This is a genomic window from Bacillus sp. 16GRE42 (genome assembly GCF_019837435.1).
GTDB classification, from domain to species: Bacteria; Bacillota; Bacilli; order Bacillales; family Bacillaceae_G; genus Bacillus_A; species Bacillus_A wiedmannii.
The window spans coordinates 402,349-460,019 of record NZ_JADAXF010000003.1; the positions used below are offsets into that span (position 1 = coordinate 402,349).

Below are 57,671 nucleotides of genomic sequence, written 5' to 3' on the forward strand. Positions count from 1 at the left end.
TTTGACCCAGCAAATTTAATAAGTAATGTAAATGAAAATCCGGTAGAAGGTTTATTACTATTAAAAGATTATATAGTACAAACTCATATTAAAGATTGTAAAGAAGTAAAAAGTGATAGTTCGAGTAAGTATATAGAAGTAGCAGCAGGAAATGGTGAAGTGGATTTCGATATATTCTTCAAGGTATTAGATGAAATTAGATTCGACGGATATAACATGATTGAAAGAAATGATTACTTTGACGAATTGGATGGGATGAGTCAGTCGATAAATTTTGCAAAGAAGTACATATAAATTCAAAAGGAATAACGGTAGCACCTGTAGAAACCTACATAGAATATAAAAACCATTAGGGGGAAATGAAATGATCCATAAAGTTGGACAAATTATGTTGTATGTAAATAATCAAGATGAGGCAGTAAATTTTTGGACGGAAAAGGTAGGGTTTCATGTAGTTGCAGAGGAAGATAACAAGCAAGGAATGAGATGGATTGAAATCGCTCCGACTAACGGTGCAGAAACGAGTATCATACTACATAACAAAGAAGTTATTTCTAAGATGAGCCCAGAATTAAATCTTGGTACACCATCTTTAATGTTCTTCTCAGAAAATCTTGATCAATTATCTACAGATTTAAAAAATAAAAATGTTACTGTTGGTGAAATGGTAACTATGCCTTCTGGTAAAGTATTTAACTTTGCTGATAGTGAAGGCAATTATTTTGCGGTTATGGAAAAGAACAAATAATAATATTGCTATGTGAAAATCCCCCTCAAATATATTGAGGGGGATTACATGTTTGAAGTGGATTTTTCATTAGAGAGTTGATTAATATAAAATACGCCTTTTTCAATAGCTGTCTCAATATAACCAATGATTTGATTAAACGTAAATACTTGTAAGTCTTCATGCAAATGTTGCTCCGGATACAACATATCTTCAAAAAGATACTTCCGAAAAGCTAATATGTTTTCTTTAGAAACTTCTTCAATATCCACAATGTGAGCCTCTTGGTTGAGAAGAGAGAAGAGCTGCTGTTCTGTATCATAATGATGAAGCAACTTTGCATTTAACAATTTAAAATCGTTATAGTACATAGGTGCGATCGTTTCGTCATTTTCTATTCTATTTTTTAGCCATGGTAGAAAAAAGCCACTTAGCCAATTGTCATCGGCAATGAGATGGGTGTAATAGCCAAGAAGAAAAGGGGAATCCATATGAGCTTTATATTTTTGAAAAAAAGAATTGAAATCTATCCTTCTCGTATAGTTTTTCGTTGTGCCAGCGTAAAAGTGTGAAGTTCCTTTTTCTTCTGCTGAATGAACCGCATCAGGGGCCACACCTCCAAGTATGAAAGAAGTTTTATCTTGAATAGATAATTTCTCGGCAATCCTGTTAGCGATAATAGCATGCATAATTCGTGATCCCATGAATGACACCTCGGTTTCAAGTATTCATTTCAGGAAGAGGACTGAACAGTTAGTATTACTTTCCCTGTACTTTTTCTACTTTCGACCCATTCATGTGCTTTCCCTGCATCTTGAAGTGGAAAAGATTTCGTGGCTTTAATTTGTAAACTTCCGTCACGCAAATAGCGGAAAACTTCATTTGCAGTTTCTTGGAGGAGTTCAGGACGTTTTTTTCGTGTAGTGCCGAAGCTAAAACCGAGTATAGAGCGGCAACTTGCGTGTAAATCTTTCGTTTGAAAGTTACCAATTTCACCGCTTGCATTACCGAAATGAACGAGGCGACCGTAATAAGCAAGACATTTTAAACTTCTTTCCGAAACCGTTCCAGAAATAGAATCTAAAATTACATCGACCCCTTCGCCATTTGTCAGCGCATTGATTTTCTCTACAAAACCCTCATCTTGATGACAAATAACATAATCAGCTCCAGCATCTAAAGCGATTTTACCTTTCGCTTCATTTCCAACAGTACCGATAATTGTTCCAGCCCCTAATCGTTTTGCAAGTTGAATTGCTGTCGTACCAATTCCACCAGCCGCTGCATGAATGAGTACAGACTCACCTTGTTGAAGCCTTGCAACATTTGCGAGTAAATTATAGCTTGTAAAAGATACAATCGGACAAGCAGCTGCAGTTTGAAAATCGACGTTATCAGGTAAAACGAAAGTAAGGTTTTCGTTTGCGAAAACGTATTCTGCGTAAGATCCATTTTGAGGAAAAGCAATGACACGTTGTCCAGGATAAATATTTTTCACTTGAGAACCGACACGTTCTACAATACCAGCGGCATCTATCCCTGGTATAAAAGGTAGTGCTGTATTTCCTTTTTTACCATAACGGGATTTAATATCGGCGAAATTTATACTAGTAGCAACAACGCGAATCAAAACTTGATCTTCTGAAATAGTCGGCATATCCACATCTGTATATTTCATCACTTCAGGACCACCGAACGACGTTACAATGATAGCTTTCATATACATCCTCCTAAATTTGAATATATATATTATTTTAAATCTTTATTAGAAATTGGAAAATTATATAATTGTTATGCAGGGTTATAAGTGAAGCTTATGAAGTCATTGCATCATTATATTAATTTATTTGAAAAAACTTTGAAAGAAATCGAACGAAATATCGTTTTCTTGCCAATATATAGTGTAGGACAAAGGAGGGATGGTACATGAAGGGGGAAACAGTGTATTCAGATTTAATCCAATTAACTTTATCAGGCAATAAAGAAGCGTATAGCGAATTGTATGATAAAACGATTCAAGAAGTATATAAAACAGCACATTTTTTAATAGGTGATAAAACGGATGTAGATGATGTCGTTCAAGAAATATACATACAACTATATGAATCGCTTCGTAAGTATGATGGTGAGAAGCCATTTCGTCCTTGGCTAATTGGACTTGCGATTAAACAAATTCACTCTTATAGAAGAAAGAGGTGGATGCGACTACGCATTATAAAAAAAGCAGAAGAACAAAGAAAACCAGTGCAAATTGATTTTTCTAATGATGTTGTAAGTAAAATATCAAATCAAAAACTAATCAAACTCATTCATAAATTACCGTATAAATTGAAACAAGTTATTATCTTAAGATACTTACACGATTACACTCAAGAAGAAGTAGCACACATATTACATATTCCAATCGGTACAGTGAAGTCTAGAATTCATGCGGCATTAAAGAAACTACGTCAAAAAGAGCAAGTAGAAGAAATCTTTTTAGGAGAGGTAGGGAATGTGAAATGAGCTTAGATTGTAGAGTTAGAGAATCTATACAAGAAGAAGCGAAGGGGATTATTGCTCCGCCGGAGTTAAAGGAAAAAGTAATTGTCCAAATAAAAATGAAGAGCGGGGGAAGTAAAAGGAAGAAGCGCCTTATCGCAGGGGTGCTTGCGGCAGCATTTTTACTCCCAACGACTGGTTTTGCGTATCAATCTATTATGGCGGATGGTATATACGGATCGTTTGAGAATTTAAAAAAACATGCTGGAGCAATGACGTTAGAAACATATATGCGTTTTAATGCAAAATTATCAGAAGCGAAAGATGAAATGGGTGCGAAGGAATATGAAGAATTTACAAAAGAACTAAAAAAATTAACAAATGCAAAGCTTGCGTACGGGGATTCGAACGGTAATATTGATTATGATCAATTATCACCAGAAAAAAGAGAAGAAATGAAAAAGGTAAGTATGGGCCTTCAACCATACTTTGATAAATTAAATGGTCATAAATCTAGTAAAGAAATATTAACGAAAGAAGAGTTTGATCGCTATATGGAAGCTTTAATGACACATGAAATAGTACGAGTGAAGACTAAATCGACTGGTGGAATAAAAGTAGAAGATATACCTGAGGCGTACAAAGAAAGGTTTATGAAAGCAGAGCAGTTTATGGAGTATGTAGATGAAAAGGTGCGATAAATAAAAAAGCTCATAGCCTAAGCTGTGAGCTTTTCTTATTGAAACGTAAATATATTAACCACCTATTCCTTTTGCTAGCAATAAGAAATATACAAATACTAATATTACTGCATTTAATGCTGTACCAACTATTCCGAATAACCAATTTTTTGATGCGATCGCAAAAATAATTCCGAGTAATGAAAGTATGCCTAAAATCGTAATAATTAAAGTTAAATTTGCATGAGGTCCTCTTAAAATAAAGAAAGAACATATACTTGCGAGAAACGTTAGAAACGAGAAAGTCCCTAATTTCATAATAAGTCTCCCTTGTTTGAAATATATTTTGACTTAGTGCACGACTTTCTTAATTTTAACATAAATTTCCTATTGTCAATTAAATATATGAACAATAAAAAACGAGTATAAAATCTATGCGATTTCATACTCGTTTTGTTATTACATAAATTTCCTTACCACATATATAGCAACTCTTACAAGGAGTATTGCACTTATAAATAAACTACCATAACCAACGACACTTAAAAATTGAACATTAAGTTCTTTTGCATACAAGTCAGGGCATAATTATCTTGATTTGCTTAATAAAGTAAAAGTGGGAAATCACTTAGTTATATTCCTTACTATTCTCCTTGTCTTTTTGTATAAAACAATCTAAAAGGGAATAACCAGCTATTAAACTAATTATCGTAACAAAAGTTGTATTTATAAGAATAATATTAGCTAAATAAGGTAGGTATGCACCAACGGGTGAAAAGAGTAGAGCTGGAGAAAAGGAAATGAATAGCGTAGGCAACGTAAGCGCGATAAATTTATCCGGTTGAAAGCTCCAGTTTTGTTTACTCGTTTCGCGATTAATGGATTGAAGGAATCGTAATAAAATGCCAACTATAAGAGGGAAGAGTGTAAAGTAGAATAACCTTGGATACACGTTAAAGTTCACCTGCGCGTCTGTATCTAAATAAAATTGAATTTTCACTCCGACAAATAATAATAAGATGATAAATAAGGTGAAGCAGAGATATAGCATCACTTTTTGCATTACATTCCACCATCCTTTACTCAAAATATATTCAAAAAAAGAAGAGATATACAATAACTACCGTTGTATATCTCTTCTTTTACGGTTATTTAATAGTGGAATTTACTTTTTCTTGCTTCGTGAAATAATCTATAATGCCCATCGCGCTAATTTCTATATCTAGATGTAAAATGTTATAAACGGAATGATCTGATGGAACCTTTAATTTTGTAAGGTGAGAAGAGATCTTATCCATTAATACAGTTTGTAATGCTTTAGTAGCCTCATCGAAATCATTATACTGTTCAAAGACCTCTTTACCAGTATGAACGAAAATAGGTAACCAATGTTCCAGTTGGTTATATACTTCTGTAACATTGGATGATGCACCGTAATGGCCGAAATAAATAGTATCTACATTCATACTTTGAATATGATTTTTAGAAGCAATCATCGCATCTGGTTGGAATTGTGAAGGGGACGTTGATGGTAAATATAGTTCTACACCAAGGTCTGCGAGTTCTCTATAGTAAATTCCTATTGTATCGCCAGTAAAAATGCCATTTGTTAATGAATCGTGAATGCTAATATGGTGCTTAGCATGTCCCGGTGTATCGTAAAATGTAAGTGTACGGTCTTCGGCAATTTTTAACGTATCACCATTTTGTACAATACGAACACGTTTTTCTTCTATAGGAAGAATTGGATCAAATAGTTTATCGAAATCTTCTTTGTATACAGCTTTTGCGCCTAAAATGAGTTTTGTTGGGTCAATCATATGACGAGCACCGCGAGAATGCACATATAAAGTAGCATGTGGACACTTTTCCATCATTAAACCAGCAGCCCCGGCGTGATCTAAATGAACATGTGTAACAACAATGTTTTTTACATCGCTTAAATCAATATGTAATTGTTGTAAGCCGTCTAAAATATACGGAAGAGAAGGGGCTGCACAAGTTTCAATTAAAGTAATATCGTCACCTAATAAAACGTACGTACCAGTTCGTTCGTTATGTTGTAAATCGAAATCATCAATAAGATATAGGTGAGAAGATAATTGCTCTACTTTTTTCATCATTACCACTCCTTAGTTACTGCATGTTTCTATTATACGCTAAAATAGAAAAAGGCAGAAAACGAAAGCTCGTCTTCTGCCTTTTTAAAGTGTTGTTATTTCGTTTGTTCTTTATTGATAGACATAACGAACAGTCCAACTATGCCACCAACGATTGGAAGCATAATTTCTCCTGCTAAATTAAAGTAGGAGCTTAAAAATAAACCATTTACATCGATTACCCAGCCAATCACATACAATAACATCATATATAGTACGAAATAAAACTCGCGATTTGAAATCATTTCATGTTGTGCAGTTTTCATAATGAACACCATCCTTTTCTTTTATAATGGAATATAAACTGTCACATTTTGTTCACAATTTAATTGTAAAACTTTCCAACATAAAAGTCTAGTAGTTTGTGTCGAATTTTCGAACAGAAATAAAGCGCTATCATTTTATCGTGTAAGTACGTAATAAAAGCTGTATATTCACGAATGTAGTATAGTATAAACATAGAATGATAGTGAAGAGAGGGGCAAGGAAAATGACAGTTTATGATTTTTCAGCTAAAGCGATAACAGGAGAAGCTAAATCGTTAAAAGATTACGAAGGAAAAGCGCTTCTTATTGTAAATGTAGCTAGCAAGTGTGGTTTTACACCGCAATATAAAGGGTTACAAGAAATATATGATAAATATAAAGACCAAGGACTAGAAATACTCGGTTTCCCATGTAACCAATTCGGAGGACAGGAACCAGGTACAGAAGCAGATATTACTAGTTTTTGTGAATTAAACTACGGTGTAAATTTCCCGATGTTTGCAAAGATTGATGTGAAAGGTGATAAGGCTCATCCTCTGTATACATACATGACAGAACAAGCACCAGGTTTGCTAGGTATGAAAGCAGTGAAATGGAACTTTACTAAGTTTTTAATTGGAAAAGACGGGAAAGTAGTAGGGCGTTTTGCGCCACAAACGAAGCCGGTGGATTTAGAGGTTGAGATTGAGAAGGTGCTTGGAGAATAACTAGAAGTTTCACTTTATTAAAAAAAGCCTCAAAGAACAATGTAGTTCTTTGAGGCTTTTTCAAGATTAAATCGCAGAATAAAAATCATTTGATTTAGGCGGAGAAGCTGCTTTTTTCATAAGGATTTCCCATAACTGTACGGATTTTTCCCATTCTGCTGCGGCCTGTCCCTTTTGATACATAGCGTTTTCATAACTGAAAGTAAGCTGTTGCATATCATTTGAGTTGTAAAGTGTATCGATATGGAGAGCATATTCTCGGAATGTTTGACTTTCCTCTCGTGGTATAACAGTTCTCGCAAATTGTTTCAAAAGTGCACTGTAAGCTTTGCTATAAACAGTATCATCTTTTCGATATTTATAGAAAAGAATGATAAAAAATGTAATCCATTTCATTCTAGTAGCGAAGAGAGTATATCCGATGATACTAATTGGTATAGTAGAAAGCAATACGTACCACCAAGAAAATTTATTTTTAGAATTTGTAATCTTTTTAGTAGGGGTTTCTTCTGTATCTTCTATTAAACTTTTAAGCTTTGCTTCATTGTTTCTTTGGTGCATTTGCGCGTTTTGAGTATTAGTTTCTTCGCTATTTTGTATAGTAGGAGAAGGCGTATTATTTGTGAAATTATAGGGATTCGTAAATCCTTTTGTTGGTTCGAATGGAATCCATCCGTATCCGGGGAAATATACTTCGACCCAAGAGTGTGCGTTATCGTTCGCGATTTTATAAACATCCTGACCTTCAGCACCCACAAGCGTATTATCAAGAGTTCCTTCTGTATAACCTTTTACCCAGCGAGCGGGAATCCCAGCAGAACGAAGTAAAACGATCATAGACGTTGAGAAATTATTACAGTAGCCGCTTTTTGTATCGAAAAGAAATTGATCAACATAATCTTGGTTTTTGGCAGGGAACAACACATTCATTGTTTCATATACGAAAGAATGGTCGGTGAAGTAGTTTTCAATAGCCAATACTTTATCATATCGGTTGTCTTTATCGTTTGTTAGATTAACAGCTAAGTCTCTTACTCGCTGCGGTAATGATTCGGGAAGTTGCGTGTACTTTGTCATGAAATAAGGATTTGTTTCTTGACCTTCATTCATTTTTATAGCTTTTAAGTTTTCTATGGAAAACTCCGGGACCTCATATGTTACTTTATATGAATGTAAAGTAGTAGAAGAATCTCCGTCCATCGTATAGATTTTTTCTGAAAATGGGTCAACACTGTATGATACATTAGAAGAAGCTTCAACTGATACTAACCCTGCTGGATAGGTAAGGTGAGGATAACTTTTTTGCATGGTAATTGTCGCCTCAGTTGCCTCTGTTTTTGTATTTTGTTCGTACCAGCTCACGACGTCATTTTTATTTTTAAAAGAAACCTTTTTTTGATTTTCAGAAACCTCCCAGCCTTTTCCTGTATAAAAATCTTTCGTTTCGACTCTCCAATATTGTTTGTTTTGTGTTTGTGCTGTGAATACAATTGTAGGATCTGCCTTAAAAGGACCACCTAATCTCGAGTCATCTAAACCATACCCAATTTTAGAAACTTCTTGCTTTTTACTTGCTTCGGATGTGTTGAATTTTAAAAAATCCATTGGGTTTGGCCATTGAGGGCCAAATTTTGGAGCGAAGTATGCGATGGTTGCTGACAATACAATAAATACTATAAGAGGTCTAAGTAATTTTGAGATTTCTCTAGCATAATTTTGTAAGTGTTCCATCTCTTTTATTCGTTCTATGCGAAGAAGACTAAGCATAAAAAATCCGATAACAACAGTACGAATAATAGCGTAGTTAGCATTATATAAATGCAGGTTATGAAAAACAGTTATATAAATAATAGTCAATATAAGAAATAACAACCCACGTTTTTTATGAATCATCCAAAAAGAGATGCAAGCACTCAAAAACCAAAATGATAAAAAAAATAAAAGTGTTGGAAAAACTGGAGAAATATCTAGCAAATTCCCTTGAAATAACAAGGAGGAATTACGAGAAATATCAGTAAAAAATTTCGTTAACCAAGAAGGGTTTATAAAAGCATTTTTATAATACAGGAAATGAATGACGAATAAAATTGTGACAATCTTTATAGGAATCTGCCATCTTGTTTGAAAAAAAGAGAGAGTGAAGCAAATCCCTATAAATATTACAAAAATATCTAATCTACCTACGTTTGTAATACCTATAAGTGGCCTTAGCCATTCTAGTAAAAGTAGAAATGCGCATGCATGCATGAAAAATCTAGTCATATCCAATTGTTTTTTTGCCTGTAATGTTATCATTTGCTCACCTCAAAAAACACGTTTGTATACTGGTTTCCATAAACCACATTTACAAATATTTTTCTTTTTTGCAGAGTTTCTAGAATACTGAGTTCTCGATGTGATAGTTGATTTGCTTTTTCTTTTACGACAAACACCATTAATTTTCTATTTTTAACAGCAGCATAGTCAGCCGCCTTTTGAATATCGGGAGAAAGATCGCTTGTCACGAGTATAATCGTTACAGGCTCATAAATTTTTCTTAATTCCATTTCAACACTCCGGGAGAGCGGGAATACACTGTCCGCTTGTACTTTCGCTAAATGACAAAAGATTTGATGCAACTGACTATCTCCATTGTCTAAAGGGAAAAAAGTTCGCTCTTTTCCGAAGGACACGAATGACGCTGGTGAATTTTGCTTCAAGACAGCCCTGACGATAGAGGCAGTAAATGTGACGACTGATTCGAATAGAGAGGATGAGGTTCTGTCCATGAATATCATAATATTATGGCTGCGCTGTTGTTCAAATTCTTTCGTCATAATGTTGTTTGTTCGTGCAGTTGCTTTCCAATCAATCCATGAAAAGCGGTCACCAGGTTTATAGTCTCTCACACCGACAGAAATGGTAGAATCTTTTACTAAGTTGATATTTGCTGAAAGTGCTCCTTGTTCGAAATGATTTTCCATTTGTCGATACGTTATATCTACATACTGAGGATAGACTAAAAATGTATCTGGAACTGAAAAAGTTATTTCTTTCTCCATCATACCGAATAGATCGCCAGTTTTGACACGTACGCTTGAAAAAGAGTGCTCTCCTCTAGGGATTGTGTCAATTGCATATTGAAATGAAATATTTCGTTTCAATCCTGGAAAGAGTATTACTTTATTCATCTTCGTTTGTTTACAATTTGTGAATTGTGATGGTAGCACATCTTCTATAATTAAATAAAGCAAGGGAAAAGGAAATTTTCTTTTTATTGTAATGGTGCTTAAAAATGATTCTCCTGCTATATATTCGTCTTGATTTGTTATTCGTTTTACCTCGGCGTTTCGTAAAGCATAGAAGGGGAGTAATAGTGAATAAAGGCTGATAGGAATCATACTGTAAAACAAAAACCAACTTACAAATCCTCCTTGAAGCATAGCGTATACAAATGTTAAGACTAGACATAACGGAATGAGTGATAACTTAGTAAAATGATAGAGTGATCGTAGTATTCGTTTCATCAAAGGTTCATCTTCCTTTGAGTCGGTACGGTAGTTCGTGCAACGATTTTTGCGATAACTTGTTCTCCTGTAATTCCTTCAAATTTTGCTTCCATTTTTAGAATGAGTCTGTGAGCCAATATGTAAGGAGCTAAAAATTTAACATCGTCTGGAATAACATAATTTCTACCATGGATAAAAGCATAAGCTTGTGAAGCTTTCATTAAAGCAATCGAGCCACGCGGGCTTGCACCAAGTTGTATAGAACTATAAGAACGAGTCTGACTAACAAGCTTTACAATGTAATGCTTGATTGCCTTGTCCATACTTACTTCCCGTACGCTTTGTTGTAAATAAAGTAATTCTTCTATTGTAGTAATAGCTTGTAAATGGGAGAGGGGATTCGTTTTTTCCATCCGGTTTAAAATTTCAAATTCTTCTTCTGGTGTAGGATATCCCATTTTTAGTTTCAATAAGAAACGATCGAGCTGTGCTTCTGGTAAAGGATATGTTCCCTCATATTCGACCGGATTTTGTGTAGCCATTACAAAGAACGGTTTTGGTAACGGTCTTGTCATGCCATCTATTGTAATATTGCCTTCTTCCATACTTTCAAGTAAGGCAGATTGTGTTTTTGGAGATGTACGATTAATTTCATCAGCCAGTATAAAATTCCCCATGATTGGTCCAGGCTTGAACTCAAATTGGAGCTCTTTTGGATTATAAATAGAGACACCTGTTACATCTGATGGAAGTAAATCAGGTGTGAATTGAATACGCTTGTAATCAGCATCAATAGATTTAGAAAGAGCACGTACTAACATTGTTTTCCCAACGCCAGGAACATCTTCTAATAGTACATGACCTTCAGCTAAGAGAGCTGTCAAAGCTAAGATCGTTTCTTTTCTTTTTCCAACCATTAATTTTTCAATATTGTTGATTATTTTTTCTATAATGGGATGTAATGAATCAAGCTGGTGCATCGTAATCCTCCTAATGTGTTATTATCGTTTTCTAATCTATTTGGTGAAAAATAGAACGTACCTCTCTATGTGCGAGTATAAAACTATTACCTTTAATTCTAAGAATATTCAGATTATTTATTCTGGTTACATCTAGTATAATTGTTTCAGTAACTAAGGGCAATATGGTAAATAATGATTTCTCTTTTTATGTGAAATATGTCTTGATATAGAATAGTATCGTCGGTAAAAGTAGAAGAGGAGAAGGAAAGATTGACCTCAATGAGCAAAATAAATAGCGTAGGAAACCCTACGCGTAAAGTTTGGAACATATATTAATACGCCTTGTGAATAAAATGTATATGAATAAAAAATAAAGTCGACTTCTCATGAAGAGGCCAGCTATTTAAATTATTACACTCCTTTATTTTTTATCTTTCTTATATTCTTTTCGTTTATTTAACCAAATATGAATTAATTCTACCAATTCCATTGTTTCAATCTCACAATATTCTCCTTTACCATCTTCGGCTAAATTGTCTAACACAGTAGTTGTGTCGTTCCGAATTTCTAAACTGCAAATGTTGCCATTTACTACTATATAATTTTTTTCTCCGTTTAAAACATTATGTATTTCTTCTAAAATCCAATCTCCAAAAGATGTAACTTCAATTCCTAAAAAAGTTTCAACAAGTTTAATTTCTTGAGGAAGTCTCATAACTAAATCACTACTGTTAAGCACTTCAAAACTATATGGATATTTCATGACTATTTTACTCCTTTATTTCTGGCTTTAGTGACTCTATTTACTTCTCTATTAATCTCATAAGCTCTATTAAGGTAATAAATTCTTATACTATCATCACTATTTCCTACTTAAATTATAGTAAAAGTAGATTATTATTAAACTTATCTATCCAATATTTCTCTGATGTAGGTATGAATTCAGTGAAATCTTCATATGTACCACTCCAATCTTTTGGTACATAGTTTTCGTATGATGCCGGTTCTGGAAACATTGAATATAGTATTTTATTATCAAAGTTAATTAATAAGATTGGACTAAAATCTAATAGATCTTCTCCTGCATTTTTCCTTTTAATATTTTCAAGTAGTAAATAATTTAATTCTTCTTTAGTTGTTTTATATTGATTAATCCTTACTAAAAATACTTCTACATTTTCATGATCTAATACTTTTATTCCATTTCTTTCTTCCGTTTCGTCATTATCTTCAATGCTTATACCTAAATTTTTATATGCATTATCTAATTTATTATAATCTAAAAACCATAGTTCTTTATCTGTTACATACCATCTAAACTCATTTTTATATATGACGGCTACTATAATGTTTTCTGCATAAAGCGGTTCTAATTTCATAATATACTCCTTGTATTATTATCTTAAAATCCTGCCATTCTTGGTTTATTCTTCTATTGATTCAATCCAAGTTGCTGACAATTCATATGGATTTCCTTGCGTTTTTTGTTCAACTATTTTCAGGATAGTTGCCCTTGATATGGTGGATTTAAAGTATTGTATTTTTATTTATTAACTCATCTAACGATTTAGGTATACCAAATTTAACTACTCCCAAATTACTTCCTCTATTATATAAGAAATTTTTTGCAAGCTCATTATTATCTGTACTTCATCTTAAACTTTGCTAGAAGCAAGGAAGTAATTTAACAGTCAGTGAAGGATGTGAGCCCTCCACAATGATTAGATTTTCACTTTTTTATATTTTTTCCGGAATTTTTGACAATCTCTTGAACTGTGCGAAATGTCACATCTGAATTTTACAACCTCTCTTATAGTAAGGGTATGTAAGAGAGACGTATTAAAGGAGTGAACAGTATGAAGAAGAAACCTTCAGCACTAATGAGACGTTTAAAATATTTTTCACCAATAGATCGTTATAACGATAATCATACACAAGAAACATATGAAGATCGCGAATGGGAGAATGTGTACAGAAAGCGTTGGCAGCACGATAAAGTAATTCGTTCTACACACGGCGTGAACTGTACTGGTTCATGTAGCTGGAATATATATGTGAAAGATGGAATTGTAACTTGGGAAGGACAAGAGCTTAACTATCCGACTACAGGTCCTGATATGCCTGATTTTGAACCGCGAGGATGTCCACGTGGAGCAAGTTTTTCTTGGTACATTTATAGCCCGCTTCGTGTGAAATATCCATATGTACGTGGTGTTCTTTGGAATATGTGGCAAGAAGAACTGCAAAATAACGAGTCACCATTAGACGCTTGGAAAAGCATTGTGGAAAACCCTGAAAAGGCACGTACGTATAAGCAGGCGCGTGGTAAAGGGGGATTCATTCGTGCGAATTGGGATGAAGTATTACAACTCGTTTCAGCTTCTTTACTATACACAGTAATGAAATACGGTCCAGACCGAAATGTTGGTTTCTCACCAATTCCAGCTATGTCGATGTTAAGTCATGCAGCTGGTAGTCGCTTTATGCAACTTATGGGGGGACCGATGCTTAGCTTCTATGATTGGTACGCAGATTTACCACCAGCTTCTCCGCAAATTTGGGGCGATCAAACAGATGTACCAGAAAGTAGTGATTGGTATAACTCTGGTTACATTATGACATGGGGTTCAAATGTACCGATGACGAGAACACCAGATGCTCACTTTTTAGCAGAGGTTCGATATAAAGGAACGAAAGTTGTTTCTGTAAGTCCTGATTTCGCTGAGTCTACAAAGTTTGCGGATGATTGGATTAGTGTGAAACAAGGTACAGACGGTGCACTGGCGATGGCAATGGGGCACGTAATCTTACAAGAATTTTACGTAGATAATCAAGTGGAATACTTCACAAAGTATGCGAAGCAATATACTGATTTTCCTTTCTTCGTCACATTGAAACAAAAAGGGAATCAATTCGTTGCAGATCGTTTCTTAAACGCTTCTGATATTGGACGCGAAACGAAGTTAGGAGAATGGAAACCTGTACTTTGGAACGAGAACACGAATGATTTTGCAACACCTCACGGCACAATGGGGTCACGTTGGGATAACGAAAAGAAATGGAACTTACGTTTAGAAGATGAAGAAACAGGTGAAAAGATTGAACCACGTCTATCTTTACTTGGAATGGAAGATAGTGTTGAAACGGTGCAAATTCCATACTTCTCTGATGACGGAAATACAATATTAGAACGTACAATTCCAGTGAAAAAGGTTATGACAGAAGAAGGCGAAGTGTTCGTTACAACTGTATACGACTTAACGTTAGCAAATTACGGTGTGAACCGAGGGCTTGGCGGACAAGAGCCGAAAGACTTCAATGATGATGTACCGTTTACTCCTGCTTGGCAAGAGAAAATGACAGGAGTGAAACGAGAGCTTATTACTCAAATCGCTCGTGAGTTCGCACAAAATGCTGTTGATACAAATGGTCGCTCAATGATTATTGTCGGAGCTGGTATTAACCATTGGTTTAACTCTGATACGATTTATCGCGCCGTTTTAAATCTTGTTCTTCTCGTTGGGGCACAAGGTGTAAACGGCGGTGGTTGGGCGCATTACGTTGGTCAAGAGAAATTACGTCCAGCAGAAGGATGGCAAACAATCGCGATGGCAAAAGATTGGCAAGGGCCACCAAAATTACAAAACGGTACATCTTTCTTCTATTTCGTAACAGATCAATGGCGCTATGAAGATACACCAGTTGGACATTTAGCATCACCAGTGGAAGGCAACTCTCGTTATCAACATCACGGTGATTACAACGTATTAGCAGCGCGACTTGGCTGGTTACCTTCGTATCCGACATTCGAGAAAAATGGGATTGAATTATATAAAGAAGCTGTTGCTTCTGGTGCAACAACGCAAGAAGAAATCGGAAAATACGTTGCACAAAAATTAAAAGATAAAGAACTGAAATTTGCGATTGAAGATCCTGATAATAAAAATAACTTCCCGCGCAACTTATTCGTATGGCGTGCAAATTTAATTTCAAGTTCTGGTAAAGGGCATGAATATTTCTTGAAACATTTGTTAGGTACAACGAACGGATTAATGAATGACGATAGTGATTCGTTACGACCAGAAGAAATAAAGTGGCATGAAGAAGCACCAGAAGGGAAGTTAGATTTACTCATTAATTTAGATTTCCGTATGGCTGGAACAGCGCTTTATTCTGATATCGTCTTACCTGCTTCAACTTGGTATGAAAAGCATGATTTAAGTAGTACAGATATGCATCCATTTGTACATCCATTTAATCCAGCAATCGGTTCACCGTGGGAAGCACGCTCTGACTGGGACATTTTCACTTCTCTTTCTAAAGCTGTGTCTGATTTAGCGAAGAAAATAGATCTTGAACCAATGAAAGAAGTTGTTGCAACACCACTTCTTCACGATACACCACAAGAATTAGCGCAACCACTTGGCAAGATTAAAGATTGGAGCAAAGGTGAGTGTGAACCGATCCCAGGTAAAACGATGCCACAAATTCATGTTGTCGAAAGGGATTATAAAACGATTTATGACAAAATGACTGCGCTAGGACCAAATACCGGAAAACAGCCAATTGGTACGAAAGGGATTTCTTGGTCTGCGGAAAAAGAATATGAGCAATTAAAGAGCCGATTAGGAGTCGTTCGAACGGATTCTATTGCGAAAGGTTGCCCAGACATAAAAGAAGCAATTAATGCTGCTGAAGCGGTATTAACACTTTCTTCTACAACAAACGGTCATATGGCTGTAAAAGCATGGGAAGCACTTGAAAAACAAACGGATTTAAAACTACGTGATTTAGCAGAAGAACGTGAAGAAGAATGCTTCACATTCGAACAAATTACAGCGCAGCCGAAAACAGTAATTACTTCTCCAGCATTTACAGGTTCAGAAAAAGGTGGACGCCGTTATTCACCATTTACTACAAATGTAGAACGTCTCATTCCTTGGAGAACGATAACTGGTCGACAATCTTTCTATTTAGATCATGACATGATGAAAGAATTTGGTGAAACGATGGCAACATTTAAACCAATTCTGCAACATAAGCCGTTCCGTAAATCACGGCCTGAAGTAGAAGGGAAAGAAATTACTTTAAACTATTTAACACCACATAATAAGTGGTCAATTCATAGTATGTATTTCGATTCATTACCGATGTTAACGCTATTTAGAGGTGGTCCAACTGTTTGGATGAATAAAGAGGACGCTGCAGAAGCTGGCGTTGCAGATAATGATTGGATTGAGTGCTTTAACCGTAACGGAGTTGTTGTAGCACGTGCTGTTGTAACGCACCGTATACCAAGGGGAATGGCATTTATGCACCATGCACAAGATCGTCACATTAACGTGCCTGGTACGAAATTAACAAGCACCCGCGGAGGAACGCATAATAGTCCAACCCGTATTCATGTGAAACCGACACATATGATTGGTGGATATGGCCAATTAAGCTACGGATTTAACTATTATGGTCCAACAGGGAACCAGCGTGACTTAAACGTTGTAATTCGCAAACTGAAGGAGGTAGATTGGCTTGAAGATTAAAGCACAAGTCGGAATGGTAATGAACCTAGATAAATGCATCGGCTGCCATACTTGTAGTGTAACGTGCAAAAACACCTGGACAAATCGTCCAGGTGCTGAATATATGTACTTCAATAACGTAGAAACGAAACCGGGAATTGGTTATCCGAAGCAATGGGAAGATCAGGAGAAATATAAAGGCGGCTGGGAATTGAAAAATGGTGAAATTCAACTGAAATCCGGTTCAAAAATGAAGCGCCTTATGAATATTTTCCACAATCCAGATCAACCAACAATTGATGATTACTTTGAACCTTGGAACTATGATTATGAAACGTTAACAAATAGTCCGCAGCGTAAGCATCAGCCAGTTGCTCGTCCGAAATCAGCAATTACAGGTGAATTTATCGACAAAATTGAATGGGGTCCAAACTGGGAAGATGATTTAGCTGGCGGACATATAACAGGATTGCAAGACCCGAACGTAAAGAAAATGGAAGAAGAAATTAAAACGGATTTTGAAAATGTCTTTATGATGTATTTACCGCGCATATGCGAACACTGTATGAATCCATCTTGTGTATCTTCGTGTCCATCGGGTGCGATGTATAAACGTGAAGAAGATGGGATTGTCCTTGTAGATCAAAATGCATGTCGTGCTTGGAGATTTTGCGTATCTTCTTGTCCGTATAAAAAAGTGTATTTTAACTGGCAAACAAATAAAGCTGAAAAATGCACAATGTGCTTCCCGCGTATTGAAGCGGGTATGCCAACAATTTGTTCGGAAACATGTGTAGGACGTATTCGATATATTGGGGTAATGCTATATGACGCTGACAAAGTAAAAGAAGCGGCGTCTGTTGAAGATGAAAAAGATTTATATGAATCTCAGCTTACTGTTTTCCTAGATCCAAATGATCCAGAAGTAGCAGCTGAAGCGAAAAAACAAGGGATTCCTGAAGAATGGGTTAAAGCGGCACAACAGTCACCAATCTATAAAATGATTATTGATTGGAAAATCGCTCTACCTCTTCATCCAGAGTATCGTACAATGCCGATGGTTTGGTATATCCCGCCGCTTAGCCCAATTATGAACATGGTGGAGGGGAAAGGTAGTAACTGGCAAGCAGAAGAGATTTTCCCTGCTATTGATAATATGCGTATTCCAATTCAATATTTAGCGAATTTACTCACTGCAGGAGATGAATCACATATTCGTCTTACATTGAAAAAAATGGCTGTTATGCGAACACATATGAGAGCATTGCAAATTAATAAAGAACCAAATGAATCGGTATTAAAAGAACTTGGCTTAACGAAACAAGATGTAGAAGATATGTATCGTCTTCTTGCTATCGCGAAATATAAAGATCGCTTCGTCATCCCGACATCTCACCGCGAGCAAGTTGCAGATTTATATAACGAACAAGGAAGCTGTGGTTTATCTTTCACAGGTGGCCCAGGCTCTTGCACGACAATTTCTTAAATAATGGGGGCGGAAAAATATGAAACAAAGTTTACAAACTGCTTTTTCATGTTCTTCATTCCTTCTTTCCTATCCGGAACTCGGGTGGAGAGAAGCTTTAACTGAATTGCAAGAAGAGATTGAAGCGATTGAACAGGAAGACGTTAAAGCATCACTTACAGCATTTATAAAGCAAGCGCTGGATAAAATGGATGATCAATTAATTGACTGTTACGTATATACATTTGATTTTGGTAAAAAGGCAAATATGTATTTAACTTATATGAACACCGGCGAACAAAGAGAAAGAGGTATTGAATTACTAGAGTTAAAGCAGCATTATAAAAAATCTGGTTTTGAAGTAACAGATAAAGAACTACCTGATTATTTACCGTTATTACTCGAGTTTTTTGCAAATGCAAATGAGCAAGACAGTGAACCAATTATGAGTAAATACAAAGAGAACATACAAGCATTACACGTTCAGTTAAAAGAAGCGGGTAGTATGTATGAACCAATTCTTGCGGCTGTTCTACTCGCTATTGATACATGGGGTGTACAGACAAATTAGAAAGGAGAGTTGTCAAAATGATGGATCAATTTCTATGGGTGTTGTTTCCCTATATCATTTTTGCAATCTTTATCGGTGGACATATTTTCAGATACAACTATGATCAATTTGGATGGACATCAAAATCTAGTGAACTATTAGAAAAGAAAATGCTCCGAATCGGAAGTCTATTATTCCACTTTGGGATTATGTTCGTAATTGGCGGTCATGTTATGGGGATTTTAATTCCAGAAGCTATATATCGTTCAATAGGTATTTCAGAGCATATGTATCACACAGTGGCAATTAGTTTCGGACTTCCGGCAGGTATTGCTTCTATCATCGGTTTAATTATATTAACGTACCGTCGCGTAACAGTAAAACGTATCATTGCAACGAGTACAAAGGGAGATTATATTGCGCTTATTTTATTACTTATCGTAATGCTAGCAGGAATTTCTTCAACTTTTTTAAACATCGACTCAAAAGGGTTTGATTATCGCACAACGATCGGTCCTTGGTTCCGAAGTCTCTTTATTTTCCAACCGAAAGTTGAGTATATGACGGAAGTGCCAGTATGGTTTAAAATCCATATAATTGCAGGTATGGGACTATTCGCAGTGTGGCCATTTACTAGACTAGTACATGTATTTAGCGCTCCGATTAAATACGTAAGCCGTAGTTATGTAATTTACAGAAGACGAATTCCAAATGAATTGAAAAAATAATTTTGTTTTATATGTTTAGTAACTTATAAGGAAAGCCGAGATCTAATTGGAGACCTCGGCTTTCCTTATAAGTATAAGTTAATCAATGCTACAAATAGAAGCAGAGCAATCTTCACATGCAATTTCACATTTTAAAAATTGTAAATCGTGGATTGTAATCTTTCCTTTATGAATAGAAATTGTACCTTGCTTTTTTAATTCATTTAACATTCGATTTACACTTTCACGTGAAGTTGCACAGAAATTAGCAAGTTCTTGATTCGTTAATGGTAAATCGATGAGAATACCATTTTCCTTTAACACACCATAACTATTTGTCATTCGTATGAGAGTAGAATACAGGGCACCTTTTTTGCCGTGTAATACTAAATCTCGGAACTTCGTTTGCATTCTTCTTAAATGTTCACTAATCCATTTCATAAATTCAAATACAAGTGCGGGTTTTTGGAGTAATGCTTTTTCTAAGGTTTCACGCTTTATTACTCCTACTTCAACATCTTCAAGGCATTTTGAATTTAATAAATACTTCGCATTGTCCGTGAATAATGTTAATTCTCCAATAATGTCGTATGCCGAACAAATACGGAGTGTTAATTCTTGCCCGTCAGCACTTAGTTTACTAATTTGTACTTTTCCTGAGTGGATGATATAGAGTTCTGTTGCTTCCATACCTTCTTGAAAAATAAAACTCCCCTTTTTAATCTGCATTTTATATTCAACAGATGCAAGTAATTCCTTTAAATCTTGAGATAATGTCATACTGTTTGCCACAGCAATCACCTTTCTTCTTATAAGCAATACATTTCCTATTTTGAGTGTAAATATGCTGGAAATGCAAGAGCTATTTTAAAAATAAAGTGAAATTTCAATGACCGTAAGGAGGAGAGACTGAAGATGTGAACAAAATTCGAACGGATTTGTGAAAATTTTTTGAATGGGGAAAGTGATGTGAGAAATGTCACATTGAATATGTAGCTTCTTTTTTATAATAAAGGCAAATAAAAAATTGAAAACTTACTAAGGATTGCAGTAGAAAAGAAGGGATATAGATGCACGAGAAAATGAAAGATTCTTTAAAGCGGCCACTTCAAGATTTACGTATTTCAGTTATTGATCGTTGTAATTTTAGGTGCACATATTGTATGCCCGCTGAAGTGTTCGGACCTGATTACGCTTTTTTACAGGAAGAGTTTTTATTAACGTTCGATGAAATAGAAAGATTAGCACGATTATTTATAAGTATGGGAGTCAATAAAATTAGGCTTACTGGCGGTGAACCGTTATTGCGTAAAGACTTACCGCAGTTAATCGCAAGACTTGCAAAGATAGAAGGTTTAAAAGATATTGGGCTCACAACAAACGGTATTCATTTAGCAAAACAAGCTAAGGAGTTAAAAGACGCGGGATTAAAACGTGTAAATATTAGTTTAGATGCGATAGAGGATCACGTCTTCCAAAAAATCAATGGAAGAAATGTAAGTACAAAACCTGTATTAAAAGGAATTGAAGCAGCAAAGGCTGCAGGATTAGAAGTGAAAGTAAATATGGTCGTAAAAAAGGGAATGAATGATAGTCAAATCCTTTATATGGCTCGTTATTTTAAAGAACAAGAAATTCAGCTCCGCTTTATTGAGTTTATGGATGTAGGCAGTACGAACGGATGGAATTTTGAACAAGTTATTACGAAGGAACAATTAATAGAGAAGATTAATCGCGTATATCCGATTGAGCCTGTTCAACCTCGTTACTTTGGCGAAGTTGCGAAATTGTATCGATATGTAGGGAGCGATGCCGAAGTTGGATTTATTACTTCAGTATCTGAGTCATTTTGTTCTTCTTGTACGAGAGCTCGTATTTCGGCAGACGGCAAGTTTTATACGTGCTTATTTGGAGAAAAAGGAACGGATTTGCGAACGCTTCTTCGAGAAAATATTTCGGATGCCTCACTATTAAAAATTTTACAACATACATGGCGATATAGAACAGATCGATATTCAGATGAAAGAACGGTGGAAAGTACAAATAAACGTCCAAAAGTTGAAATGTCTTACATTGGCGGATAGTGAAAGGAGGATTCTCTATGCAAGAGCGATATTCAAGGCAAGTATTGTTTTCTGGAATTGGTGAAATGGGACAAAGAAAAATAAGAGAAAAGCAAGTGCTCCTAATCGGTGCGGGTGCACTAGGAGCTGCAAATGCGGAAGCGCTCGTTAGGATGGGAATTGGGAAATTGACAATTGCCGATCGTGACTACGTCGAATGGAGTAATTTACAGCGGCAACAGTTATATACAGAAGAAGATGCAAAGCAGTCTAAACCGAAAGCAATTGCAGCGGCAGAACATGTAAGAAAGATTAATTCTGAAGTGGAAATTGTACCAGTTGTAACGGATGTCACAATGCAAGAAATAGAAGAGTTAACAAAAGAAGTAGATCTCATATTAGATGCGACTGACAATTTTGATACGCGCCTACTTATAAATGACATCTCACAAAAAGAAAATATACCTTGGATATACGGAGGATGCATTGGAAGTTACGGTGTAACGTATACAATTCTTCCTGGGAAAACACCATGTTTTCGCTGTCTAATGGATCATCCTATGGGCGGTGCAACATGCGATACAGCCGGAATTATTCAGCCAGCTGTACAGATGGTTGTTGCGCACCAAGTGACAGAGGCGATGAAAATATTGGTGGATGATTATGAGTCGCTAAGAGGAACGATGTTATCATTTGATATTTGGAACAATCAATATCTCTCATTAAAAGTAAATAGACAGAAAAAAAGTACATGTCCATCTTGTGGGAAATCACGAACGTATCCAAGTTTAACATTTGAAGCACAAATGAAAACGGAAGTGTTATGCGGACGGAATACAGTTCAAATCCGTTCAGGAATAAAGAGAAATCTTAATTTAAACGAAATTCAAAAACGATTACAAAAAAGTGTACATGTCCAAAAAACGCCTTACTTACTATCATTTCTAATTGATGAATATCGTTTCGTTTTATTTACAGACGGTAGGGCATTTATTCATGGAACAAATGATGTGAAAATAGCAAAACGATTATACGCAAAATATATAGGATGAACAGAAAGAACGTTGCCCCTTATTAAAACGAGGTGAAAAAGAATGTTAGCAAAACGTATACCAATTCCGGTGGCAGAAGCAGTGGCACGTGTAATGAAATACGCTCATCAAGGTGAAATAGAAGAGGTTTCTCTTATAGAAAGTTACGGAAGAATTCTTGGAGAAGATGTTATTGCAGATCATGATGTCCCTCATTTTGATCGCTCTCCATACGACGGGTTTGCGATTCGAGCAGAAGATACAAAAGAAGCAAGTAGCAGTAATCCCATTCTGTTTGAAGTGATTGGTGAAATTGGAGCCGGTTTTGTTTTTACAGAAGAAGTGAAAGCATTTCAAGCTGTCCGTATTATGACAGGAGCCGCAATTCCAAAAGGGTGTAATGCGGTTGTTATGTTAGAGCTAACGGAAGGATTTGAAGAAAAAGAAAAGACGTATATGAAATTAAAACGCTCCTTCGCCGCCGGTGATAACATTTCTTTTAAAGGTGAAGATGTAAAACAAAATACCATCCTTGTGAAAAAAGGGACTGTTATTAACCCTGGAGTAGTGGCGCTTCTTTCTACGTTTGGTTATAGTACCGTTTACGTTGTAAAACAGCCGGTTATCGGAATTGTAACGACAGGAAGTGAACTGCTTGAAGTACATGAACAATTAAAGCCAGGGAAGATTCGAAATAGTAACTCCTATATGATAGCTGCTCAAGTTGAACGAGCGGGCGGAGTTGTACAGTATTATGGACAATTCGCTGACGATTTTGAGACGTGTTATAACACTGTGAAAAAAGCGATAAAAGAAGTCGATATTTTAATTACAACTGGTGGCGTTTCGGTAGGAGACTATGACTATTTACCTGCTATTTATGAGAGATTACGAGCTAATGTACTTTTCAACAAAATAGCGATGCGACCAGGAAGTGTGACAACTGTAGCTGAGCTAGAAGGAAAACTATTATTTGGTCTATCTGGTAATCCTTCAGCTTGTTATGTCGGTTGTGAATTATATGTTCGGCCAGTCATTGGAACATATTTGCATAGAAAAGATTCGCACGTATATCGTGCAGAGGCAATATTACAGAAAGACTTTCTGAAAGCAAACCCATTTACTCGTTTTGTACGAGGGAAAGTGGAAATTGTAGATGGAACATTGCAAGCTACACCAGTTGGTTTAGACAAATCTAGTGCAATTTCTTCACTTGCAGAGGCGAATGCATGTATCGTCCTGCCGGGAGGAACGAGAGGATTTAAAGCAGGAATAACTGTCTCGGTACTGTTATTAGAATCAAGCGCCGGAAGTGAGTGGACGTGGGAAGGACAGTTTCGATCATACAAATAATAGAAAAATAGATTGCTAACTTATACAAAGATAAGAGGTGCAAGATGACACATACGTATTATGAAGTAATTGATACACCTATTTCAATTGAAGAAGTTACAAACAAAGTAATTCGTCGTGAATGTGGCGCAGTTGCGACTTTCATTGGTACTGTTAGAGAATTTACGAAAGGCCGTCGTACGCTATATTTAGAGTATGTAGCATATAAGTCAATGGCGGAGAAACAGCTTAAGAGAATTGGCACCGAAGTAGGAGAGAAGTGGCCTGGGACAAATGTCGCCATTACACATCGCATTGGTACATTACAAATTTCTGATCTTGCTGTTGTCGTCGCTGTTTCTACACCACACCGGAAAGCTGTCTATGAGGCGAACGAATATATTATGGAGCGTATAAAACAAATGGTTCCAATATGGAAGAAAGAGTTTTGGGAAGATGGTGAGTCATGGATAGGTGATCAGTTAGAGAAGGTAGCGTATGCAAATGGTGAGCCTAGAAAGGAGATGAGAATATGATTGAAGTACTATTATTTGCACATTTACAAGAAGAAGTAAGTAAGTCAGCATTACACATAGATTGTGAAAATATTACGGTTGCTGAACTAAAGGAAGTCCTTATTACGAAATACAACGTAGCAATTTCAAGTGAGATAATGGTCGCTATCAATGAAGAGTATGCAAATGAGGATGATATCATTCAAACTGGCGATGTCATAGCAATGATTCCGCCAGTAAGTGGTGGTTGATTCTTTTCAGCCTAATCATGTTAGGACGTGATTAGGCTGGAGGGAATGAATATAACTATGCATACATAGGAGGGAACAGGATGAAAGGTCCTAATTTTCAATTAAGTTTACAAACTTCTAATCTAGTTATCGGTTTTATGGTATGGGTTATTTTATCATCATTAATGCCTTATATTAAAGCGGATATTCCATTAACTGCGGGACAAATTTCTATGGTAACAGCAGTACCGGTTATTTTAGGTTCTGTTCTTCGCATTCCAATTGGTTATTGGACAAATCGTTTCGGAGCAAGAAAATTATTCTTTATTAGTTTTATTCTATTATTATTTCCTGTCTTTTATATTAGTGTTGCCAATTCAATGATGGATTTAATTATTGGTGGCTTATTCGTCGGAATCGGTGGGGCCGTATTCTCCGTAGGGGTAACTTCTTTACCGAAATACTTTCCGAAAGAGAGTCACGGTTTTGTAAATGGTATTTACGGTGTCGGTAACGCCGGAACAGCAATTACTTCGTTTTTAGCACCTGTCATTGCAACTTCAGTTGGCTGGAGATCGACAGTACAGTGTTATTTAGTTTTACTTGCAGCATTTGCACTTATGAACTTTTTATTAGGTGATCGTAAGGAGAAAAAGGTGAATACACCATTAATGGAACAAATAAAAGGTGTATATAAAAATGAAAAACTTTGGTTTTTATGTATCTTTTACTTTTTAACATTCGGATCATTTGTCGCATTTACAGTATACTTACCAAACTTTTTAGTATCTCACTTCGGATTAGAAAAAGTAGATGCAGGTATGCGGACAGCCGGATTCATCGTATTAGCAACAATGATGCGTCCGATTGGTGGTTGGCTTGGTGATAAGTTTAACCCGTTTAAAATATTAATCTTCGTATTTATCGGTTTAACACTTTCAGGTATTATTTTATCATTTATGCCTAGTATGAACGTGTATACATTTGGTTGCCTACTAGTCGCATTTTGCGCAGGTATTGGTAATGGTACAATCTTCAAACTCGTTCCAATGTATTTCTCAGAACAAGCTGGTATTGTAAATGGACTCGTTTCAGCTTTAGGCGGACTAGGAGGGTTCTTCCCACCCCTAATTTTAACTTTACTATTCCAACTAACAGGTCATTATGCAATTGGATTTATGGCATTATCAGAAGTCGCACTTGCTTGTTTAATCATTACAGTATGGATGTATAGTCAAGAAAAGCTGTTAGTGATGTTAAAGAATCATTAGTCAACTACCCCCACTGAGATGAAGCGTTTCAGTGGGGGCTTGAGTTAGAAAGCTAGGTCTTTTCATCTATCGCTAGACATTTGACGCTCTAGCATTCATGCCACCTTACGGTAACACCCCAAGTATGTTTTTGGTTGGTACTGGCAACGAACGATTGTTTTCCCACTTGCACCACCCTTTCGAAAAAGAGCAGTTCTTCCTTATGGAAGAAGCCACCACTCAGATGAATCCGGCGTGTACTACAAGCCCCGACAAGTCGAGTACACATAGATGGTTGACGCACCCACTAAGCTATGCGCGAAGCAACAGCCTTACGTTTTTGTACTTCTAATAGAATAGGTGTTTTTACTTTAAGACTTTCATCCAATTCTACAACTCTTGATTTTTTCAATGTATTCAGCGCACCATTAATATCAGCATGGATACATGTTCCTGCTTTACTTTTGTACAGACCACGGGTGATTCGTTTGCCACTAAAGCGATAATAAGTTTTATCATCCTTAGACCAAACTGGAACCGGATCTTTATCAAGAAAACTAGCTTTAGAAGTATAGCTTTCTTCTTGTTTTAAAAATCGTATCCCTTCTTTTATACATTTATTCTCAATCGCTGCAATCAGTTTATGAAACGGGATTTGAACAAACGTTTGATTATTCTTTTTCCCCATATCAGATCTTTGTTTCCAACCAACGTTATAGCCTACGACAATCGTATCTATGCCAAATGCTTTCACTTTTTTGAACAACAGGCCTACAGTTTGTGAAATGTAACCATTTATTTGTCGTTCGCGTTTATGCCAAAGTGCAGCCATTTGATTCGTTACAACACGTTTCGAAAGTCCATTTTCTATATTTTTCTGTTGGAGATTACGTATCATTTTGTTGAAGTACTGGTTAATGGATTTTAGTTTTTTTCCAGCAATTAAAAATGTATCACCTGTATTTGTCACGCAACTTACTAATCTATCTACACCTAAATCGCAACTCAAAGCGTTACTAGTGGTCGCTGATTGTTTCTTCATTTGAGAGACGTGCATCTCATATGTATAATGCACCTCAAAGAACCGACCTTTTTGCTTCGGTACAATCTCAATGTAGGAGATATTTTTATTTCTCAAGTTTTTAGGCATACGTATTTTAATGGAACCGAATTTTTTTCTGAATGCAACACTCATCGGAATCATCCAATACCCGTTATCATCCACTTTTGGAACTTGATAGATTTCAATAATTCGTTTGTCGGTTGAACGAGAATAATTCGGAAACTTAGGACGCCCTGTGAACTTCTCAGGATTTTTCTTCCATTTTTCCATCGCTTTAAAAAAGCTCTTTACTTCTGCATATAAGGCTCTACGAATTGCTTGAACAGAGTTTGATTGAATGCCCCAGTAGTTCATATCGGCTTGCATGGTAGTATCCACTTCTTTTACAGTAGCCATTTTATTATGGTTCAAATAACTTTGTTTCATCGTGTACAACCCAACATTTCGCAATGCTTTTGAACTATGTGACATGCGTTGCAGTAAGCGGACTTCTTTGGCAGTCAGGCAAGCTCGTCCGATATTTTGTTTCTGCGTAAAACGTTGCATAGTTTCTCTTTTCTTTTGTTTACGTAATACTTTCACTGCTTTCTTCCTAGTCATAGTTTTCACCACCTTTCTTAGAAAGTTCATTAAAATTATTTTTTTGACAAATCAATATTTGGAACGGAACAAAATGTGAACATAGTCTGCATCGCAATTCCTATTGGCTCAAGTAACAAAAGGATTATGATTATCCAATTTCGTTGTCTTACGATCTATTCCCTCCTTATCTAAGGGCAGATTGTATCGTAAGACAAAAAGAAACAAAAGTGTTTGGTCTACCTACTGATAGCAATTCATCTCCACCTGATTTATTGGGTTTCACCCGTAACACACATCAGATGGAGTCTTCTTGCCGAAAAGGATAAAGAAAAAGAACCATCCTAAAGTAATCTAGGATGGTTCTTTTAGTAATAGGCTTCAATATGTTATATTGCTATCTTAACAAATGCTTGTTTTCTAAAATAATGTGGTATTAAAATGAAAACCAGAAGTTTTATGGGATTTTATGTTAAAATATAGATATCAGATGTTATTCAATTAAAGGGTAGGTTAGTTAAAGAAAATTTAAATTTCTTCCAAAGATCGAACTAATTTTTAACATACAAATATTTAATTGGATCGGGGTGTTTAGATGAAAAAGTTATATAAGTCCACTCAAGATAAACAAGTATCAGGTGTGTTAGGTGGCTTAAGCGACAAGTATGGAATTGATGTAAGTATTCTTCGCATAGTAACTGCATTATCAGTTTTTTTTACTAGTGGATTTACAGTGTTACTTTATATAATTGCTGCAATTGTTTTGCCTACATATAAAGAAATTAAGCGATAAATGTATGAAATTAAATCGAATTCCACAATGGGGAACTTTAAAGGAACGAGTAGCTAAAGGTACTTCGCCTCTTACACGTTTAGCGTACTAGAAAGGGACTTTGCCTTTGTCGAAATATATCGAGAACGAAAATAATAACTTTTGAATGAAACGATGACTATTGATCGCTAACGAATCGATAAATAGTCGCTCCTTTCTAAAGTCTATCTATTAATATGTATAAAAAAATATTAAAATATTGAAATGTTTCGAAATTCAAAAACATATAGAGGTATCTATAACGAGAAAAAACTGCATATTTTTAGGCCCAGATTTTTGGGTAAGGCTAATGGATATTGTGAAAAAATACACTTAAAATAAAGAATACAGTTTAGGGTGATAAGATAAAATTATGAATTTGTATAAATAATCCCTAATTTTCTTAATGAGTCATATTTGATATGTTAAGGAAAAGAGAGCGTTTAATCCAACTAAAATATATGTAGAATGAGGTTTTAAATGTTTGTTTTTATTATATTAGACGTAATATTACCAATATTAATATTGATGCTAATTGGTGCAATCTTACAAAGAAAGTTCCAATTTAACTTAAAGCAGCTATCTACACTTATTACTTATTGCTTGATGCCAGCGGCTGTATTTGTGAATATATATGATATTAGTATAGAAACAGGTTTGTTGCTCCAGATAATATACTATTTAATACTTTACAGTCTGAGTGTGATGATAGTAAGTCATTTCATTTCAAAAACATTAAAGTTAGAAAAAGGAGAAAATGCAGCTCTAAAAAATAGCATTTCGTTAATGAATTCCGGTAATTATGGATTACCAGTAAGTCAATTGATTTTCAGTCACAATCCAGTGGGGGTTTCCATTCAAATTTTTATTGTCATTTTCCAGAATCTTTTAACTTATTCATATGGGATATATAACTTACTATCAGCAACAAAAACAATCGGAAGTATTATTCAATCATTTTTAAGACTACCTGTATTTCATGCACTCATATTAGGGGTTCTCTTTCAATCTTTTACAATTCAAATACCTAATTATATCTTTCTACCTCTTAATCAGCTTGCGAATAGTTTTGTTGCAATAGCACTCATATTGCTAGGAGCGCAATTATCCAACATTAAGCTTAATTTTTTCCATCGAGTCATAACATGGGCTTTAATTGGAAGATTATTGATGGGACCATTATTAGCACTTGCCATGATATACCTACTAAACATTGATGGTATTGTTGCACAATCATTATTTATTGCAAGTTCTTTTCCTACTTCAAGAAATACATCAACCATTGCTATGGAGTATCAAATAGAGCCTGAATTACATGCACAAATCGTTTTATTTTCAACACTTTTCAGCATTATTACAGTAACTGTCGTTATTTATTTGTCATATATTTTGTTTTGAATATACGTGCAAAAACGAATAGATTTGAGGCGGTAAATGATGGACAGAAATCCCATCGATATGAGAAGAAAACAGTCTTTGATATATTAGGTGTCGTTTACAATTGTACCATGCCTGATAATCAAGCGGCTTAATTCAAAAAAGGAACCAAAACAAAAAGAACAAACGCTTCTAAAAAACGTTTGTCCAAAGGTAATTACTATTTTAGTTAAGAAATAGATTATTATTTGTGAGTACGAGAAAGCTTTTTTATAAGTTTAGGAAACATAGATGTTAGTTCTTGCTTCATACGCTTTGTAAACGATGGATCTTTACCTGAGGTTGAAATCGTTACAACATATTCATCATATCGAATGATACCCGGTGTGTGAAACGATGATTCTGTACCGTCACTTACAACGTTAACCCATTGAAAATCAAGTGCGGCTTGTTTGACCATCATATTTATATCATGTTGATTTGTAGCTGCATAAATAAGATGAGCATCTTTAATATCATCATCACTAAAAGTTTTTTGCTTCCAAGTAATATAAGGCAGTTCTTTCAATTCCTCGCAAATTTCTGGGCTGATAATGGTGACAAAAGCGCCTGTATCTTTTAATCCAGACGCTTTTCGATATGCGATTTTACCTCCACCAATGATAACGACCACTTTTTTATTTAGATTAAACATAAGAGGGTACATGTTATACATACACACATTCCTCCATTCGTTCTAATAATGTTAACTTCATATATGTATCAAACTGAAGGCAGTTACAAGTCGTAACGTGATCATATTTTTTTGTATGCAATTTAATTTTTTGAAGCAACAATCCGGTAAAGAGAAGGTACGGCATGACATATACATGGGGCGCAGTCGATGTTATAGCCTTGAGCTCAGCAGTAAAAGAGGGCGCTCCTTTCGTTAAAAAGGAGCACGATACTTGCATACCGAGTTTTCGTTCGACAGCTGCTCCGATTTGTTGTAACTCATGTATCGGCTGTGGATCACTGCTACCTCGTCCTACGAGTAAAATACTACTATCTTGCATTGGCATAGTTTCACGTATTCTTTTCACTACAAGTTCCACCATATGTGGATGCGTACTAAAAGGTGGTACAACTGAAAATGTTATTTGTGGATATTTCTTTTGTAGTTGCTCTATTTGAAAAGGAATATCACGTTTATAGTGAGCTGCTGCAAATAATAAAACAGGTACAATCATTATTTCAGTTGATCCCTCCAGTATCGCTTCTGTAACTGCATCAGAAATGGTAGGTGTCGTTAGCTCTAGAAAAGCTATTTTTTGAATTCTTTCGTTACGTTCTTTCATAACAGATTGAATAAAGTGAATGAATTGTTCGTTCCCTTCTTGTAAGCGACTCCCGTGTCCAACATATACAATTCCTTTCATCGTACCACCAAATCTTTCTTCATAATCATGTCTTGTAATTGCTCATCTACATTATGAAATCCGACTTTATTCGCATAGTGTAAAGTTGGAATGTCGGTATACGAGAAGGGGAGAGTAAGAATATCGATAAAGCCAAGGCGCTTTACTTCTGATAGAAACGTATCAATTGAAGCACGGCCGTCAAACACAATGCTATCCCATGAGAATTCAGAAAGCATACGAGAATGGACTTCATCGAAACGATGATCAATTGTATACGCATGAGTCATCATATATGACCCGGCACCAATTTTCTCTTGAATAAAAGCAATCCGATTAATATTTCGTCCTAAATAAATAGTAGTATCGGAAGAGAACTCTGCTTGTTTACTTAGTAGCCCATATTGCATCAGTTTTTCTTGAGTGGCAACGTTCAAATATTGCAGTTGCGCCTGTAAGGAACGAATATCTTTCTGATGTTTACTACATGATCGCATCAATATTTCTACACTTTCAGCTGAACAAAAAACAAGGCGATCAACGTTAAAAATTTCATTGATTTGTTCAAATGTTAATGTGTATTCTTCCTTTTTGAAAGTTGGAATTTGATATATTTCTGCACCGGCTTCTTGTAACTTTTGCACCATTGAACTTGTTTTATTTGTTGCGGATGCAAATAAAACTTTTTTACCATGCAATGGTTTACGTTCTTTCCAAGCGATTTGATCCCGTAAGGAAACGACATCACCAACAATTGTCATGGATGGATTAGAAATATTTTCGTTTTTGACGATAGAAACAATGCTTGAAAGTGTACCTGTGACGACGCGTTGTTTACCAGTTGTACCCCATTCAATGACTGCTACTGGCGTATTGTCTTTCTTTCCTGCTTGTAGTAAGGTTTCACAAATTGTAGGTAAGTTTTTTATACCCATGTAGTAGGCGATAGTGTCGCTATTGTGAGATGAATTATATTTTCCATGATCGGTTAAAGGACCTTTTGCATGCCCAGTTAATAAAGTGACGCTATTACTGTAGTTACGGTGGGTGAGGGGGATACCTGCATAGCTACTAGCGGCGATGCTAGATGTAATACCTGGTACAATTTCATATGGAACGTTCACTGCTGCTAAAGTTTCTGCTTCTTCACCAACGCGGCCAAAAATAGATGGATCTCCGCCCTTTAAGCGGACAACGATTTTTCCTTCTTTCGCAAATTGAAGGAGGTGGGCGTTAATCATTTCTTGTCGCATAGTATGATTCTTTGGCATTTTTCCGCAATAAATAAGTTCACATGTTTCTTTTGTATAACTAAGAAAGAAAGGGTTTAATAAACGGTCATATAAAACGATATCTGCACGCTTTAAACAATCTATCGCTTTCTTTGTAATAAGCCCTTCATCACCTGGTCCTGCACCAACTAAATATACATATCCGTTCATAATCGCACCTCTTCTATTTTTATGTAAAAGGAAGCCAGGGGGAGGCTTCCTTTTTTAAAAATTACATGTATATATAAATGTCACCCTTAATAACTTCTACTTCATAAGTTTGAATACAACCGTCATCAGGTTTTTGAACTTCACCTGTTAGTAATGAAATTTTCCAATCATGCAGTGGACAAAAGACGAATTCACCAGATACAATTCCTTCTGCTAACGGTCCGTTTTTATGAGGACAACGATTTTCTACAGCTCGAATATCGCCATTTGAAAGACGGAATAGGGCGATAGACATACCTTTCATTTGCACCTCTTTACCGATTTGTATAGGAAGGTCTTCTGCACACATAACTTTTATTTTTTCTTTCGTTTGTATCATTTAAATCACAGCTCCTTATTTCACAGTTTCTACTTCATACATCGCTTTTAATGACTTAATTTCTAGTGCTTGTCCCCACGCTTCCGTATATGTGCTACGAGCTGTTTGGAAGCGTTCATTTAGCGTAGTAACCATACTTGTATTTTGCAGTATTTCTTTTATGTGATCGAAGCCTAAACGTTCTGTCCAGTAAGCAGTACGCTCTCCGTAAATACCAGTTTCACGATAATATTGCATGTAAGCTGTAGCGATGCGAAGGACATCATCTTCAGTAGGCACGATCATTACAAAATCAGCTTCGCGTACTTCTGTACCACCATTTCCGCCAATATAAAGTTGGTATCCATTTTCGACACATACAACGCCAAAATCTTTCGTCAGTACTTCCGCACAGTTACGTGGACAGCCCGTTACTCCCATCTTCATTTTATGGGGTGTATCTACCATTTCTAATGATTGTTCAAGTAACATACCAAGTCCTAATGAATCTTTCGTGCCGAAACGGCAGAAGCGAGAACCAACACATGATTTTACATTACGAAGCGATTTTGAATACGCATATCCCGAAGTCATATGTAAGTCAGCCCATACGTTAGGTAAATCTTGTTTTTTAACACCATATAAGCCGATTCGGCTCGCACCTGTAATTTTCACAAGAGGAACATCGTACTTTTTCGCAACTTCAGCAATTTTCATTAAATCATCTGCTGTTGTAACACCACCGTACATACGTGGAATAACAGAGAATGTACCATCGTGCTGAATGTTCCCGTTCATTCTTTCATTAACGAAACGGGACGCTTTATCATCTTCATATTCTTCTGGAATCGCCATCCGTAAGTAGTAATTTAAAGCAGGGCGACATTTTGAACAGCCATCTTCATGTACAAAACGAAGAACATTTCGTACTTCTTTTGGAGATTTTAAACCTTTCTCGTGAATGGCGGCTACGACTTCATCACGTGATAAAGTTGTACATCCGCACATACCAGCAGACTGCGCGGAAGCATCAAAAGCATCTCCGAGTGTATGAGATAAAACTTGCTCCACAAGCGGACGACATTTACCACAAGATCCTGCGGCTTTCGTGCATCCTTTTACTTCTTCAAAAGTAGTTAACTCTTGCTCTAAAATGGCATGAACGATTGTACCTTTCGTAACACCATTACATCCACAAATCGTGTCATCTGCACTCATTGTAGCAACGTCAAGTTCACTTTCTTCACCAGCTTTGTGAAGAAGGGAAGCGGCTGTATATTCTTGTATATCTTCTTCTTTCTTTAACATGCTAAAGAGGCGTGTACCGTCAGCTGTGTCACCATATAAAACGATACCGACGACTTTATTATCACGAATTAATACTTTTTTATAGGAACGTTTACATTCATCAAAGATTGAAATTGCTTTCGTTTGATCATCTTCATAAATTTGGCCAGCAGAGAATAAATCACAACCAGCAACTTTTAATTGCGTACCAACGATACTGCCCATATATCCATTCGTTTGTAAATTCGTTATATGTTTTGCTAATATTGTGCCTTGTTCATAAAGAGGGGCAACAAGTCCATATGCGATACCATCATGTTCTGCGCATTCGCCAACTGCATAAATGGCTTCATCATTTGTTAGCATATAGTCATTGACTACAATGCCGCGATTGACAATGAGACCAGCATCTCTGGCTATTTTCGTATTTGGTCGTATTCCGACAGCCATTACGATTAAATCACAATCTACAACTTCACCATCTTCAAATTGAATGCCAGCAACATAGTCTGTACCAAGAATTTTTACAGTTTTCTTTTCCATTAAAAACTTCATGCCTTGCGCTTCTAAATCTTCACGCAATAAAGAAGCTGCTTTCGTATCTAGTTGTTGCTCCATTAAGTTTGGCATTAAATGAACAACATGCACGTCCATTCCTAAGTCAATTAGACCTCTTGCGGCTTCTAAACCGAGTAACCCGCCACCAATGACAACGGCCTTTTTCTTTTCTTTAGCGGTATCTATCATAAATTGTGTATCTTCAATAGTTCGAAATCCTGTTACACCAGGAAGAGTGGAACCTTCAACAGGTAAAATAAAAGCACTAGAACCTGTTGCAATAATGAGCTTGTCATATGTAAGAGTACGATTCTTTTCTGTAATGATAATTTTTTCTTCTCGGTTAATACTTTGAACTCTTTCGTTTGTGTATAAAGTTATTTCGTTTTCTTCGTACCAACTATATTCATTCATAATGATATCTTGCATATTTGTTTTGCCTTGTAAAACATGAGAGAGCATAATACGGTTGTAGTTTGGATGCGGTTCATCTCCAAAAATAGTAATCTCATATGAATCACTATCATGTTTTAATATTTCTTCCATACAGCGTATGCCAGCCATACCATTTCCGATCATAACTAAACGTTTTTTCATTTTCGTTTCCCCTTTTTATGTGAAATGTTGAACAAAGGATTATATTTCTATTATAGAAAATCAAAAAAGCGGGAGATGTGATATTTATCACATTTCTATAATGATTCACAAATTATTAAAATTCGGGTTAATGTGAAGGGGAGAAGTGTGGATGTTATTCACGTAATGAAAAAGCAGGACATGAGTAGAAATACTCATGTCCTGCTTTTATTTATGCTCTCGTAATTGCACGTGGAAATAAAATATTATTTTCTAAATGAATATGCTCAAATAAATTAGACTCTAGCGCTTCAAGACGTTGATAAACAAGTCGATAAGTGCCGCAAGCTCCTTCTGGAGGAGTAAAGTCATTTGTCACTTTACGAAGTTCTTTTATAATATTTCCGGCATGATTGTGCTCATTTTCTAGTTCATCTACTACTTTACGTAATTTTGCATAGTTTTCATCAGTTGGATTTTGTTCAAATTCTAAAATTAATGGAAAATCTTCTGTTTCTTCTTTAATTAAATGCTGTTCTAATTCCATTTTAAGTTCATGAAACAGCTTATGAATTTGAGCTAAATGAGGCTGATTTGCTCCATGAACGCGTAATACTTTCGTCACATATGGACTTAACTGCGGTAACTCTTCATTTAAATAACGATGATGCTTATTAATTACATAATCAATCAATTCGCGATAAGAAGCATTTTTCCAATCAATTTCAGATTCATTTAATAGTTTCGTATTATGATAAAGCGTATTTAACTCTGTAATTACTTCAGAAGCTGATAAATTTCTTTCATGAATTGCATCAATAAGTGGCTTATTACCACCGCAACAAAAATCTATTCTATACGATTTAAAAAGATCACTAGCTTTCGGAAATTGTGTAACAATCTCACCAACAATTGAAGTTTCAGTAAATGTATGTTCCATATGAATGCCTCCATAAAGTTTAAATGTAATATCTAAATTAAGAATAGCGATAAATGAAAAACAATGTGGTGATTGAAATCACTTATAATGTGTCAGTTTTGAGAATAATAGGAGTGTTATAAACGGAAGAGAGAGGAGGTAATTAGTCGCAATACTATTTGATAAAAAAAGAAGCTTACTAGAAGCTTCTTTTTTATTACTATTTTTCACATGCAACTCCATCACCATCACGATCAAGTTTAGAGCTATAACCTGGTTGGTCTTTATATAATGGAGCTTTTCCAGCATTTTTAACTTCAGTACAATTTTTGTAAGTTACATTACTATTGTTACTTGCAGCTGGTTGTGTTTGAGCTTGCTGTGCTTTTTTTTGTTCCTCTTGTTGTTTGCGAGCTTGCTCATCAGCTTGGCGTTTTTGTTCCTCTTGTTGTTTACGAGCTTGCTCATCAGCCTGACGTTTTTGTTCTTCTTGTTGTTTACGAGCTTGTTCATCAGCTTGGCGTTTTTGCTCTTCTTGTTGTTTACGAGCTTGTTCATCAGCTAGACGTTTTTGTTCTTCTTGTTGTTTACGAGCTTGTTCATCAGCTAGACGTTTTTGTTCTTCTTGTTGTTTGCGAGCTTGCTCTTCGGCTTGGCGTTTTTCATCCTCTTGCTTACGAGCTTGTTCATCGGCTAGACGCTTCTCATCTTCTTGCTTTTGAGTTTTCTCGTCCGCTTCTTTCTTTTTATCATCTTTTTTCTCTGCATTATTAGAAGCGACTTGTTTATTTGTTGCTGTCGTCTTTTCAGAAGAAGGAGCTGAAATACTTGATAATGCAACAAAAATGACAAATAAAATAGCAGTGATAATAAATTGTTTTTTTGCTACACCTGTCTTTTTAATTACGGATAAGATTGCTAACACAAGGAAGAAAACAAATAAAACAAAACTTAAAATAGAAAAGAATTCAACAATGGGGTTATTAGAAGTCTCAGCACTAGTTATTATGAATACAATCGAAATCATAAAAAGAATAACGGCAGGACGACCATATTGTTTTGCTTTTCCATTTTTCTTAAAGATTGAAATGATACATAAAATTAAAAGAATAAAAGCAATAAAAAATAAAGCTGCACCAATATTACTCAAAATCGCCATTTTTATACCTCTATTTGTAAGATTTTCACTATTGATTATATAGGAACTTATTGGATATTACACGATTTATATAAATTTAGAAAATTAGTATTTTTAATAGACTTATAAACATTTATTTTATATATAAAGAAAAATAGATATATTTCCTATTACGTTTTTAAAGAGAATTCATAAAGTATAATATATCGATTGAAAGGAGGGGGTTTAAATGGAATTTCAATTATTGGTAACTTGCATATTACAAGAAGGTAATGCTTTCTTTTTAGTAACGAAAGTAGACGATGTTATTACGTTAAAAGTACCGATTACTGCGGGAGTAGCAGGTTTATTCTTAGCTTTAGGTGTACCAAGATGTTCTTAATTTAAATTTCTAGAGTAGAAGGGAAGGGATATACCTTTCTCTTCTACTATTACATAATATGATTATGTAAACTAAAATATTGTTTTGTAATAGCACGTTTAAAATGGACATGCATATACTATAATGTTTCATTGGATGTTAGTGATGAAAGGTAGTTTTCACACGTGCATGTAATGATGTTCATTAAGTTATGAAATTAAAGAGGTGCTATTATATATGAAAAGAAGAACATTTGATATTCCAGTTACATTGCGAAGAGAGTGGTTTTTAATAGAATTAGCTCATTTAACGAAAAAATATGGAATTGAAATTGCAACTAGCAAAATGGAAGCTGCACCGTTTTTAAGAGATCAAGTAACGGAATCAAAAATAGGATCAGGGCTCCAATACGATAAATATGATGATGAGTATATGATTGAAAATTAAAGGATAAGAGCAAAACAAATTTCTTTATAACAAAATATAAAATAAAGCAGATTCTAAATATGGAATCTGCTTTATTATGAAATACTTCTAGTCAACTAGCCTCTTTCTAGTGTTTTTCCTACATATTTCACTTGCGTTATTCCAAAAGATTCATGAAGAATGCGAGCATAATCTTTTGATTCTATTGGACGTTTATTTTTGATGCCTTTAAAGGTTTCTGTATAATTTTTATTTGTTAATGATACGTGACCATAATCAGTTAATTTACAAGTGATAGCTCCTTTATTAAAAGGAGATTCTTTATGTTCTACAATCACTTTTTGAATGTTATTCACCTTTTTCTCATCTATTGGATCTAAAGTAAAGGCATAGCCTATTTTCCATTCATGTGAAGGTTCAGATTGCAAGAAATTTGTAGATTCCCCGTTAGCTCCTTTTCTCATTTCTAAAATGTGTGTACCTTTTCGGGTAGTTCGTTTGCGAATTCGATATTCACCCGTTTGAGAAGAGATGACTTCTCCGTTAAAAGGGACTGGATGTAAAGGTAGATGAGAGGCAAAACCGGCATCTATAACATAATCTTTATTATTATGATTTAATATGATAATGACATGACCATCATCGGGTTTCCATTTATTATCATAAAGGTCATAAACAGTACCAGCTACTTTATATACTTGAAATCCACAATCAATTAAAAAGTAATACAATAAGGAGTTTAATTCATAACAAAGACCGCCTCGTTTTTGAATAAGTAACTTTTCTACTAAGTTCTTTTTTGAGATGTCTTTAAAAGTACCAGCCATAATATCAAGATTTTCATAGGGCAGAATCAATCCCATTTTTAAGAGGATTTCATCTAAATCATCAAATGTTACTTCTTCTGCAGGAATTTTTAATCGTTTAAAAAACTCCTTTTGTAACTTGGTCATCATAAAGCATTCTCCTTTCTTGTTACAGAATTTTCTTCTGCTCATCGCTAGGTTAGTACTTCTAAAAGTTTAATTCAAGTCTGCAGAAATTATCATAATATATGTTTCTGGAAATGTTATTTTCTATTCTGAAATTTCAGTTTAATTTTTAATGTTAGGAAAGTCTTATAGTATAAGCCTCTATTTTGTTTAGTTTGTATTTAATTAAATAAAAGTACATATCTTCATTAACTTTTTTATAATTAGCTGGTAATAAAGTGTTTTTTTACTAAAGTTTTTTCAAGATTTGTATGCTTTATATAAACAATAATAATTGGAGGATATTTGGATTCAGTAAAGTTAACAATTGTTGAGAAACTTTTTTGTAGCGCTCTCTCAAAAGGAAGAGATTGAATCAAAGAGAATAACGTGTGTTAAGGAAGAAGGGGTACTAGTAATCTCTTGAGAATAGGGACAAGATCTTGTTTAAGTAAAAAGATTATCTAGTATTAAGAGAGAAGATAAAAAAAATTACAAAGAGCACCTTCTTTCAAAAAAAGTGGGGGGAGTAACATGCGATTGATGAGAAGATGTGTTGCCTTACTAATTGTATTTTTTATCATGGTTCCAATGATTAGCACAAATGTGCGAGCAGAAGTTGTAAAAGAGCTTGGAAAGGGATTTCCTGATACAGAAGTATTTACACCTGGAGAATGGTTTTTAGGTCAAAAACCTGCTAATTACGATGAGAATAAGCCTCCAATTCTTTTTGTACAAGGAAGGAATGGGAATGCTGATAGTTGGTATGGAAAGACAGTGTATCACGATATAAATGATATGTATGACTATGCTTTAAAAGCAGGTTATCAAACAGTATTTATCCAATTATATGATGCTGCTGGGAAAGGGTCAGCTAGTCAGTGGGATAACGGAAAATTGTTAGCACAAAAATTAGAAGAAATATATAATCACTTCGGTAAAAAAGTTAATATTGTAGCACATAGTAAAGGCGGTATCGATACACAGGCTGCATTAGTAGGATATGGTGCAAATCGATTTGTTGGAAATGTTATAACGCTTGCGACGCCACATCATGGATCAAACTTGGCGGATTTATCATATAGTTGGTGGGCAGGATGGCTTGCTTCTATATTAGGTCAAAAAGATGATGGTACGTACTCATTACAAATGGGGGAAATGGCAAAATTTCGTTCAACGATTGATAATAATCCAGCAGCTAAATTAAACCGTTACTATACGGTTACCGGTACTAGCTGGGGACCAGTATTTTCTGCGTTATCTATGGGCGGGTTCTATTTGTCATCATACGGTTCAAATGATGGACTAGTAAATGAGTGGAGTGCTAAGTTACCGTATGGAACGCATTTATTTACAGATTCCAGATTTGATCATGATAATATAAGAAAAGGATCTGCTGTTTTCTCTCGAATTGAACCATATTTACGTACATCAAATGTAGCTGTACCAGCTTTAGTAGCATCCAGCACTAGTTCAAATGAAAATATAGAACAACTAAATACAACTTCAAATCAAAACATTTTAGGAGGAGAATTGCCACAAAATCAGTGGATAGAGCAAACCGTTACGGTTGATAAAAAAGCTGAAGGAATAGTTTCTATCTTAACAGCGTCTTCTGATGTAGAAGTACAAATGATATCTCCAAAAGGAAAAATGTATACAAATAAGGATAGCGTTATTACTACTGGTGAAGGTGAATCTTTCTTTGGTGGTGCGACAATTAGAACATTTAAATTTGATAAAATGGATGTAGGAGAATGGAAAGTTAAAATGATGGCGAAGCAGTCGAAAGATGCATTTTTAATTGTAAGCGATTACAATAGTGGCGCACCATTTGTTCTCCAAATGCCTACAAAAGTTAAAGTGAATAAATCTGAGTATAAATTGAAAAAATCACCTGTAGCACCTGAAATGAAAGGGGATCTTTCCATAACAGTAAGAGTAGTTAATAAAGAAGGGAAACTAGTCTCTGAATATAATGAATTACAAAATGTTAATAATACTACATTTACTGGTACTTTGAAGGACATAAAGCAACCAGGAGTATACAACATTACGATGGATATAAAAGGGATGAATAAAGAAGGACAACCGTATAATCGTACAATTGTTAAGTCGGTTTATGTGGAGAAGTAAGAAAGAATGAGAAGTTTTTAATATAAAAAGTACCGAACTTTTGTAGTAGAAGAGTTCGGTACTTTTTTCATGTTTATTAGATTAACAGAAACGTACAATGGAATTTATGTTTGATTATAGGAATCAAAAGAACATTATTCAATAAAAAAGATGCTGAAATAGCATCTGAATGTGAAGAGGATTATTAACTTAGTTTTATAACTGTTAATTCAACGGAATTAATACCATTATCACAAGTTGTAATACTTTGACGATTAAAACCACTATTATTTTTCAGTTGAAGAGTGGAATTAGCTGTCACTGTAACAATTGTTTCGCCTGCTAGTTGAAGACATTCGTTATTTGATGAAGTATTCATTTGGAAAGCGAAATCACCTTGACTATTAGCAAGTGGATTATTATTTAAAAATATAGTCATGACTGGAATATGTGGAAAGACAGGATTTGAATTAGTGTTAATAGTTGAAATGAAAGAAACTCTATAATCACCAGTTTGACTAATTTGTATAGTAGTAGGATTTAGTAAGGAAACTCCTCCTGCTATAGGGCCAACGTGATTAAATGGAAAAGGATCTCCAAAAGGAACAGTTATAAACTCAGTTTGCCAAAAAGTGCCGTATGCTGGACAGCTTTTTTTATGTGAATGGTCGCATGAACATTTTTTATAGGAACTTGAAGAAGAGTTACATGAACATTTTTTATATGAGCTGGAAGAAGAGTTGCATGAACATTTTTTATTGGAGTTTGAAGAATGATAGTATGAACCCAATATATTACCCCCTATTATGAATGAAGTGTATACTCATAGTATTTTATGCTTGTCTTATATAAAAGGTGATAGATTTGGAGTATAAAGTGCTAATACGATGAAATATAGTAATAGAATAGTAGTTGTAACAATTTTTGAAGAAGAAAAGGTTAATGATTTGGTAAAAATATCAGTGGAATATCTTGAAATGTTAAAGTATAGTGGGAATGCTTATTTTAATTTCACATGTAAAAATAAAACCAGTAGCCTCAGTTGCAATGATGTGATCGTTTAAGTGAATGTCTATTTTTTAAATGTTTGTATATTAGAGTTTATGGTTGTTTTCTTTTATTTACGTAGTGGGGCAGGAAGAAGACGAAAAGTATCGAATGAATGTACATATGTAGCATTGTTTGCTTTTGGTGTGAATAGTAGTAAAAGATACGTTGAAATATTTTAAACCGTAACAAAAGAGCGATTAAATAATAGAGGGAGCAACTTACATGGAAAATATATTAAAAGTATCTTCAAAATCAAAACCAAATTCAGTAGCAGGTGCAATAGCTGGTGTACTAAGAACAAGTGGCAATGTGGAAATTCAAGCGATTGGGGCGGGTTCTATAAATCAAGCGATTAAAGCAATTGCAATCGCAAGAGGATTTGTTGCTCCAAGTGGTATTGATTTGGCCTTTGTTCCAGCATTTCAAGAGGTTACTATTAATGATCAAGAAAGAACGGCAATTAAATTAATTGTAGGTCCTAGAAGGAAAAGGTAACTGCAGTAATTCAGTATTGAAATGATATTTAACATAACAAACAAAAAGTGTCACAAATGCTTATGAAATAGGCATTTGTGACACTTTTATAGTTTTGTGAGAATAAAAACCCCTAAAACTGCTCATTCTTCTCCCAAGATTCCACAATATAATGTGCAATCGTCGGGTTGAATCCTTTCCCAACTAAAAACATAATCGCAGCAACTTCTGTTAAAGCGTGTTTGTGTGATGTATGTTTTGCTTCATTTAAACCGTAATCTACCCAAGGTTTTACGAAATCTAGTACAGGTTTCTTTAAAGGTAAAAACTGTGTACCGACAACTTGCTGGATTTGTTGTTGTGTTGGTTCTGTAATTGGTCCAGGGGGTAAGATTTGAGGTTGTGTAATATCGAGTGTTGGTCCTGGTGGCAAAATTTGTGGTTGTGTTGGATCGATCGTTTGAGGTGCCGGTGGTGAAACACGCGCGTCATAGTTTGGTTGATACATTTGCGGCTGAGTTGTGTATGGATTTTGTTGAAATTGTTGTTCTTGATTTTGAGGTGCTACATATGGATTTTGCGGGTATTCATAATTAGGACGTGTGTCGTATAAGTTTTGTTGATATTCAGTTTCATGATTTTGCGTTGTTGCGTATGGATTTTGTTGAAATTGTTGTTCTTGATCTTGTGGTGCTGCATATGGGTTTTGAGGATATTCATAATTAGGACGTGTTTCGTATGCGTTTTGTTGATAATTAGCTTCTTGATTTTGTGGTGTTGCGTATGGATTTTGTTCATATTGTTGTTCTTGTTCTTCATATTGTTGTTCTTGTTTTTCATATTGTTGTGTGTATCTTTGGTCCTGTTGCTGAGGGTAAAATGGTTGTTGTGGATAAGGCGGTTGGTTATTATAGAACATATTTATTCCTCCTTCATGATGATGCCTACCACCCAGTGTATGGGCGGACAAGAAAATATGTGATGAAAAAATGCGGGCGTGTTACAATAAGTAACTGGGTGAAGATAAAATGACAAAACAAGAAAAGATTCAAAAAACAATTACTTTTGTAAAACATATTTTAGAAAAAGATGCGAGTGGGCATGATTGGTATCATATTGAACGCGTACATAAACTGGCGATTTCTTTATCCGAGCAAGAAGGGGGAAATCGTTTTATAATTGAAATGGCAGCATTACTTCACGATGTGGCAGATGAGAAGTTAAATGAAAGTGAAGAAGCAGGAATGAAAAAAGTTTCTGATTGGTTAGAAGAGTTACATGTTGAAGCAGAGGAAAGTAAACATGTTCTTCATATCATTGCCAATATGTCTTATAAAGGTGGTCATGGCGGTAAAGTGGATTCACTTGAAGGGAAGCTTGTTCAAGATGCGGATCGCTTAGACGCTCTTGGAGCAATTGGAATAGCTCGCACATTTGCGTATGGTGGAGCGAAAGGGAGATTAATGTATGATCCAACTATTCCTCCACGTGAAGTGATGACGAAAGATGAATATAGAAAAAATAACGATCCATCTTTAAATCATTTTTATGAAAAACTTTTGAAACTAAAAGACTTAATGAACACGAACGCAGCAAAGCAAGAGGCTGAAGTTCGTCATCGTTATATGGAACAGTTTATTGAACAATTTATGAAAGAGTGGAATGCACAAATATGAAAATGTTAACTGTGGAAAACTTATCGAAATCATACGGAGAAAAACCGTTATTTGATGGATTATCATGTAGTATTACAGAAGGACAACGTGTCGGAATTATTGGTGTAAACGGTACTGGTAAATCGACATTATTAAAAATTATTGCAGGGTTAGAAACTCCTGATACAGGTGATATGACGCATTCCCGTGGGTATACAATTAGTTATTTATCACAGCAACCAGAGTTTGATGAAAAACTAACAGTATTAGAGCAAGTGTTCCATGGTGATACACCTTTAATTCGTCTTCTTCGTGATTATGAACAATCGTTATTAAATATCGAAAAAGATCCAAGTAATGAAAAAGTACAGGAACAATTATTTGCAGTGCAGCAACGTATGGATGCGATGAGTGCATGGGAAGCAAATGCGAATGCAAAATCGTTATTAACGAAATTAGGAATTACTGATTTTACAGCAACTGTTGGAAACCTATCTGGTGGACAAAAAAAGCGTATTGCAATGGCGCAATGTTTTATTGAAACACCTGATTTATTAATTTTGGATGAGCCTACGAACCATCTTGACCATGAGACAGTTGAATGGTTGGAAGAATATTTAGCAAGATATAATGGTGCGGTATTACTTGTAACCCATGATCGTTATTTCTTAGATCGTGTGACAAACCGTATTTTTGAATTAGACAATGGTAAACTATATAGTTACGAAGGAAACTATAGTACATTTTTAGAAGCGAAAGCACTTCGTGAAGAACAAGAAATTGCGCAAGAATCAAAACGTCAAAACTTATATCGCCGCGAACTAGCATGGATCCGCCGCGGTGCAAAAGCTCGTTCGACAAAGCAAAAAGCACGTATTCAACGATTTGATGAGTTAAAAGGTCAAGAAGGACCAGCTGCAAAACAGTCAGTTGATATTGCGCTTAGCGGCAGTCGCCTCGGTAAAAAAGTACTTGAGTTAAAAGATGTAACGAAAAAATTCGGTGATAAAACGGTATTACACAACTTTAATCATATTGTGAAACCAGGAGATCGTATCGGAATCATTGGAGCGAATGGAAGCGGAAAATCTTCTCTATTAAATATGCTTGCAGGCAAGTTAGCTCCTGATAGTGGTGAAGTTGAAGTAGGACAAACTGTAAAAGTTGCTTATTATACGCAAGAAAATGAAGAGATGAATTTAAATCAGCGTATGATTGAATACATTAAAGAGATTGCAGAAGTTATTCATACGACAGATGGAAAAGTAATTGGTGCATCTCAAATGCTAGAACGTTTCTTATTCCCGACGCACTCACATGGTACACCGCTTGGTAAACTATCTGGTGGGGAAAGAAGACGTTTATATTTATTACGTATTTTAATGGGAGAACCAAACGTACTATTACTGGATGAACCTACGAATGATCTAGATACACAAACATTAACAGTACTGGAAGATTATTTAGAAGATTTCCCAGGTGTCGTTTTAACTGTATCGCATGACCGTTACTTCTTAGATAAAGTAGTAGATGAATTGTTCATCTTTAGTGGTGGAGGCGAAGTGCGTGAATTCCTAGGTAGTTATACGGACTTTTTAGAAATGGAAAAGACGAAAGAACTTATTGAGAAGGCGGAAGTTCAAAAAGAGAAAAAAGTGGTAGAAGAAGCTCCGAAACAACAACGTAAACGTAAACTTTCATACAAGGAGCAGCGTGAATGGGAAACAATTGAAGATACAATTGCCGAACTAGAAGAGAAAATTGAGTCAATTGGAGAAGAACTTGCGAAAGTTGGATCTGACTTCACAAAGGCACAAGAATTATCTGAAGCACAGCAAAAAACAGAAGAAGAGCTAGAAAAAACGATGGAAAGATGGAGTGAACTATCAGACATCGTTGAAGGATTAAAATAAAAACAAGCTGCATATATTGAAAAGTAAAGAGAAAAACTTTACACTATTGGTAGAACCTATTTTAGGAGGGAAAAAATGAGAACATCTAATCCAATGTTGAAAAAAGAGGCATTCCGTAAAGAGGGAGCAAGTGCTTCTGCGATGACGATTGGCGGAACAGTAGGCAAAACGTTTATTATGCTTATCTTGCTACTTGCAACGTCTGTCTATTCATACATACAGATGATGCAGGGGACGATGAAGATGCCAGTACTAATTGGTGCTTTAATCGTTGCGGCAATCATCGCATTTGCGTCTATGTTCTTCCCACGTATTTCACCTTTTGGTGCACCAATCTATGCGGCAGTAGAAGGGGTTGTATTAGGTAGTATTTCAGCGGTTTATACAATGAAGTTTGGCGATTCTATCGTTTTAAATGCTGTATTACTAACAATCTCAATTCTATTTGCAATGTTAGTGTTATATGCAACGCGTGTAGTAAAGGTAACGGATAAATTCCGTACAGGCGTGATGGCAGCAACACTTGGAATTATGGTTATGTATTTAGTCGTATTTCTACTAAACATGTTTGGTGTAACTGTTCCGTATATTCACCAAGGCGGTACAATTGGTATTATTATTAGTGCAGTTGTTATCGTAGTTGCTGCATTAAACTTATTACTAGATTTCGATTTAATCGAAAATGGTGTACGTAGTCAAGCTCCGAAATATATGGAGTGGTACACTGCGATGGGACTAATGCTTACATTAGTTTGGTTATACTTAGAAATTCTTCGTTTCGTTTCTTACTTTACGAAAAATGACTAATAAAAAAATCCTGCATGAAAAATGCAGGATTTTTTTATTTTCAAAGATAGAGTGAAATTTTAATCAGTGAGGCTTATACTGCCTGTTAATGCAAGTTAATTTCGGTAATGGTATAATATGGTTGTTGGTAACTCAAATTGAAGGGGGATGGAATATGATGAAAGAGAAGAAAAGGATTATGAAAAAACTATTTTCTAAAAGTTTTTTCATAGAACTAGAAGATGCTTTAACGTATCCATCATCAGAAGTTATTATTTCCGCTATCGAAAGGTATGCGGTTGAATGTCAGGAACAATTGAATTTTGAGAGTAAAGTTAAACCGATTACTTTTTACTTAGAAAATGTAATGTATCGTGTTGAGATAAAGATGGCTCGCGGTGGATATTACATTTCCTGTAGTGAAGTATAAATTTTGAAACCTTACATGTTTAATATATGTAAGGTTTCTTTTTTTCTTTTACAGCATATAAAATAATATTTTTTACTTTAAAATATATTATTTTACGTTTTTTACCCTTCATACATTTTTCTTTACAATAAAGAAAAATATGTGAGGTGGTATAACATATGATGAATCGAGTTGTATTAATCGGTAGATTGACAAAGGAGCCAGAATTATACTACACAAAGCAAGGGGTCGCTTATGCACGAATATGTGTTGCGGTGAATAGAGGTTTTCGAAATAGTTTAGGTGAGCAACAAGTAGATTTTATTAATTGTGTCGTTTGGCGCAGATCGGCTGAGAATGTAACTGAATATTGTACGAAGGCGTCTCTTGTTGGAATTACCGGACGTATTCATACGAGTAATTACGAGGATGATCAAGGTAAGAGAATATATAAAACGGAAGTTGTAATTGAGAGCATTACATTTTTGGAGAGAAGGCGGGAGGGTGCATCGCAATAAGATGGGATTTTAAACAATGGGTTTGGGGGAATTAGGTGGAAAGAGAAAGAATGAAAAGTATGATGATTGAAAGAAATCAGCAAGATAAAGCATCCGAGTAGGTTTAAAGAGGTGGAACATGTTACAATACAGCTAAGAACATGCAATAAAGGAGAGTTTTTTACGTGAAGATTAAAGCAATTGAACCGACGCCAAGTCCAAATACAATGAAAGTTATTTTGAATGAAGTATTACCATCAGGAGCGCGTAATAATTATACAAATGAAAATAAAGAACAAGCACCAATGCAAGTGCAAGAAATTTTGAAAATTGAAGGCATTAAAGGTGTATATCATGTAGCCGACTTTTTAGCAGTGGAGCGAAATGCAAAGTTTGATTGGAAAGTTTTATTACAACAAGTTCGTGCTGTTTTCGGCGAAGAGGTAGTAGAAGAGAGTGAAGGACAACAACTTGCTCATTTTGGAGAAGTGAAAGTGTTTGTTCAAATGTTCTTTACAATTCCAATGCAAGTAAAGTTAACAGATGGAACAACAGAAGAACGTGTTGGCTTACCAGATCGTTTTAAAGAATCAATTATGAAAGTTCAAATGTCTGCACCAAACGTTGTAAAAGAACGTAAATGGGTGGAACAAAGTACACGTTACGGTAATTTTGAAGAAATCGGGAAAGAAGTAGTGGAAGAGATTGTTGCTGCTTATTCAGAAGAACGTGTAAATGAAACAGTTAAAGAATTATTAAACCAGGCAGGTGCTGTTGAAGTAACGATTCAAAAGCGTGAGCCATATAAAGTAACAGAAGAGATGATGAAAGATGCTGACTGGAAAAACCGTTTTGCGGCATTAGAACAAATGGATCCTACTGAAGAAGATATGCTAGTGTTGCAGATGGCGTTAGATGATGAAAAAGTTTCGATCCGCCGTTTAGCAACAGCGTATTTAGGTATGGTAAAAGGTGATGGAGTATTGCCGTTATTATATAAAGCGTTATTAGATCGTTCAGTAAGTGTTCGCCGTACAGCGGGCGATTGCTTATCTGACGTAGGTGATCCAGCAGCGATGTTCGTTATGATTAAATCTCTGAAAGATTCAAGTAAATTAGTACGCTGGCGTGCAGCGATGTTCTTATTTGAACTTGGAGATGAAAGTGCGATTCCGGCATTAAAAGCAGCGCAGGATGATCCAGAGTTTGAAGTAGCGATGCAAGCGCGTCTAGCATTAGAGCGTATTGAAGGCGGAGAAGAAGCAAAAGGTTCTGTATGGAAACAAATGACGGAGTCTCGTAAAGGAGAATAATGTATGATTGTTTTCTATGATAGTTGGTGCCCGATGTGTACGGCGGTTGCAGAACGTACGAAAAAATTAGATAAAAAGGGTAAGATGAAATTTGTTTCATTTCGAGATGAAGATGTAGTTGAGAAGTATGAACTCTCTCAAGAACTACAAAGCAAGATGGAACAAAGATTGTATATTTTAAAAAATAATAAGTGGTATGACGGGATTCATAGCATACATGTATTAGCAAAGGCTGTTCCATCTTACTGGTTTGCCGTGCCTTTTATCAAACTATCTATTGTACTTGGATTTGGAAGTAAAGTATACGATTATATCGCTAACAATAGAAAACTTGTCCCAGTTGGACATTGCCGTGAAGGGGTTTGTGAAATCCCTACAAAAAAATGAAATCATCGTAATCTTTCTTTTGCACCTAGTAATAGAGCGTGATATGATGAATTTGGAATGAAAGTTGAAGGAGAGATTACAAGATGTCAAATGCTTATGAAGAATACATGCGTCAAATGGTAATCCCAATGCGTCAAGAATTAGTGCGTTCTGGGTTTGAAGAGTTAACTACAGAAGAAGCTGTAACAGAATTTATGGAAAACACGGCAGGTACAACTTTAGTAGTTGTAAACTCTGTTTGTGGTTGTGCAGCTGGTTTAGCACGTCCATCAGCAGGTCAAGCGGTTGTTCGTGCTGAAAAACAACCTGATCATCTTGTAACTGTATTCGCAGGCCAAGATAAAGATGCTACTGCAAAAATGCGTGAATACTTCGGAGAAATTCCTCCATCTTCACCATCTATGGCATTATTAAAAGGAAAAGAAGTTGTTCACTTCATTCACCGTCATGAAATTGAAGGTGCAACTATGGACGAAATTATTACGAACTTAGAACAAGCTTTTGAAAAGAATTGCTAAAGAAGGGGGAGAGTAAATCTCCCTCTTTTCTTTATATAGAGGTGAAATAATGATCGTAACAACAGCAGGAAGAACGAACAAAGAAATGACAGATTATGCAAACAAGGTAGCAGCAGAATTAAATCGTTCTTTCGTTAAACGTAATGACGTAACAGTACATAAACTGCATGAGCAGTATGAACAAGATGTACTTGTTGTAGGGAAAAACCGATTAGCTATTTATCCGAGAGGAACGGAAGAGTCGTTTTTCTTTCATCCAAACTCAGCGATGTTTCGTGTGAAAAGGTTAATGCGCGGAGAACATGATCCGTTTGTACAAGCCACGCAATTAGAGAGCGGAATGACAGTGTTAGATTGTACGCTTGGCATGGCATCAGATAGTATTGTAGCTAGTTATATTGTTGGTGAAAGAGGAAAAGTAACGGGACTTGAAGGCAATGAGTATATGGCTTATATTATGGAAAATGGTTTGAAAACATGGTCTTCATCTGTTTCTGAAATTGATGAGGCAATGCAACGAATCGATGTGAAGCAAACGGAGCATTACGCATTTTTAACACAATGTGAAGATAATAGTTATGATGTCGTGTACCTTGACCCAATGTTTGAAGAAACTGTTATAGAATCAGATGGAATAAAAGGATTAAAACACTTCGCTTTGTATCATGATATTACTGATGAAACAATTGCGGAAGCGAAGCGTGTGGCGAGAAAGCGTGTCGTTTTGAAAGATCATTTCCGTAGTTCTAGATTTGAAAAACACAATTTTCACGTATACAAAAGAAAAAGTGCTAAGTTTCACTTTGGTGTAATTGACCCTTGCTAATTGTTTGAAAAGATGTATAATAAGCAATAATTAATTAAATATACTGTCGGTGACGAAGAGAGTAGTCTTTTTTTGAAGGAAAGCGAGCTAGGGGTGGTGTGAGCCTAGTGCAGAAGAAAAAGATGAAGCGCACTTCGGAGATGCTTCTTGAACGAATAGTAGAGTAAGCCGAGGCCCCCTGTCCTCGTTATAAACGGGAAAGTGGTTCGTAATGAACAACAAGGGTGGTACCACGGGTTAAAACTCGTCTCTTTTTAGAGACGAGTTTTTTGTGTTTTAAAAATTAAGGAGGTTGTAGTATGGATTATAAAACGCAGTTTGCGGAAAGTTTATCTAATATTTTCACGAATGAATTAACACAAAACCAAATTTTAGATTTAATCGAAACGCCGAAACAAGATGAATTCGGAGATGCGGCATTTCCATGTTTTTCACTTGCGAAGCAATATAAAAAATCACCAGCTATTATCGCAAAGGAAGTTGCGGAGAAATTACATGATCCGTTCTTTACGAAAGTAGAGGCTGTTGGTCCTTACGTAAATGTATTTTTTAATCGTGAAACTGTAAGTGATGCAGTGTTAAAAACGATTTTAGCGGAGAAAGAAAAGTACGGTCAAAATCACTTTGGATGTGAAAAGACTGTAGTTATCGACTATTCCTCTCCGAATATCGCGAAACCTTTTTCAATGGGGCATTTACGTTCTACAATGATAGGGAATTCATTGAAACATATCGCTGAAAAATGTGGCTACGAAGTTGTAGGAATTAATTATATTGGAGACTGGGGCACACAGTTTGGAAAGTTAATTACCGCTTATAAAAAATGGGGAAATGAAGCAGTAGTTAAAGAGGATCCAATCCGTGAACTATTTAAGTTATATGTTCAATTCCATGATGAGGTAAAAGACGACGAAGAACTAGAAGAAGATGGACGCGCTTGGTTTAAGAAATTAGAAGAAGGTGATGAAGAAGCGGTTGAGCTTTGGAATTGGTTCCGTCACGAATCCTTAAAAGAATTTTCTCGTATTTATGAACTTCTCGGTGTTGAATTTACTAATTTTCAAGGAGAAGCTTTTTATAATAACTTAATGGAAGATTTTATTGGAATTTTAGAAGAACATGATTTGCTTGAAGAGTCTGAAGGCGCGTTAGTCGTTAATTTAGAAGAAGAGGGAATGCCGCCTTGCTTAATTAGAAAATCAGATGGTGCGACGATTTACGCAACACGTGACTTAACGGCAGCTGTATACCGTCAAAACACATATGCATTTGATAAAGCGTTATATGTAGTTGGCCCAGAACAAAGTTTACATTTTAATCAATTTTTCACTGTATTAAAAAAGCTTGGTTACAATTGGGTTGAGGGCATGGAACATGTACCGTTTGGGTTCATTTTAAAAGACGGTAAGAAAATGTCGACACGTAAAGGAAGAGTTATTTTACTTGAAGAAGTACTTGAAGATGCAATAGACCTTGCAATACAAAATATTGAAGAGAAAAATCCAAACTTAAAACAAAAAGAAGAAGTAGCAAAGCAAGTTGGTGTAGGGGCAGTTATTTTTCATGATTTAAAAAATGAGCGTATGCATAATATTGAATTCTCATTAGAAAATATGCTGAAATTTGAAGGTGAAACAGGACCGTATGTACAGTACACACATGCACGTGCTTGCTCTATTTTAAGAAAAGAAAGTGTAGAATTTGAAACGTGTACGTTTGCATTAAAAGATGATCATAGCTGGAGTGTCGTAAAATTACTTAATAAATTCCCACAAGTAATTGAGGCAGCCTTCAACAAAAATGAGCCATCAATCATTTCGAAATACGTATTAGATCTAGCACAATCGTTTAATAAATATTACGGAAATGTACGTATATTGGAAGAGAGTAAAGAGAAAGACAGCAGACTTGCATTAGTGTATGCTGTGACAGTTGTCTTAAAAGAGGGGTTACGATTACTTGGGGTGGATGCTCCTGAGGAGATGTAAAATAAATAGGTATACGTATCATAGTAGATATGTATGCCTATTTATTTTTATAGAAAATATGAAAGCAGAAGTTTTATTTTATTAAATCTAAATTTTTCTAGAATTGTTTCAGGTGTAGGAATGTCCTTATTAAATGGAGAATTGTAATGTCATATATAAAAAGGAGGTGTTAAACTTGGAAACATACGATTGGAACAGTAAATTAAAATATTTAAAAAACACGAGAGATTTATATTACAATGACGATTATGTCAGCTTTTTAGTAAATACAGTTTGGAAGATTACTAAGCCATTACATATCGTTGATTATGGTTGTGGATATGGTTATTTAGGCTTAGTATTAATGCCTTTACTTCCAGAAGGATCAAAGTATACAGGCATTGATAGTGGAGAAACATTACTAGCTGAAGCGAGAGAGTTGTTTCGTTTACTTCCGTATGAGACAGAATTTCTTGAGGGAGATGCTACAGAAATTGAATTGAACGATACATACGATATAGCAATTTGTCATGCTTACTTATTACATATGAGTTCGCCAAAAACGATGCTACAAAAAATGATACATTCAATTAAAAGGGGCGGAAAAATAATCTGTTTTGAACCACATTGGATATCAAATATGTCTTCATACTCTTTAGATGGAGAGAATCAACCGGAAATTATTAGACTAGGTGCTTTGCAGAAGTTATTTGAAAGTGACATGCAGAGAAGCGGAAAAGATGGAAATATTGGTATGAAAATACCGATGTTTTTAAGTGAACTAGGCGTAAAAAATATTGAATGTAGAGTAAGTGATAAAGTGAACTTTTTAGATTCTAATATGCACCGTAATGATAAAAAAAGGTTGTATCATTCATTAAAAGAAGAGGGGGTTGCAGGGCATCCAGGTGATAAACAGCAAGTTATAGAACGTTTAATGACTAGAGGATTAACATATGATGATGCGCTAACTCAATATGAAGCTGAACTCCGATTTTTTAAAGCATTTCAAATGCACTCTTCTTTAGTATATGCTCCGAGTATGAAAATTACATTTGGTGAAATAGAATGTTGAAAGATAGCGATTTATTGAGGATTGTCATTTTTTGTCGGTAAGTCGATATGCACCGTATAATCGCTGATATATTTGAATTATCGCCGATATAATTCCATGTACGGATTTCGGCTTCCAAAAGATAAGATCCTCATGTTACGTTATTCCATTTAATTAAACAAAATATGGAGAAAAACAATCATTTTTACTATATTTTGTTATAAATTTGAATAATATTAATTAATACCATCCATTATAAGAGATTTTAGTTGAATACCTACAATATGATGTGTAAAATCTAAGCAAGTAGCAGTATAAATAAATATTCGAGGTGAATACATGCTAGATTTTAAGCAGTTAGATGCTTGTTTGAAAGACAAGAGATTTATAGATGGATTACAGGAAATAAATAATGAAATTTCATATATAAAAGAAAAGAATACTTTATCTTATTTGAAGAATTGGCTTGCTAGTGTTCCTTCGCATAAGGAGTTTGACATATTAATACGTCTTACTGATGAAGGGCTTATGCACCAATACAGTTCATTCCTCATTCGCTACGCCTACAAAAAATTCCCAAATATGAGAACGCTCTCTTTATATTGTGATGAGTTAATTGATGAGCGGAAAATACTTGAAGTAGAACAGTTGTTAAAAGACTCATTAGAAGAGGTAAATAAAGAAGAAATAGAAGCTGATCTTTTAGCGAAAACATATTTTACGTTAGTACGATGTTTGTTGGAAATGAAACGAAATGAAGAAGCACAAATCTATATGCAAAAGGCAGAGGAGTACAGTTCACGTGCCGTATTTGATAAATGGGGCTACGTCTATATGCATACAGGTGAATGGGAGAAAGCAGAAGAACAATTTATAGCTGGCATGCAGCATAAAGATTGTGAAGAGTTATCTACCTATTTATTATCACAGTTATATGCGAATCAAGGAGAACAAAAACGTGCTTTACAGCTAATTGATGATGCGATTGTAAAGTTCCCGCAAGTACCATATTTTCATTTTGAAAAGGTAAAATATTTATTAGATTTAAGGAAGTATGAAGAAATGTTAGCGGTAATAGATAATATAAATAATCAGCTTCCTTATCATGCGTATAAAGCTTACTTTGTACATTTACGTGCAGAAGCGCTTTACAAAATGAATAAACTTGTAGATTTACAACAGTTATTAAAAGAAGAAAAAAGTTTAAAAGAGTCTTTATATCATAATTTAGAAAAAAATCCAGATGGAAAAAAGGTGCACTTACCGATAATTCCGATTGTACAAAAGGATAATTATTGTGTTCCGACAAGTTTAGAAATGATGTTGCAATTATGGGGAGAAAAACGTACACAAGATGAAATAGCAGAGTTTATTTTTGATATGACAGGCTCAAAGTTTTCAGATACTGTTTCTTATTTAGAACAATTAGGTTATGAATATTGTTATTTTAAAGGTAATGAAGAAAATTATAAGAGACTGCTGGATGAAGGGATTCCGGTTTTATTAAGTATAGATATTGAGCATGCTTCACATGTACAAGTACTATCTGGATATGATGATACGTTACAAGCTTTTTATGTTCAAGATCCGAACTTTATAGAACCAGTTATTGTGGAATATAGTAAGTTACAAGAAAAATATCGTTACACAGGTTGTTTAGCGATTACGTTTGTTCCGAAAGAAAAGAAGGAGCGATTAGCATTTTTAAATGAAGAAGAAAATCATTATTTTAAATCTGTTTTTTCTCTTACGGATCATTTAGATGAACATGATAAAGAGGGGATTCATAACTTAGTACAATTTTTAAAAGAGACGAGTGATAATCCGAATACGTGGTTATATACGGTTAAGCATTTAGATGTTGAAGTAGATAATGAGTTTATTATATGTTGTATTGAAAAGTTAATGGAGAAGTTTCCAAACTCAGATTTTGTTAAATTGCATGGTGCGCAGTGCTTTATTCGCCTTCAAGAATTAGAAAAAGCCGGGCAAATGCTGACAAGTGTTGAGAAGAAAAATAATCGTGCTTTATATCATTTAATAAACGGAAGATATGCTTTTGAACAGGAGAGTTATATAGAAGCGATTTCAAGTTTTCGTTCATCATTACAATTAGACGCAGATCAGCCGATTACTTGGAGTTTTCTCGCTTTATCATACATGTATATCGATCAATCTGAAAAGGCGTTGCAGTTTTCTCAAGTTGCTTTAGAACGTAGTCCAGAAAGATTCACTTTAACGAATCACGGATTAATATTAATAGATTTAGAAAGATATGAAGAAGCGTATGAAATTTTTAATGACCTATTAAGAGAGAATAAAAATGAGGCACATGTATGGTATGAGCGCGCGAGATGTGCGCATCATTTAGGGAAATTACATTTAGCGATAAAAGGGCTTAAAGTAGCGATTTATTTGGATAGTAATGCACCTTACATCTATACGAAACTTTCGGAAATATACGAGTCTGATTTGAAGGATGAGGAAAGTACGAAAGAAATTTTATTAAAAGGTATTGAGAATTGTGACGATAAGGCACCTCTATATGTAAAACTCGGTGACTATCATTTTCAAAATGATAGTCTGGAAGAAGCAGAAACATTGTATAATCGTGCATTAGAAGAAAATCATGATGATGTTTATTCTCACTTTGGACTTACGCAAGTTTATATGGCGAAAGAACAATACAAGGAAGCGAAACAATATATTCTCGGTATTGAAAAACAAATTGAAAAGAGCCAAGATTTTCTTATGAATGCGGGAATGGTTCTATGGGATGCTGAGGTTGAACTTGGTGGAAATGAAGAAGGGTTTAAAGTAGCTTTGTCTAAGTTAGAGAGTGGTATAAAGCAGAGCGAATATAATGTGGCAAGTGCGTTAGATGAATATGTGAATCGAATTAAAGGAACGGTATTTGTACAAAGAGGTATAGCATTCTTAAGAACGTTACACAAAGAAAGAAATGAAATAAGCGAATACGGTTGTTATACAGGTATTTTATATGAATCTATTGGGCAGTACGGCCAAGCGATGAAAAGGTATAATAAGGCGATAGAACAAAAGGAAACGGCATTACCTTATTACCGAATGGGTGAAACACTTATGGTATTAGGGCAATTGACGGAAGCAAAACAAGCGTATGAAACATGTTTAGAGCTTGATGAGAATTTCGAAGGTGTACATTTACAGCTTGCAGAAATATACGAAAAAGAAGAAAATCGTTCTAAAGAACAAAGTCATATGGTTCAGGCTATGAAAGAAGAGCCGATGCATATTAATATGGAATATTTGGCGCAGCTTTCAGTAGAAATG

57 protein-coding genes and 1 other annotated feature (2 of these 58 only partly in view) are annotated in these 57,671 nt (G+C 35.2%); of the genes, 34 read left to right on the forward strand and 23 right to left on the reverse strand.

Annotation, left to right across the window (positions count from 1 at the left end):
• Nucleotides 1–294, forward strand: the 3' portion of a protein-coding gene (locus tag ILS93_RS18580) for a sugar phosphate isomerase/epimerase family protein (protein WP_064473987.1). 501 nt of this gene lie to the left of the window's left edge; 294 of the gene's 795 nt are visible here — the last part of the coding sequence; its start codon lies off the left edge, out of view; it ends in the stop codon at nt 292–294.
• A 70-nt stretch (nt 295–364) separates the two neighbouring features.
• Nucleotides 365–748, forward strand: a complete 384-nt coding sequence (locus ILS93_RS18585; RefSeq protein ID WP_222661073.1) for a VOC family protein — start codon at nt 365–367, stop codon at nt 746–748.
• Between the two features lie 44 nt (nt 749–792).
• On the opposite strand, the gene ILS93_RS18590 is transcribed toward ILS93_RS18585, so the two are convergent.
• Nucleotides 793–1,431: a zinc dependent phospholipase C family protein gene (locus ILS93_RS18590; RefSeq protein WP_061672518.1), complete on the reverse strand. Its 639-nt coding sequence runs from the start codon at nt 1,429–1,431 to the stop codon at nt 793–795.
• 29 nt (nt 1,432–1,460) lie between these two features.
• Nucleotides 1,461–2,447 (reverse strand): quinone oxidoreductase family protein, encoded by a 987-nt coding sequence (locus ILS93_RS18595; RefSeq protein ID WP_064473986.1) that lies wholly within the window; start codon nt 2,445–2,447, stop codon nt 1,461–1,463.
• A gap of 206 nt (nt 2,448–2,653) precedes the next feature.
• On the opposite strand from ILS93_RS18595, the gene ILS93_RS18600 reads away from it, so the two are divergent.
• Both ILS93_RS18600 and ILS93_RS18605 read left to right on the forward strand, forming a co-directional pair.
• Complete coding sequence (locus ILS93_RS18600) at nt 2,654–3,232, forward strand: sigma-70 family RNA polymerase sigma factor (RefSeq protein ID WP_088046618.1); 579 nt, start codon at nt 2,654–2,656, stop codon at nt 3,230–3,232.
• Nucleotides 3,229–3,909 carry a DUF3600 domain-containing protein gene (locus tag ILS93_RS18605; RefSeq protein ID WP_064473985.1) on the forward strand — a complete coding sequence of 227 codons (681 nt, stop codon included), beginning with the start codon at nt 3,229–3,231 and terminating at the stop codon, nt 3,907–3,909. Before ILS93_RS18600 ends, ILS93_RS18605 begins: the two co-directional genes overlap by 4 nt.
• A gap of 54 nt (nt 3,910–3,963) precedes the next feature.
• Here the strand turns inward: ILS93_RS18605 and ILS93_RS18610 are convergent, their stop codons facing one another.
• The 4 genes from ILS93_RS18610 to ILS93_RS18625 all read right to left on the reverse strand — a co-directional run bounded on the left by ILS93_RS18610 (nt 3,964) and on the right by ILS93_RS18625 (nt 6,313).
• Nucleotides 3,964–4,206: a hypothetical protein gene (locus ILS93_RS18610; protein WP_002065089.1), complete on the reverse strand. Its 243-nt coding sequence runs from the start codon at nt 4,204–4,206 to the stop codon at nt 3,964–3,966.
• Nucleotides 4,207–4,516: 310 nt separating this feature from the next.
• Entirely contained in the window at nt 4,517–4,951 is a 435-nt protein-coding gene (locus ILS93_RS18615) for a hypothetical protein (RefSeq protein ID WP_142315087.1), read from the reverse strand.
• Between the two features lie 85 nt (nt 4,952–5,036).
• On the reverse strand, nt 5,037–6,008 hold the full coding sequence (locus tag ILS93_RS18620) for an MBL fold metallo-hydrolase (protein WP_064473984.1): 972 nt from the start codon (nt 6,006–6,008) through the stop codon (nt 5,037–5,039).
• A gap of 95 nt (nt 6,009–6,103) precedes the next feature.
• Nucleotides 6,104–6,313 carry a DUF3925 family protein gene (locus ILS93_RS18625; protein WP_064473983.1) on the reverse strand — a complete coding sequence of 70 codons (210 nt, stop codon included), beginning with the start codon at nt 6,311–6,313 and terminating at the stop codon, nt 6,104–6,106.
• Nucleotides 6,314–6,537: 224 nt separating this feature from the next.
• Here ILS93_RS18625 and bsaA point away from each other — a divergent pair, with 224 nt between their 5' ends.
• On the forward strand, nt 6,538–7,020 hold the full coding sequence (gene bsaA / locus ILS93_RS18630) for a glutathione peroxidase (RefSeq protein WP_098103185.1): 483 nt from the start codon (nt 6,538–6,540) through the stop codon (nt 7,018–7,020).
• A gap of 66 nt (nt 7,021–7,086) precedes the next feature.
• On the opposite strand, the gene ILS93_RS18635 is transcribed toward bsaA, so the two are convergent.
• From ILS93_RS18635 to ILS93_RS18655, 5 genes are all read right to left on the reverse strand, one after another.
• Complete coding sequence (locus ILS93_RS18635) at nt 7,087–9,315, reverse strand: transglutaminase TgpA family protein (RefSeq protein ID WP_098103186.1); 2,229 nt, start codon at nt 9,313–9,315, stop codon at nt 7,087–7,089.
• A complete protein-coding gene (locus ILS93_RS18640) occupies nt 9,312–10,526 on the reverse strand; it encodes a DUF58 domain-containing protein (protein WP_098103187.1) in 1,215 nt (404 codons plus the stop codon). The genes ILS93_RS18635 and ILS93_RS18640 overlap by 4 nt, the downstream gene beginning before the upstream one ends.
• On the reverse strand, nt 10,526–11,488 hold the full coding sequence (locus ILS93_RS18645; protein ID WP_078420013.1) for an AAA family ATPase: 963 nt from the start codon (nt 11,486–11,488) through the stop codon (nt 10,526–10,528). The genes ILS93_RS18640 and ILS93_RS18645 overlap by 1 nt, the downstream gene beginning before the upstream one ends.
• 403 nt (nt 11,489–11,891) lie before the next feature.
• Nucleotides 11,892–12,233 carry a hypothetical protein gene (locus tag ILS93_RS18650; protein WP_064473978.1) on the reverse strand — a complete coding sequence of 114 codons (342 nt, stop codon included), beginning with the start codon at nt 12,231–12,233 and terminating at the stop codon, nt 11,892–11,894.
• Between the two features lie 115 nt (nt 12,234–12,348).
• The gene (locus ILS93_RS18655) at nt 12,349–12,849 is read right to left on the reverse strand and encodes a hypothetical protein (RefSeq protein ID WP_044797210.1); all 501 of its coding nucleotides are present in this window, start codon (nt 12,847–12,849) and stop codon (nt 12,349–12,351) included.
• 477 nt (nt 12,850–13,326) lie between these two features.
• On the opposite strand from ILS93_RS18655, the gene ILS93_RS18660 reads away from it, so the two are divergent.
• Genes ILS93_RS18660 through narI form a run of 4 tightly spaced genes read left to right on the forward strand, consistent with a single transcriptional unit; the run spans nt 13,327 to nt 19,732 of the window.
• Nucleotides 13,327–17,010 (forward strand): nitrate reductase subunit alpha, encoded by a 3,684-nt coding sequence (locus ILS93_RS18660; RefSeq protein WP_064473977.1) that lies wholly within the window; start codon nt 13,327–13,329, stop codon nt 17,008–17,010.
• Nucleotides 17,000–18,475, forward strand: coding sequence for a nitrate reductase subunit beta (gene narH, locus ILS93_RS18665; protein WP_098103188.1), 1,476 nt, complete (start codon nt 17,000–17,002; stop codon nt 18,473–18,475). Before ILS93_RS18660 ends, narH begins: the two co-directional genes overlap by 11 nt.
• 19 nt (nt 18,476–18,494) lie before the next feature.
• Nucleotides 18,495–19,025 (forward strand): nitrate reductase molybdenum cofactor assembly chaperone, encoded by a 531-nt coding sequence (narJ, locus tag ILS93_RS18670; protein WP_222661075.1) that lies wholly within the window; start codon nt 18,495–18,497, stop codon nt 19,023–19,025.
• 17 nt (nt 19,026–19,042) lie between these two features.
• Nucleotides 19,043–19,732: a respiratory nitrate reductase subunit gamma gene (gene narI / locus ILS93_RS18675; RefSeq protein WP_098103189.1), complete on the forward strand. Its 690-nt coding sequence runs from the start codon at nt 19,043–19,045 to the stop codon at nt 19,730–19,732.
• 78 nt (nt 19,733–19,810) lie between these two features.
• Here narI and ILS93_RS18680 read toward each other — a convergent pair whose 3' ends face one another.
• A complete protein-coding gene (locus tag ILS93_RS18680) occupies nt 19,811–20,503 on the reverse strand; it encodes a Crp/Fnr family transcriptional regulator (RefSeq protein ID WP_098103190.1) in 693 nt (230 codons plus the stop codon).
• A 278-nt stretch (nt 20,504–20,781) separates the two neighbouring features.
• On the opposite strand from ILS93_RS18680, the gene moaA reads away from it, so the two are divergent.
• From moaA to narK, 6 genes are all read left to right on the forward strand, one after another.
• On the forward strand, nt 20,782–21,795 hold the full coding sequence (gene moaA / locus ILS93_RS18685; protein WP_064473976.1) for a GTP 3',8-cyclase MoaA: 1,014 nt from the start codon (nt 20,782–20,784) through the stop codon (nt 21,793–21,795).
• A 17-nt stretch (nt 21,796–21,812) separates the two neighbouring features.
• The gene (locus ILS93_RS18690) at nt 21,813–22,826 is read left to right on the forward strand and encodes a molybdopterin-synthase adenylyltransferase MoeB (RefSeq protein WP_064473975.1); all 1,014 of its coding nucleotides are present in this window, start codon (nt 21,813–21,815) and stop codon (nt 22,824–22,826) included.
• A gap of 42 nt (nt 22,827–22,868) precedes the next feature.
• Complete coding sequence (locus ILS93_RS18695; protein WP_064473974.1) at nt 22,869–24,158, forward strand: molybdopterin molybdotransferase MoeA; 1,290 nt, start codon at nt 22,869–22,871, stop codon at nt 24,156–24,158.
• Between the two features lie 44 nt (nt 24,159–24,202).
• Complete coding sequence (locus tag ILS93_RS18700; RefSeq protein ID WP_222661077.1) at nt 24,203–24,673, forward strand: molybdenum cofactor biosynthesis protein MoaE; 471 nt, start codon at nt 24,203–24,205, stop codon at nt 24,671–24,673.
• The gene (gene moaD / locus ILS93_RS18705; protein WP_000573685.1) at nt 24,670–24,903 is read left to right on the forward strand and encodes a molybdopterin converting factor subunit 1; all 234 of its coding nucleotides are present in this window, start codon (nt 24,670–24,672) and stop codon (nt 24,901–24,903) included. The genes ILS93_RS18700 and moaD overlap by 4 nt, the downstream gene beginning before the upstream one ends.
• A gap of 80 nt (nt 24,904–24,983) precedes the next feature.
• On the forward strand, nt 24,984–26,153 hold the full coding sequence (gene narK / locus ILS93_RS18710) for a nitrate transporter NarK (RefSeq protein WP_098103191.1): 1,170 nt from the start codon (nt 24,984–24,986) through the stop codon (nt 26,151–26,153).
• Nucleotides 26,154–26,439: 286 nt separating this feature from the next.
• Here narK and ILS93_RS18715 read toward each other — a convergent pair whose 3' ends face one another.
• Nucleotides 26,440–27,795 (reverse strand): RNA-guided endonuclease TnpB family protein, encoded by a 1,356-nt coding sequence (locus ILS93_RS18715; protein ID WP_098103192.1) that lies wholly within the window; start codon nt 27,793–27,795, stop codon nt 26,440–26,442.
• 574 nt (nt 27,796–28,369) lie between these two features.
• On the opposite strand from ILS93_RS18715, the gene ILS93_RS18720 reads away from it, so the two are divergent.
• The 3 genes from ILS93_RS18720 to ILS93_RS18730 all read left to right on the forward strand — a co-directional run bounded on the left by ILS93_RS18720 (nt 28,370) and on the right by ILS93_RS18730 (nt 30,117).
• Nucleotides 28,370–28,567, forward strand: a complete 198-nt coding sequence (locus ILS93_RS18720) for a PspC domain-containing protein (protein WP_098110832.1) — start codon at nt 28,370–28,372, stop codon at nt 28,565–28,567.
• Between the two features lie 498 nt (nt 28,568–29,065).
• Nucleotides 29,066–29,983, forward strand: coding sequence for an AEC family transporter (locus ILS93_RS18725; RefSeq protein WP_064473970.1), 918 nt, complete (start codon nt 29,066–29,068; stop codon nt 29,981–29,983).
• Complete coding sequence (locus ILS93_RS18730; RefSeq protein WP_154131266.1) at nt 29,980–30,117, forward strand: hypothetical protein; 138 nt, start codon at nt 29,980–29,982, stop codon at nt 30,115–30,117. Before ILS93_RS18725 ends, ILS93_RS18730 begins: the two co-directional genes overlap by 4 nt.
• Before the next feature lie 89 nt (nt 30,118–30,206).
• Here the strand turns inward: ILS93_RS18730 and ILS93_RS18735 are convergent, their stop codons facing one another.
• From ILS93_RS18735 to ILS93_RS18765, 7 genes are all read right to left on the reverse strand, one after another.
• Nucleotides 30,207–30,677: a precorrin-2 dehydrogenase gene (locus ILS93_RS18735; protein ID WP_064473969.1), complete on the reverse strand. Its 471-nt coding sequence runs from the start codon at nt 30,675–30,677 to the stop codon at nt 30,207–30,209.
• Nucleotides 30,670–31,380, reverse strand: a complete 711-nt coding sequence (locus ILS93_RS18740) for a sirohydrochlorin chelatase (protein WP_222661090.1) — start codon at nt 31,378–31,380, stop codon at nt 30,670–30,672. Before ILS93_RS18740 ends, ILS93_RS18735 begins: the two co-directional genes overlap by 8 nt.
• On the reverse strand, nt 31,377–32,801 hold the full coding sequence (locus tag ILS93_RS18745; RefSeq protein WP_088046621.1) for a uroporphyrin-III C-methyltransferase: 1,425 nt from the start codon (nt 32,799–32,801) through the stop codon (nt 31,377–31,379). The genes ILS93_RS18740 and ILS93_RS18745 overlap by 4 nt, the downstream gene beginning before the upstream one ends.
• A gap of 61 nt (nt 32,802–32,862) precedes the next feature.
• On the reverse strand, nt 32,863–33,180 hold the full coding sequence (gene nirD / locus ILS93_RS18750) for a nitrite reductase small subunit NirD (protein ID WP_064473966.1): 318 nt from the start codon (nt 33,178–33,180) through the stop codon (nt 32,863–32,865).
• A gap of 15 nt (nt 33,181–33,195) precedes the next feature.
• A complete protein-coding gene (gene nirB / locus ILS93_RS18755) occupies nt 33,196–35,601 on the reverse strand; it encodes an NADPH-nitrite reductase large subunit (protein ID WP_222661093.1) in 2,406 nt (801 codons plus the stop codon).
• Nucleotides 35,602–35,812: 211 nt separating this feature from the next.
• Nucleotides 35,813–36,520, reverse strand: coding sequence for an iron-sulfur cluster repair di-iron protein (gene ric, locus ILS93_RS18760; RefSeq protein WP_222661096.1), 708 nt, complete (start codon nt 36,518–36,520; stop codon nt 35,813–35,815).
• Between the two features lie 199 nt (nt 36,521–36,719).
• Nucleotides 36,720–37,658, reverse strand: a complete 939-nt coding sequence (locus ILS93_RS18765; RefSeq protein WP_088046624.1) for an excalibur calcium-binding domain-containing protein — start codon at nt 37,656–37,658, stop codon at nt 36,720–36,722.
• 208 nt (nt 37,659–37,866) lie between these two features.
• On the opposite strand from ILS93_RS18765, the gene exsG reads away from it, so the two are divergent.
• A complete protein-coding gene (gene exsG / locus ILS93_RS18770) occupies nt 37,867–38,019 on the forward strand; it encodes an exosporium protein ExsG (protein WP_000395678.1) in 153 nt (50 codons plus the stop codon).
• 216 nt (nt 38,020–38,235) lie between these two features.
• Nucleotides 38,236–38,445 carry a hypothetical protein gene (locus tag ILS93_RS18775; RefSeq protein ID WP_000830254.1) on the forward strand — a complete coding sequence of 70 codons (210 nt, stop codon included), beginning with the start codon at nt 38,236–38,238 and terminating at the stop codon, nt 38,443–38,445.
• Between the two features lie 95 nt (nt 38,446–38,540).
• Here the strand turns inward: ILS93_RS18775 and ILS93_RS18780 are convergent, their stop codons facing one another.
• Nucleotides 38,541–39,380, reverse strand: coding sequence for an arylamine N-acetyltransferase family protein (locus ILS93_RS18780; protein WP_088046625.1), 840 nt, complete (start codon nt 39,378–39,380; stop codon nt 38,541–38,543).
• Nucleotides 39,381–39,929: 549 nt separating this feature from the next.
• Between ILS93_RS18780 and ILS93_RS18785 the strand changes: the two genes are divergently transcribed.
• Nucleotides 39,930–41,531 carry an esterase/lipase family protein gene (locus tag ILS93_RS18785; RefSeq protein ID WP_222661098.1) on the forward strand — a complete coding sequence of 534 codons (1,602 nt, stop codon included), beginning with the start codon at nt 39,930–39,932 and terminating at the stop codon, nt 41,529–41,531.
• Between the two features lie 184 nt (nt 41,532–41,715).
• On the opposite strand, the gene ILS93_RS18790 is transcribed toward ILS93_RS18785, so the two are convergent.
• On the reverse strand, nt 41,716–42,300 hold the full coding sequence (locus tag ILS93_RS18790; RefSeq protein ID WP_103654999.1) for a preprotein translocase: 585 nt from the start codon (nt 42,298–42,300) through the stop codon (nt 41,716–41,718).
• Between the two features lie 482 nt (nt 42,301–42,782).
• Here ILS93_RS18790 and spoVS point away from each other — a divergent pair, with 482 nt between their 5' ends.
• Entirely contained in the window at nt 42,783–43,055 is a 273-nt protein-coding gene (gene spoVS, locus ILS93_RS18795; protein ID WP_000427790.1) for a stage V sporulation protein SpoVS, read from the forward strand.
• Between the two features lie 112 nt (nt 43,056–43,167).
• On the opposite strand, the gene ILS93_RS18800 is transcribed toward spoVS, so the two are convergent.
• On the reverse strand, nt 43,168–43,953 hold the full coding sequence (locus tag ILS93_RS18800) for a hypothetical protein (protein ID WP_222661100.1): 786 nt from the start codon (nt 43,951–43,953) through the stop codon (nt 43,168–43,170).
• Between the two features lie 109 nt (nt 43,954–44,062).
• Between ILS93_RS18800 and ILS93_RS18805 the strand changes: the two genes are divergently transcribed.
• From ILS93_RS18805 to ILS93_RS18860, 12 genes are all read left to right on the forward strand, one after another.
• On the forward strand, nt 44,063–44,710 hold the full coding sequence (locus ILS93_RS18805) for an HD domain-containing protein (RefSeq protein ID WP_000165957.1): 648 nt from the start codon (nt 44,063–44,065) through the stop codon (nt 44,708–44,710).
• Entirely contained in the window at nt 44,707–46,602 is a 1,896-nt protein-coding gene (locus ILS93_RS18810) for an ABC-F family ATP-binding cassette domain-containing protein (RefSeq protein ID WP_064473952.1), read from the forward strand. The genes ILS93_RS18805 and ILS93_RS18810 overlap by 4 nt, the downstream gene beginning before the upstream one ends.
• 75 nt (nt 46,603–46,677) lie before the next feature.
• Entirely contained in the window at nt 46,678–47,409 is a 732-nt protein-coding gene (locus ILS93_RS18815; RefSeq protein WP_001260655.1) for a Bax inhibitor-1/YccA family protein, read from the forward strand.
• 154 nt (nt 47,410–47,563) lie between these two features.
• On the forward strand, nt 47,564–47,818 hold the full coding sequence (locus ILS93_RS18820) for a DUF4318 domain-containing protein (RefSeq protein WP_088046778.1): 255 nt from the start codon (nt 47,564–47,566) through the stop codon (nt 47,816–47,818).
• Nucleotides 47,819–47,976: 158 nt separating this feature from the next.
• Complete coding sequence (locus ILS93_RS18825; RefSeq protein ID WP_064473950.1) at nt 47,977–48,315, forward strand: single-stranded DNA-binding protein; 339 nt, start codon at nt 47,977–47,979, stop codon at nt 48,313–48,315.
• Between the two features lie 164 nt (nt 48,316–48,479).
• The gene (locus tag ILS93_RS18830; protein WP_064473949.1) at nt 48,480–49,607 is read left to right on the forward strand and encodes a conserved virulence factor C family protein; all 1,128 of its coding nucleotides are present in this window, start codon (nt 48,480–48,482) and stop codon (nt 49,605–49,607) included.
• A 3-nt stretch (nt 49,608–49,610) separates the two neighbouring features.
• The gene (locus ILS93_RS18835) at nt 49,611–49,994 is read left to right on the forward strand and encodes a thiol-disulfide oxidoreductase DCC family protein (RefSeq protein WP_000634876.1); all 384 of its coding nucleotides are present in this window, start codon (nt 49,611–49,613) and stop codon (nt 49,992–49,994) included.
• An 83-nt stretch (nt 49,995–50,077) separates the two neighbouring features.
• Nucleotides 50,078–50,512: a BrxA/BrxB family bacilliredoxin gene (locus ILS93_RS18840; protein ID WP_000063705.1), complete on the forward strand. Its 435-nt coding sequence runs from the start codon at nt 50,078–50,080 to the stop codon at nt 50,510–50,512.
• 49 nt (nt 50,513–50,561) lie between these two features.
• Complete coding sequence (locus tag ILS93_RS18845; RefSeq protein WP_088046779.1) at nt 50,562–51,338, forward strand: class I SAM-dependent methyltransferase; 777 nt, start codon at nt 50,562–50,564, stop codon at nt 51,336–51,338.
• A 40-nt stretch (nt 51,339–51,378) separates the two neighbouring features.
• Nucleotides 51,379–51,593: a binding site (T-box leader), on the forward strand.
• 44 nt (nt 51,594–51,637) lie between these two features.
• Nucleotides 51,638–53,326: an arginine--tRNA ligase gene (argS, locus tag ILS93_RS18850; protein ID WP_222661102.1), complete on the forward strand. Its 1,689-nt coding sequence runs from the start codon at nt 51,638–51,640 to the stop codon at nt 53,324–53,326.
• A gap of 133 nt (nt 53,327–53,459) precedes the next feature.
• Entirely contained in the window at nt 53,460–54,380 is a 921-nt protein-coding gene (locus ILS93_RS18855) for a class I SAM-dependent methyltransferase (protein ID WP_222655362.1), read from the forward strand.
• A 318-nt stretch (nt 54,381–54,698) separates the two neighbouring features.
• On the forward strand, nt 54,699–57,671 hold the 5' portion of the coding sequence (locus ILS93_RS18860) for a bacteriocin-processing peptidase family protein (protein ID WP_222661105.1). The gene runs 1,230 nt beyond the window's last position; the window shows 2,973 of its 4,203 coding nt (coding positions 1–2,973); its start codon is at nt 54,699–54,701; the stop codon falls past the right edge of the window.

Bases quoted from the DNA above. Each gene is read 5' to 3' on its own strand.
- ILS93_RS18740 (WP_222661090.1), bottom strand. From the start codon at position 31,380: ATGAAAGGAATTGTATATGTTGGACACGGGAGTCGCTTACAAGAAGGG.
- ILS93_RS18615 (WP_142315087.1), bottom strand. From the start codon at position 4,951: ATGCAAAAAGTGATGCTATATCTCTGCTTCACCTTATTTATCATCTTA.
- ILS93_RS18825 (WP_064473950.1), top strand. From the start codon at position 47,977: ATGATGAATCGAGTTGTATTAATCGGTAGATTGACAAAGGAGCCAGAA.
- exsG (WP_000395678.1), top strand. From the start codon at position 37,867: ATGGAATTTCAATTATTGGTAACTTGCATATTACAAGAAGGTAATGCT.
- ILS93_RS18840 (WP_000063705.1), top strand. From the start codon at position 50,078: ATGTCAAATGCTTATGAAGAATACATGCGTCAAATGGTAATCCCAATG.
- ILS93_RS18835 (WP_000634876.1), top strand. From the start codon at position 49,611: ATGATTGTTTTCTATGATAGTTGGTGCCCGATGTGTACGGCGGTTGCA.
- moaD (WP_000573685.1), top strand. From the start codon at position 24,670: ATGATTGAAGTACTATTATTTGCACATTTACAAGAAGAAGTAAGTAAG.
- ILS93_RS18660 (WP_064473977.1), top strand. From the start codon at position 13,327: ATGAAGAAGAAACCTTCAGCACTAATGAGACGTTTAAAATATTTTTCA.
- ILS93_RS18655 (WP_044797210.1), bottom strand. From the start codon at position 12,849: ATGAAATTAGAACCGCTTTATGCAGAAAACATTATAGTAGCCGTCATA.
- ILS93_RS18605 (WP_064473985.1), top strand. From the start codon at position 3,229: ATGAGCTTAGATTGTAGAGTTAGAGAATCTATACAAGAAGAAGCGAAG.
- ILS93_RS18725 (WP_064473970.1), top strand. From the start codon at position 29,066: ATGTTTGTTTTTATTATATTAGACGTAATATTACCAATATTAATATTG.
- ILS93_RS18650 (WP_064473978.1), bottom strand. From the start codon at position 12,233: ATGAAATATCCATATAGTTTTGAAGTGCTTAACAGTAGTGATTTAGTT.
- ILS93_RS18610 (WP_002065089.1), bottom strand. From the start codon at position 4,206: ATGAAATTAGGGACTTTCTCGTTTCTAACGTTTCTCGCAAGTATATGT.
- ILS93_RS18815 (WP_001260655.1), top strand. From the start codon at position 46,678: ATGAGAACATCTAATCCAATGTTGAAAAAAGAGGCATTCCGTAAAGAG.
- ILS93_RS18690 (WP_064473975.1), top strand. From the start codon at position 21,813: ATGCAAGAGCGATATTCAAGGCAAGTATTGTTTTCTGGAATTGGTGAA.
- ILS93_RS18600 (WP_088046618.1), top strand. From the start codon at position 2,654: ATGAAGGGGGAAACAGTGTATTCAGATTTAATCCAATTAACTTTATCA.
- ILS93_RS18820 (WP_088046778.1), top strand. From the start codon at position 47,564: ATGATGAAAGAGAAGAAAAGGATTATGAAAAAACTATTTTCTAAAAGT.
- ILS93_RS18700 (WP_222661077.1), top strand. From the start codon at position 24,203: ATGACACATACGTATTATGAAGTAATTGATACACCTATTTCAATTGAA.
- ILS93_RS18620 (WP_064473984.1), bottom strand. From the start codon at position 6,008: ATGAAAAAAGTAGAGCAATTATCTTCTCACCTATATCTTATTGATGAT.
- ILS93_RS18695 (WP_064473974.1), top strand. From the start codon at position 22,869: ATGTTAGCAAAACGTATACCAATTCCGGTGGCAGAAGCAGTGGCACGT.
- ILS93_RS18745 (WP_088046621.1), bottom strand. From the start codon at position 32,801: ATGAACGGATATGTATATTTAGTTGGTGCAGGACCAGGTGATGAAGGG.
- ILS93_RS18775 (WP_000830254.1), top strand. From the start codon at position 38,236: ATGAAAAGAAGAACATTTGATATTCCAGTTACATTGCGAAGAGAGTGG.
- nirB (WP_222661093.1), bottom strand. From the start codon at position 35,601: ATGAAAAAACGTTTAGTTATGATCGGAAATGGTATGGCTGGCATACGC.
- ILS93_RS18735 (WP_064473969.1), bottom strand. From the start codon at position 30,677: ATGTATAACATGTACCCTCTTATGTTTAATCTAAATAAAAAAGTGGTC.
- ILS93_RS18805 (WP_000165957.1), top strand. From the start codon at position 44,063: ATGACAAAACAAGAAAAGATTCAAAAAACAATTACTTTTGTAAAACAT.
- narK (WP_098103191.1), top strand. From the start codon at position 24,984: ATGAAAGGTCCTAATTTTCAATTAAGTTTACAAACTTCTAATCTAGTT.
- ILS93_RS18595 (WP_064473986.1), bottom strand. From the start codon at position 2,447: ATGAAAGCTATCATTGTAACGTCGTTCGGTGGTCCTGAAGTGATGAAA.
- ILS93_RS18855 (WP_222655362.1), top strand. From the start codon at position 53,460: ATGGAGAATTGTAATGTCATATATAAAAAGGAGGTGTTAAACTTGGAA.
- ILS93_RS18590 (WP_061672518.1), bottom strand. From the start codon at position 1,431: ATGGGATCACGAATTATGCATGCTATTATCGCTAACAGGATTGCCGAG.
- narI (WP_098103189.1), top strand. From the start codon at position 19,043: ATGATGGATCAATTTCTATGGGTGTTGTTTCCCTATATCATTTTTGCA.
- ILS93_RS18785 (WP_222661098.1), top strand. From the start codon at position 39,930: ATGCGATTGATGAGAAGATGTGTTGCCTTACTAATTGTATTTTTTATC.
- ILS93_RS18645 (WP_078420013.1), bottom strand. From the start codon at position 11,488: ATGCACCAGCTTGATTCATTACATCCCATTATAGAAAAAATAATCAAC.
- ILS93_RS18780 (WP_088046625.1), bottom strand. From the start codon at position 39,380: ATGATGACCAAGTTACAAAAGGAGTTTTTTAAACGATTAAAAATTCCT.
- argS (WP_222661102.1), top strand. From the start codon at position 51,638: ATGGATTATAAAACGCAGTTTGCGGAAAGTTTATCTAATATTTTCACG.
- ILS93_RS18720 (WP_098110832.1), top strand. From the start codon at position 28,370: ATGAAAAAGTTATATAAGTCCACTCAAGATAAACAAGTATCAGGTGTG.
- ILS93_RS18715 (WP_098103192.1), bottom strand. From the start codon at position 27,795: ATGACTAGGAAGAAAGCAGTGAAAGTATTACGTAAACAAAAGAAAAGA.
- nirD (WP_064473966.1), bottom strand. From the start codon at position 33,180: ATGATACAAACGAAAGAAAAAATAAAAGTTATGTGTGCAGAAGACCTT.
- ILS93_RS18845 (WP_088046779.1), top strand. From the start codon at position 50,562: ATGATCGTAACAACAGCAGGAAGAACGAACAAAGAAATGACAGATTAT.
- ILS93_RS18625 (WP_064473983.1), bottom strand. From the start codon at position 6,313: ATGAAAACTGCACAACATGAAATGATTTCAAATCGCGAGTTTTATTTC.
- ILS93_RS18585 (WP_222661073.1), top strand. From the start codon at position 365: ATGATCCATAAAGTTGGACAAATTATGTTGTATGTAAATAATCAAGAT.
- ILS93_RS18640 (WP_098103187.1), bottom strand. From the start codon at position 10,526: ATGAAACGAATACTACGATCACTCTATCATTTTACTAAGTTATCACTC.
- ILS93_RS18800 (WP_222661100.1), bottom strand. From the start codon at position 43,953: ATGTTCTATAATAACCAACCGCCTTATCCACAACAACCATTTTACCCT.
- bsaA (WP_098103185.1), top strand. From the start codon at position 6,538: ATGACAGTTTATGATTTTTCAGCTAAAGCGATAACAGGAGAAGCTAAA.
- spoVS (WP_000427790.1), top strand. From the start codon at position 42,783: ATGGAAAATATATTAAAAGTATCTTCAAAATCAAAACCAAATTCAGTA.
- ric (WP_222661096.1), bottom strand. From the start codon at position 36,520: ATGGAACATACATTTACTGAAACTTCAATTGTTGGTGAGATTGTTACA.
- moaA (WP_064473976.1), top strand. From the start codon at position 20,782: ATGCACGAGAAAATGAAAGATTCTTTAAAGCGGCCACTTCAAGATTTA.
- narJ (WP_222661075.1), top strand. From the start codon at position 18,495: ATGAAACAAAGTTTACAAACTGCTTTTTCATGTTCTTCATTCCTTCTT.
- ILS93_RS18810 (WP_064473952.1), top strand. From the start codon at position 44,707: ATGAAAATGTTAACTGTGGAAAACTTATCGAAATCATACGGAGAAAAA.
- ILS93_RS18635 (WP_098103186.1), bottom strand. From the start codon at position 9,315: ATGATAACATTACAGGCAAAAAAACAATTGGATATGACTAGATTTTTC.
- ILS93_RS18765 (WP_088046624.1), bottom strand. From the start codon at position 37,658: ATGGCGATTTTGAGTAATATTGGTGCAGCTTTATTTTTTATTGCTTTT.